Source organism: Kineosphaera limosa NBRC 100340 (genome assembly GCF_000298215.1).
Lineage (GTDB): Bacteria > Actinomycetota > Actinomycetes > Actinomycetales > Dermatophilaceae > Kineosphaera > Kineosphaera limosa.
The window spans coordinates 1-56,241 of the sequence record NZ_BAHD01000011.1 but is presented as its reverse complement, the minus strand read 5'-3'; the positions used below and the strand labels follow the sequence as shown (position 1 = coordinate 56,241).

Sequence of the window (56,241 nt, the reverse complement as noted above, 5' to 3'; positions counted from 1 at the left end):
GCGTCGGCCAGCAGCGACCACCAGTAGGCGCCGAAGACGACCGCGATGCCCGTCGTCATGCACCCGTTGCCCACGATCGCCACCCACGCCGGTCGCTGCCGCGGGTTGGCCCGCACTGCCGCGACCCCGTCGCGCAGCGCGGCCCAGTCCCCCTGGCCGCGGTAGGCGGCCGCGACGATTCGGCCGGTGCGCCCGACCTGGTCGAACGTGAGGGTCTGCCCGGTCGTCGAGGTCATCCGTGTGCCGGTGCCGTCGTCGAGCAGCACCGCCTGCGGAAACACCCCCGCGCGGGTGCGCTGCAGGCCCCGGGCCTCCATCGCGGTCTCCAGGGTGTGTGCCACGTCGGTCACTGCGTAGCCCGCATCCAGCATCAGTGCGCCGAGTTCGCCGAGGGCGCGTCTGGACTGCGCCTGCGGGCCCGGCTCGGGGGCGGCGCTCACAGAGCCGCGTAGGTGCGCAGGTAGTGCGTGATCCACTCCGGCACGAGGCTGGGGATGCCCACGACCTTCAGCACGACCCAGAAGAACGCGACGACCAGGAGGAACGTGCCGGCGGCGAGCGCCAGTCGCACCCACACCGGTTGCGCCATGATCCAGTCGTTCCACTCCCGCAGGCGTGCCGAGACGTACTGGTGCAGCCGCTTGGCCCAGTGGAACTCGGTCGCCAAGATCGCCAGGCCGCAGAAGACGATGAGCCAACCAGGCCCCGGCAGCGGCACGAGAATCAGACCCACGATGACGACGGTGACGCCGAGGGCGGCCACCCCCATCCGATAGGCGTGGTAGGTCGCGCGCCGCTCGCGCAGTCGTCGCCGCCAGGCCCAGTCCGGGCCCAGCATCGGCCGGCTCGCCAGGTCTGGGTCGATGCCCCCGGAAGCGCCCCCCGCAGCGCGCTGCGAAGGGTCGGTGCCAGCACCGGATGGTTCGCCGGGCGAATCGCTCATCGCTGCCGACGCGTCGGGGGTGCCCGCAGCGGTCGTCCCTGGGTAGGGCGGGGCGGCCTCGCCGGACCGCAGGGCGCGCACGCGTGGCTGGTCGGGTGAGGTCACGACCTCACCGGTGCCCACTCGTTCGTCCACTCCCGGACTCCCCTTCGCGTCGCTGCGTGCGACCATTCTCGCGCATCCACGGGCCAGTCCCTGCCGTCTGCGCCACACTCACCGCTCGTTCGGCTGCCGTTTGCCCATCGGCCTCCTGCGCGGCGGTCTGACCTGCCCCAGGTCGCCTGATTCGCCCCTATCGATCTCGCTTCGCCCCCGGCGAACCAACGACTCCCTGCGTCAACGCCTACCCGCGCCGCCCAGGTTCCGCAGAACCCGACGGTGCCCGAATTACACTGCCCGCATGCTGAACCGCCGCACCGTCGCGATGTCCGCTGTCGTTCTCCTGGCCTTGAGTGCCTGCGCCCAAGACTCGTCGACGTCTTCGGGCACCGGCCAAAGCCCGGCGGACCCGACCACCGCAGCGGCCGGTGAAGAGAACGGCGGCGGGTCGGAGCCGACCAGTACCCCCACCGGGCCGGCCACCATCTCCTTGGCGTTCGCCGGGGACGTGCACTTCGAGCGTCAGGTGGCGGCCCTCCTGCAGGACTCCGACGAAGTGTGGGCCAAGCGCTTGCCGGAGCTGCGCGACGCCGATTTCTCGATGGTCAACCTCGAGACGGCGATTACCGAGCGGGGCACCGCGATGAGCAAGCCCTACACCTTCCGTGCGCCCGCCAAGTCACTGGACGTGCTCAAGGCCGCCGGGGTCGACGCGGTGAGCATGGCCAACAACCACGCGGCCGACTACGGCCGGGTCGGGGTGCAGGACACCCTTGCGGCCAAGGAGAAGAATGTGCTGCCGATCGTCGGCTTCGGCGCCAATGCTGCGGAGGCGTACGCGCCGCTGACCGTGGACGTCAAGGGGGTCAACGTGGCGGTGCTCGCCGCCTCGCAGGTGTGGGAGGAGACGGCGGCGAACTGGTCGGCCGGCGCAGACTCCCCCGGCATCGCCGTCGCCCTCGACCGGGCGAAATTCAAGGAGGCCGTGGCCAAAGCGGCCGCCGAGCACGATCTCGTGGTGGCCCAGATGCACTGGGGCACCGAGGGCACCAGCTGCCCTAACGGCGACCAGGCAGCCACGGTGCGCGACCTGCAGGCGGCCGGGGCGGACATCGTGGTGGGCACCCATGCGCACCGGCCGCAGGCCTCGGGATGGCAGGGGCGCACCTTCGTCGGATACGGCACCGGCAACTTCATCTGGTACAACACCAGCGCCAACTCCCGACCCTCCGGCGTGCTGACGGTGACCGTCGACGCCAACAAGGCCAGGGAGCGGGGGCAGGCCACCGGGGAGCAGCGAATGACCGAGCAGAGCCTGGTCACCGAGTACACGTGGACGCCGAAGTACATCTCGACCGGCGGGGTGCCCCAAGATCCCACGGGCAGCACGACCGACCGACTCGAGTCACTGAACCGGCAGGCGATCGCCTGCGCGGACCTCGCCCAGTCCCGTCCCTAGGGCCAGCGAGGAGGACCGGCGATCAGGGCCCGATCAGCACTCGGTCAGCCTCGGACGCCGACGCCGGTCGGTCAGTGGGCGTTCCCGAGGCATTCGATCGCGCTCACCGTCGCTTCATCACGCGAGTAGCGGATCTGCGCGGTCTCCCAGAACAGGGCGCTGCGCACGCTACGCAGGGCCTCGCCGATGCTGGCGGCCGTAATCGTGTGCCACGTGCCGTGATCGTCGTCACCGGGGGTGATGAGGACGCTGTAGCGGCGCGCAGGCTCACACGCGATGGCGGTCATTGGACTTCCTACCCCTCCTGGGTCAAATGTCGTTCCCTCAGTGTCCTGTCGGTCGCCGAGGCGGGAACGTGAGCCGCGCCGACCGCGGGCCGCATGTGGCACCACTCACGTCGATCCCCCGATCGAGGTGATTGGCCCGCCCCCGGCCCGTCGACATCCCCCAACGCGTGGGGCCGGTGTGATCGGCGTCGCACCAGCCCGCACGCACGCGAAGAACCCCTGGCCGTTACAGAGCCAGGGGTTCTTCGATGTCGAGTGGGCGATACAGGACTTGAACCTGTGACCTCTTCCGTGTCAAGGAAGCGCGCTAGCCAGACTGCGCCAATCGCCCAATGCGATCGACATCCGGCACCGGATGTCGAACTGGAGGTGGAGACGGGATTTGAACCCGTGTAGACGGCTTTGCAGGCCGTTGCCTCGCCTCTCGGCCACTCCACCGGACAGGTCCGAAAGACCTCCTTGAGTGTGCATCGAGGAAGGCCTCGTTCCTCCGAGCGGACGACGGGACTCGAACCCGCGACCCTCACCTTGGCAAGGTGATGCTCTACCAACTGAGCCACGTCCGCATGTGCCGGCCACGAGGCTGTTGTCCCGCGGCGTGCTGGACGACAGTAACCGATCCCGGCACCCGGATTCAAACTCGACCCCGACACGCCCGCGGCGATCGCGATCCGGAACGGCCCGCGAGCCTGGCGAACGCCGGATTGACCCGGTCCGGCGACGCGCTCACCGTCTTCTGGTCACACCGACAGGCTACCCTCGGTCCTGCCCGGACTCGATCCGCGCAACGACCCCTGCCCCCGGCGGTAGCCACCGACCGGGCCGCACACAGGACGAAGGCGGCCGCAGGGGTCGACACCTAAGCGGCGCCCGCGGGCGCCGCCGCGACACAAGAAGGAAGCATGGACATCTGGCCTGGTAAGGCGTATCCGCTCGGCGCGACCTACGACGGGTCGGGCGTGAACTTCGCCGTCTTCTCGGAGGTGGCCAGCAAGGTCGAGCTGTGCCTCATCGACGACGAAGACAACGAGACCCGTATCGAGTTGACTGAGGTCGACGGCTACGTCTGGCACGGCTATGTGCCGCACCTGCAGCCCGGGCACCGGTACGGCTTCCGCGTCCACGGTCCCTACGAGCCCGAGAACGGGCACCGCTGCAACCCGAACAAGCTGCTGCTCGACCCCTACGCCAAGGCCATCGACGGGCAGATCACCAGCGACGAGTCGCTCTTCGCCTACAAGTTCGGCGACGTCAACTCGATCAACGACGAGGACTCGCTGGAGCACACGATGCTCTCGGTGGTCGTCAACCCCTACTTCGACTGGGGCCACGACCGTCCGCCGCGGCACGAGTACCACAACAGCGTCATCTACGAAGCCCACGTCAAGGGGCTGACGATGACGCACCCGGAGGTGCCGGAGGAGATCCGCGGCACCTACGCGGGAATCGCCCACCCGGCGATCATCAAGCACCTGACGGACCTCGGCATCACGGCCATCGAGTTGCTGCCCGTACACCAGTTCGTGCAGGACTCGCACCTGCAGGACCGGGGCCTGACGAACTACTGGGGCTACAACACCATCGGCTTCTTGGCCCCGCACAACGGCTACGCGGCGCACGGCACCCGCGGCCAGCAGGTGACCGAGTTCAAGGCGATGGTCAAGGCCCTGCACGACGCCGGCATCGAGGTCATCCTCGACGTCGTCTACAACCACACGGCCGAGGGCAACGAGTACGGCCCGACCCTGTGTTTCCGCGGGCTCGACAACGCGAGCTACTACCGGCTCGTCGACGACGCCAAGGAGCACTACTACGACACGACGGGCACCGGCAACAGCCTGCTCATGCGCAACCCGCACGTGTTGCAGCTCATCATGGACTCGCTGCGTTACTGGGTCACCGAAATGCACGTCGACGGCTTCCGGTTCGACCTGGCGGCGACGCTGGCTCGCCAGTTCCACGAGGTCGACAAGCTGTCCGCGTTCTTCGACATCATCCAGCAAGACCCGGTGATCTCCCAGGTCAAGCTCATCGCCGAGCCGTGGGATCTGGGCGACGGCGGGTACCAGGTCGGCAACTTCCCGCCCCTGTGGACCGAATGGAACGGCAAGTACCGCGACACCGTGCGCGACTACTGGCGCGGTGAGGCCGCGGCCCTGTCCGAGTTCGCCTCACGCCTGACCGGCTCCTCGGACCTGTACGCCCACTCGGGGCGCTGGCCGATCGCCTCCATCAACTTCATCATCGCCCACGACGGCTTCACGCTGCGCGACCTCGTCAGTTACAACGAGAAGCACAACGAGGCGAACGGCGAGGGCGGCAACGACGGCGAAAGCCACAACCGCAGCTGGAACTGCGGCGCGGAGGGCCCCACGGACGACCCGGAGATCCGGGCGCTTCGGCTGCGCCAGATCCGCAACTTCCTGACGACGCTGATGGTCAGCCAGGGCGTTCCGATGATCGCCCACGGCGACGAGCTGGGTCGCACCCAGGGCGGCAACAACAACGTGTACTGCCAGGACAACGAGATCTCCTGGATCGACTGGAACCTCGGCCGCGAGCAGCAGGAGTTGCTCGACTTCGCCAGCCGCATCGTCGAGTTGCGCATGCAGCACCCGGTGTTCCGCCGCCGGCGGTTCTTCTCCGGCAGCGCCGACCACGGCGGCGTCTCCGACCTGCACGACATCGTGTGGCTGCGGGTCGACGGCACCGAGATGGCCGAGGACGACTGGCAGACCGGTTACGCCCGCACGCTCTCACTCTTCCTCAACGGCGACGCCATCCTGGAGCCTGGCCCGTTGGGGCAGCGGGTGCAGGACGACCATTTCGTGCTGATGTTCAACGCCCACTGGGACTCGGTGAAGTTCATGGTGCCCAGGATCGTCGAGGACGTGGCCTGGGAAGAGGTCGTCAACACCGCGCTGCCCGCGGGTCGCCCAGCGCGTGAGCAGAGCGTGCACAACCCGGGCACTGTGCTCGACGTGGAGGGCCGTTCGGTGGTCATCCTCAGGAGCGTGCCGCTGCCCGAGGATGTCGTGGCGGTCGACGCCGAGTTGGAGCGGGTCGAGGTGACGGCGGTGCAGGAAGGCTTGGCCGGCGAGTCCCCGGAGCGGGCCGAGCGCAGCGCCGAACGCGCTGCCCGGGCCCGCGCCACCCGCAAGACCGCGGGACGCGGCCGCAAGAAGGCCACCAAGCCCAAGGCGAGTGAGGCCGCGCCGCCGGAGGATGCACCTGCGCAAGAGCAGCCCCACGAGGAGCAGCCGCACGACGAGCAGGCCCAGGAGGGGCAGCCTGCGCAGGCGCAGGAAGCGCAGGAAGCGCAGGACCAGGGCGAGCCACAGGAGTAGCCCAACAGCTCAGGCAGGACGAAGAACCCGCGGTGGCCGCGGTCAACTGTTCGCGAGGCGGGCCTTTTCGGTCTCCACGTCGAAGTCGGCCGGCGGCCACTGCGGGTTCATCACCCGCAGGTGCTCCAGCACGAGGCGCTGCACGGCCAGCCGCGCGTACCACTTGCGGTCGGCGGGAACGACGTACCACGGCGCGATCTCGGTGGAGGTCTTCTCCAGCGCGGCCTGGTAGGCCACCTGGTAGTCCTCCCAGCGGGCGCGCTCGTCGATGTCGCCGGGGTTGTACTTCCAGTACTTGTCGGGGCGATCGAGCCGTTCGAGCAGTCGGGCACACTGCTCCTCCTTGGAGATGTGCAGCATGACCTTGACCGTCGTGATGCCCTCTTTGGCGGCGGACTTCTCGAAGGCGTTGATCTGGTTGTAGCGCCGGCTCCACGTCGAGGCGGGCACCAGGTTGCGCACCCGCACGATGAGCACGTCCTCGTACTGGGAGCGGTCGAACACCCCGATGTAGCCCGGTGTGGGCAGGGCTCGGCGGATGCGCCACAGAAAGGGGTGCTCCTTCTCCTGCGCGGTCGGCGCCTTGAAGGCGGTGATCTGCACCCCCTGGGGGTCCATGAGGCCGACGACGTGCCGCATGATGCCGCCCTTACCGGAGGTGTCCATGCCCTGCACGACGAGGAGCAGCCGCTGCGTTGAGGCGCCCGCACGGGCCTGGGCGTACAGGCGCTCCTGCAGTTGCGAGATCTCGTCGACGCCGGCTGCCAGGGCGGCCTGGCCGTCGGTCTTGGCTCCGGGGAAGGCCGGGGTGGCGCGCGGGTCGAGTTCGTCGAGGCGGAACCCGGGGCCGACAGCCAACGCGTCGGCGAACGAGATCGCGTCGAGCGCCTGTGCGGTGGTGGGGGCGGGCTCGCTCTTCTTCTTGGCCATGGCACATCCTGACCCATCCGCCGGGCTTCGGCCTCCGAATGCCCTCAGCCGGCGCTCAACCGCGCGAGCGCTCCCGTGAGTGCCTCGGTGACGACCCGCTCCCAGCGCTCTTGGTCGACGTTCCACTCCTTGACGTGCCGGGCCGTGCGCCATTCCTCGTAGCGCACGAGGTCGCTTCGGCGCCGGGCGAATTCGCGAGAGGGTCCCACAGGAACGAATTCGTCGTCGGCCGAGTGGATGAGCAGAATCGGGTGATGCACCTCGTCCGCGCGGTGTTGCCAGTCGGTGCGGGCCACATCGAGCGGCTCGTGCACCCCGACGAGGCCACGGGCCCAGCGGGCCCCGATGAGCCCTTGGGCGAGATGGGCCAGCGGGGAAGGCACCTTGCGCAGCCGAGCGTGGTGGGCGATGACGTCGGCCCAGTCGATGACCGGGGAGTCGAGGATGGCCAGGCGCACGTGGTGCTTCAGCGGCGACAGGTCGAGGGTCTGCATGACGATCGCGCCGCCCATCGACCAGCCGACGAGCACGAGGTCGCTGGCGCCGCGCTCGAGCGCGTAGGCCATCGCGGCCTGGGTGTCGCGCCACTCGGACAGGCCGAGGTTGTACAGGCCGTCGGGGCTCGGCGGCCCTTCGGCGTCGTTGCGGTAGGTGGGGACGAGGCTGGTGATGCCGAGGCGGTGCAGCGTCGGCACGGCGCGCAGGCATTCGTGTCGGGTGGCGCCGCGCCCGTGCACGAGGATCGCCCACGGGGTGGCGGCGCCCGCGGTGTGCGGGGAGGCCGCGCCAGGGTCGCCGTGCCCGGGCATCAACCAGGCCGGTAGCGGCCCGATCTCACTGGGCACCACGACGTCGTGGTGCGCGAGACCGAGGCTCTCAGTCGGCGGCTGCGCGTAGAAGTAGCCGTCCCAGCGGGCCGGGCCGGGGGCCGGGATGCCGATGTCGATGCCTTCGATGGCGCGGGTGACGGTGGGTACCGGAGCCGGGGTCTTCGCGCCGCGACGCAACCGGTTGGCCGGCGGCGTCGTCTCCGGGTCGCCGTCGGTGCGGTCGACGATGTCGCCCATGCGTAGGTGTCCGCGGCCCTCGTCGAACCACAGGCCGTAGCGGCCCGGCACCACCGTCTCCTCGTCGGCGCGCAGGGTGATGAAGCCGGGGTCGACGGCCAGGATCTCCTCGGTCTGCGGCCGCTCCCGCTCCGGGGTCAGCAGGACTCGGGCCAGGTAGGCGCCCGCGCTGACCGAGCCCGCCACCGACGCCAAGCCGATGCCCGCCCCGGTCAGTCCGGCGACGGCCGCGACCTTCGCCGCGCTCGACCGGGAGTCTGCATCCATGAGCCCATCGTCTCAGGTCGACGCGCGTGCCCGCGCGGCGACGGCACACCCGAAAAGAGCCACAATGGCCGGGTGCACCTGCCGATCGAACTGCCCGTCTCCCCCATGCTCGCCAAGGCCGTGGCCTCGGTCCCTGCCGCCGACTCGGTGCCGGGCGGGCTGATCTACGAACCGAAGTGGGACGGCTTTCGCTGCATCGTGTTGCGCGACGGCGACGAGGTCGAGCTCGCCAGCCGCGGGGCCAAGCCGTTGACCCGCTACTTTCCGGAGGTCGTCGAGGCGGTCCGAGAATATCTGCCACAACAGTGTGCGATCGATGCCGAGATCGTCGTGCGCTCGGGGTCGTCGGGAGCCCAACGGCTGCAGTGGGAGGCCCTGAGTCAACGCATCCACCCGGCGGCGAGTCGGGTGGCCAAACTGTCTCAGGAGACGCCTGCGGAGTTGGTCTGCTTCGACCTGTTGGCCCTCGGGCAGGAGTCGTTGCTGCACGAGCCGTTCCGCGAGCGTCGGGCCAGACTGGAGGCGGTGTTGGCGCCGCTGCCGGACGGGGCCCCGATCCACCTGACCCGCGCCACCCGCGACGCCGACGAGGCGCGTGACTGGTTCGAACGTTTCGAGGGTGCCGGGCTCGACGGGGTCGTGGCCAAGCCCGCGGACCGGCCGTACGAGCCGGGCAAGCGGACGATGCTGAAGATCAAGCACAAGCGCACGGGTGATGCCGTCGTCACCGGCTACCGGGTGCACAAGTCGGGCCAGGGTGTCGGCTCGCTGCTGCTGGGGCTGTACGGCGACGACGGGCGGCTGTTCAACGTCGGCGGCATCGCGGCGTTCACGGCCAAGCGGCGGCTCGAACTCGTTGAGGAGCTGGAGCCGCTGGTCGTGCGCGACGACGACGGCCACGTGGCGCACGCGGAGACCGACCGGTCGCGCTTCTCCTCGGCCAAGGACGTGAGCTACGTGCCGTTGCGCCCCGAGCGCGTCGTCGAGGTGGCGTTCGACCAGCTCGAGGGCTGGCGCTTTCGCCACGCCGTGACGTTCCTGCGCTGGCGGCCCGACCGCGAGCCGACCTCGTGCACCATCGACCAGATCGACCGCGCCCCCGCTTACGACCTCGGCGAGGTGCTGCTCTAGCCGGCGGGCGTCACCCGCGATCAGGGTGTGGCCCCACCGAGATGATCGTGATCTCGTCGGCCGCCGGCCCGTAGATCCAGAAGATCCGCCAGGCACCGGGTGTCCGGTTCTCGACATAGGACTCCCAGACTTCCTCGCCGTTCGGCCCGCTCAACGAGCTGAACTTGTGGGAATTCAGGCCTGGGTATGCCGGGCCCTGATCGCGCAGCATCCGTCGGGCCTTGTCGACCTTCTTGCGCTTCTTCTCGAACTGGGGCCGCTGCAGATCATCAAGGATGCTCGAAGCCTCCCGCGTGTAGCGCAAGCGGAACGGAGGGGCGCTCACTCGTCGTCGAGATCGTCGCGCTCGACCAGGTCGCCGGCCGCGTACTGCATCGCACCGCGCATCACCGAGGCCAGCAACTCCTCGTTCTCCCAGACATCGAGTTCGCGCTTAGGGATGGAGGCCAGCGGCGTCAGCAAGATCTCGCCAGTCTCACGCGTGGAGACCAGGAATCGGTCCTGACCGTGCACGCCGACGCGACCGAAGGCGATTCTGGCGCGGTCGTCGGCCGCTACTTCGGTGACCGGCGTGAAGCCTGCCAGCGCGCTCATCACATACCTCCGATAGACCCAGAAGCGGACACCTCATTCTCACACTCGCGGGGCAGGTGGGCAATACCCACCTTGCGCCGCACCCTCGTCCGCAGCCCGCCAGTCAGGACTTGACGAGGCGGGCGATGGCCGCCGAGGCCTCGTCGATCTTGGCCTGGGCCTCGGGGCCGCCGGCGCGAGCGGCGTCGACGACGCAGTGCTTGAGGTGATCGTCAAGAAGGGCGAGCGCGACATTCTCCAGGGCGCTGGTCAGGGCGCTGATCTGGGTGAGGATGTCGATGCAGTAGGTGTCTTCGTCGATCATCCGGTGGATGCCGCGGGCCTGGCCCTCGATGCGTTTGAGGCGCGCCAGGTAGCGGGCCTTGTCGCTGATGTAGCCGTGCGTGTGGTCCGACGTGGCGGGCTCGGGCGTGGCGGGGCTGGTGTCTTCGGTCTGGGTCATCGGTGCGCTCCTGCGTGGGTCGTTGCTGCTGGCTGGGCGTTCGGGCGGCCCTGCGTGGCCGCGGCGCGCGGCGATTCGTCGGCCCGTGACCGGAACCGGCGCAACCGCAGGCTGTTGCCGACGACGAAGACGCTGGAGAAGGCCATCGCCGCGCCGGCCAGCATCGGGTTGAGCAGCCCGAGCGCCGCGAGCGGGATCGCCGCCGTGTTGTAGGCGAAGGCCCAGAAGAGGTTGCCCTTGATCGTGCGCAGCGTCCGGCGGGAGAGCCGGATCGCGTCGGCGGCGGCGCGGAGGTCGCCGCGCACCAGGGTGATGTCGGCCGCCTCCATCGCGACGTCGGTGCCCGTGCCCATCGCCAGCCCGAGATCGGCCTGGGCGAGTGCAGGGGCGTCGTTGACACCGTCTCCGACCATCGCGACCGTGCGGCCGGCGCCCTGGAGGCGGGCGACGACGTCGACCTTGTCGGCGGGCAGCACCTCTGCGATGACCTCGTCGATGCCGACCTCCTTGGCCACCTGTCGCGCGACCGTCTCGTTGTCGCCGGTCAGCAGCACCGGAGTCAGCCCGAGTGCCTTGAGCTGGGCGACGGCCTGCGTGCTTGTGGGCTTGAGCTGATCGGCCACGACCAGCAGCCCCCGAGCCCGGCCATCCCAGCCCACCGCGACAGCGGTCGTGCCCCGCGCCTGGGCGGCCTCCAGAGCGCGCTGCAGTGACTCGTCCAGCGGCTGGTCGTGCTCGGCCAGCAGACTCGGCCGACCGACCAGCACGTCGTGGCCCTCCACGACGCCGCGGACCCCACGGCCCTCCAGGTTCTGGAACGACGAGACGGCCGGCAGGTCACTGTTCCCCTGGCGGGCTCCGGTGGCGATCGCGCGGGCGATCGGGTGCTCGGAGGCGTCCTCCACGGCCCCGGCCAGGCGCAGCAGCAGCTCGCGCGACACCCCGTCGGCGGGGATCGCCTCGTCGAGCGTCATCGCGCCCTGCGTGACGGTCCCGGTCTTGTCGAGCACCACCGTGTCGATGCGGCGGGTGGACTCCAGCACCTCGGGGCCCTTGATGAGCACCCCCAGCTGCGCTCCGCGACCGGTGCCGACGAGCAGCGCGGTCGGGGTCGCCAGGCCGAGGGCGCACGGGCAGGCGATGATGAGCACCGCAACCGCCGCAGTGAACGCGGTGGCCGGCGGGTAGCCCAGCGCCAGCCAGGTGCCGAGCGTGACCAGCGCGATGACGATGACGATCGGCACGAAGACCGCCGACACGCGGTCGGCCAGGCGCTGGATGGCGGCCTTGCCCGACTGGGCGTCCTGCACGAGCTTGGCCATCTGCGCCAGCTGGGTGTCCGAGCCGATTCGGGTGGCGCGCACGACGATCCGACCGCCGGCGTTGACGGTCGCCCCGGTCACGGCGTCGCCCTCGCCGACCTCGACCGGCACGGACTCCCCCGTGAGCATCGAGGCGTCGATCGCGCTGGTCCCGGAGACGACGACGCCGTCGGTCGCCACCTTCTCGCCCGGGCGCACGACGAACTCGTCGCCGACCGTGAGTTGCTCCACCGGGATTCGCTCTTCGCGGCCGTCGCGGAGCACCGCGACATCCTTGGCGCCCATCTCCAGCAGGGCCCGCAGAGCCGCCCCGGCGCGGCGCTTGGACCGCTTCTCCAGGTAGCGACCGAGCAGCACGAACGTGATGACGCCGGCCGCGACCTCCAGGTAGATGTGGGACAGGCCGTCGCCGTGCGAGATCGTCAGCTCGAACGGGTGCACGACACCGGGTTGCCCGGCGGTGCCGAAGAAGAGCGCGACGATCGACCACAGCAGGGCCGCGGTCGTCCCGATGCTGATGAGCGTGTCCATGGTCGCGGCGCCGTGCCGCAGATTGAGCGCGGCGGCGCGGTGGAACGGCCAGCCCGCCCACACGACGACCGGTGCCGCCAGCACGAGGGAGGCGAAGCCCCAATAGTCGAACTGCAGCGCCGGGATCATCGCCATCGCGATGACCGGCGCCGAGAGCACCGCCGCACCGATGAGCCGCTGCCGCAGATCCGCGACCTCCCGGTCACCCAGCGACGACTGGTCGCCCTCCTGCGGCCCCTCGTCCTCGGTCGCACGCACAGGCTCCGGGGCCGTGGCGGTGTAGCCGGTCTGCTCGACGACGCCGATGAGCTGCGCAGCCTCGGTGCCCGGCGGGGCTTGGATGCTGGCCGTCTCGGTGGCGTAGTTGACCGATGCCGTGACGCCCGGCACCTTGTTCAGCTTCTTCTCGATGCGGTTGGCGCACGACGCGCAGGTCATGCCGCCGATACGAAGTTCGATGCTGTTGGTCGGGGTGCTGCCTAGCACCGACTCGGAGCGACTGGTGGCGCTCATTGATTTCACCCTCTCATCTCATACCCCCTGGGGGCATCCTTCCCTCTAGATATACCCCTGCCGGGTATAGGTGTCAAGATCGAGGTGGAGGGGGAAGTTCATCGGAATCCGTACCAATTGCCGCGTCACCTCCGTGATTCATCGCCCATGACGAGAGTCAACTACGGATTTCGTCGCCCAGCGCTTGCCAGGGCAAGGAATTGTGGTCCATAGTTAGGTCACCCTGCGCCCCGGTGTCATCGGAGACACCCACGACGGGCAGGTGAGACCAAGGAGCAGCATGCCCAGCCCCCATGAACTCACGTCGGATGTCGTCATCGTCGGCGCCGGGGTGACCGGCCTCGTCGCAGCCACCGAGCTGACCCGTGCCGGCCACAGCGTCACCGTGCTCGAGGCGCGCGATCGCGTCGGCGGGCGCACCTGGACCAACACGATCGAGGGCGCCATGCTCGAGATCGGCGGCCAGTGGATCTCCCCCGACCAGACCGCCCTCATCTCGCTTGCCGCTGAGCTCGGCCTGGACACCTTCGCCCGCTACCGCGAGGGCGACAACCTCTACGCGCCGGTCGACGGGGTCGCCACTCGGTTCAGCGGCGAGGACTTCCCGGTGCCGGCCGCCACGCAGCAGGAGATGGCCCGCCTCGTCGCCGAACTCGACGAGCTGGCCGCTCAGATCGACCCGGACCGGCCGTGGGAGCACCCGCAGGCCGCCGCCCTCGACTCCGTCTCCTTCGAGGCCTGGCTCGCCGCGCGCAGCGACGACGAGGAGGCCCGCCGCAATATCGCCTACTTCATCGGCGGCGGCATGCTCACCAAGCCCGTGCACGCGTTCTCCGCGCTGCAGGCCGGCCTCATGGCCGCCTCCGCCGGGTCGTTCAGCCACCTCGTCGACGAGGACTTCATCCTCGACCTGCGGGTCGTCGGCGGCATGCAGCAGGTCAGCGAGCGCCTCGCCGCGGCACTGACCGACGGCGGCACGAACGTGCTCCTGTCCAGCCCCGTTCGCACACTGAAGTGGGCGGATGACGGGGTGCAGGCCGTCGCCGACGGCCCCGACGGTCCCGTGACCGTCAATGCCAAGCGGGCCCTGGTCGCGGTGCCGCCGAACCTGTACTCGCGGATCTCCTACGAGCCGCCGCTGCCCCGCCGCCAGCACCAGATGCACCAGCACCAGAGCTTCGGCCTCGTCATCAAGGTGCACGCCGTGTACCCGACGCCGTTCTGGCGGGAGCAGGGTCTGTCGGGCTCGTGCTTCGGCGCCGGCCGCGTCGTGCAGGAGATCTACGACAACACCAACCACGGCGACGACCGCGGCACCCTCGTGGCCTTCGTGCCCGACGACCGCGCCGACGAGATGTTCACCCTGTCCGCCGACGAGCGCCGCGCGACGATCCTGGCCGGCATCGCCGACTTCCTCGGCCCGCAGGCTCTCGACCCCGACGTCTACTACGAGTCCGACTGGGGCAGCGAGGAGTGGACCCGCGGCGCCTACGGCACGAGCTTCGACCTCGGCGGTCTGCACCGCTACGGCAACGACGTGCGCACGCCGGTCGGCCCAATCCGCTTCGCCTCCTCCGACACGGCGGGCGCCGGCTTCCAGCACGTCGACGGGGCCGTTCGGATGGGCCGTCTCATGGCCGAACAGATCGGCGGTGAGATGTGAACCAGATCCGCTACCTGGTCGGCTATCGCCCGCACGAGCGCGGCCAGGACGCGCTGAGCCTGGCCGTCGTTCTCGCCGAATCGTTCGACGCTGCACTGGATGTCGTGTTCGTCGTGCGCGAGCACAGCGCCTACGCCCCGGCCTACCCGCCCGTCGGCCGCGAGGAGCCGATCGTCGCCCAGCACGCACGCAACTGGCTCGCCGAGGCCGCCGCAAGCGTGCCCGAGGGCATCGAGGTCGCGACGCACGTGCGCTACGCCCCGTCGGTCGCCGAAGGGCTCATGGGCACGGCCGACGAGCTCGACTCCGCGCTCATCGTCATCGGGTCCGGCAGCGCCGGGATCGTCCGGCGCCACCAGCTCGGCGCGGTCGCCTCGACGCTGTTGCACCGAGCCACCCGGCCGGTGACGCTCGTGCCGAGCAGCTACCGGACGACCGGCCCCATCGAACGGATCGACTGCGCGGTCGGGCTGCGTCCGGGCGGCCAATCGCTGCTCAACGAGGCTGTGGAGGCCGCCGCGCGCCGTGATTTGCCGCTGCGCCTCATCACTATGGTCGACATCGACCGCGACGACCTGCCCGACGACGATCCCGCCCCCGATCCGGATCCCGAGCAGTTCGTGCGCGGGCACGTCGACGAGCTGCTGGCCCGGGCCGTTGCGCAGCACGGGGCGCCCACCTCGACCGACCTCGTCATCGCCCGGGGCGGTATCCAGGAGGCCGTGGAGTCGGTGCCCTGGGACGATGCGTCGATCCTGCTCGTCGGCTCGAGCCGGCTCGCCGAGCCGCGCCGCTTCTTCCTCGGCAGCACCGCCTACAGCCTGCTGCGCACCCTCTCCGTGCCGGTCGTCGCGATCCCGACCGGGGCCCGCTTCGACGGCGCCGAGACCGACGGCACAACCGAGACCGACAGCGACACAGCGAAGGGCGGGGCCGGGGCATGAGCGATATCACCAGCCGGCCGGCGGGTGCCGGCGAAGGGTCCGCCGACGGCGCGCACGGCGGCAAGGGCCTGAGCACCAAGAGCGTCGGCCTCGTGGCCGCCGTCTTCATCGGCGTCTCGTGCATCGCTCCCGCCTACACCCTCTCCGGGGCGCTCGGTCCGACGGCCTCGGCGGTCGGCGAGCACATGCCGGCGATCCTGCTCGTCGGGTTCATCCCGATGCTGCTGGTCGCCGTCGGTTACCGCGAGCTGAACAAGGCCATGCCGGACAGCGGCACGACGTTCACGTGGGGTACCCGCGCCTTCGGGCCGTGGATCGGCTGGATGGGCGGCTGGGGTCTGCTGGCCGCCACGATCCTCGTGCTCTCGAACCTCGCCGGCATCGCGGTCGACTTCTTCTACCTCTTCCTCTCCCAGGCCCTGGGCCGGCCCGAGCTGGCCGACCTCTCGACGAACGTCTTCGTCAACGTCGCAACCTGTCTGGTGTTCATGGTGGTGGCCTGCGCGATCTCCTATCGAGGGGTCGAGGCGACGAAGATGGTCCAGTACGTGCTGGTCACGTTCCAGGTGCTCGTGCTCGTGTGGTTCGCGGTCGCGGCCTACACGCACCTGGCGAACGGCTCGGCGTTCGACCCGACCCCGCCGTCGCTGGAGTGGTTCAACCCCTTCGGCATCGGCTCGTTCTCGGCGTTCGCGGCCGGTGTCTCGCTGTCGGTGTTCATCTACTGGGGCTGGGACGTCGTGCTGACGATGAACGAGGAGTCCACCGACGCGGCGACGACACCGGGTAAGGCGGCGACGGCCACGATCTTCGTCATCGTCACGCTGTACCTGCTCGTGGCGACGGCGACCCTGTCGTTCGCGGGTGTCGGCGACGGCGAGTACGGCCTGGGCAACACCGAGATCCAGGAGAACATCTTCGCCGCACTGGCCGGGCCGGTCATGGGGCCGTTCGCGATCCTCGTCTCGATCGCCGTGATGGCCAGCTCGATGGCCTCGCTGCAGTCGACGTTCGTCTCCCCGGCGCGCACGCTGCTGGCCATGGGTCACTTCGGGGCCCTGCCGCCCCGGTTCGCCTCGATCACCCCGCGCTTCCAGTCACCGGGCTACGCGACGATCTTCGCCGCGGTCGTCTCGTTCGGCTTCTACGCGATCATGCGGGTGATCTCGGAGTCGGTGCTGTGGGACACCATCACGGCCCTGGGCATGATGGTGTGCTTCTACTACGGCATCACCGCATTGGCTTGTGTGTGGTACTTCCGGCGGACCTCGCGTGCGACGCCGCGCACGATGCTCACGCAGTTCCTCGCCCCGCTGCTGGGTGGCCTGCTGCTCATCGCGTTCTTCATCCAGACCTCGATCGACAGCATCGACCCCGAATACGGCTCGGGCTCACAGCTGTTCGGCATCGGCCTGGTCTTCCTGCTCGGCTCCACCGTGCTGCTGCTGGGCGTCGTCGTGATGTTCACCCAGTACCGCCGCAACCCCGAGTTCTTCCGCCGCGGCATCTCCGCCGGAGAGGTCGGCCTGGTCGACTAAGCCGCGCCACCGCGCCTGCCGCCGAGCCGAGTCGTCACTTTGCAGCCCGAGTCGTCACCAACTAGTGACGACTCGGGCTGCAAAGTGACGACTCGGCTGGCGTGCGCCTGGGCCGCTTTCCGCGTCGGAACCTTGTCGGTGCCCCCTGACATGGTGGGGCACCCGAGGAGGTCATCGAGTGAGCATCTACCGACCGCACGACACGTGGCCCGACCATTCCAAGTCCTGGTGGCGCGACACGTTGGCATACGGCCGCGAACAGGGCTGGAGCTTGGACCACCCCAGCGGTCATTGGGGCCGGCTGTTTTGCCCCGGCGGCTGCATCATCACGATCTTCGGGACGGGCCGAGGAGGCGAGTCGGTCGCGAAGAGCGCACGCCGCAAGATCCAGCGGTGCCTTCATGTGCACGGCTCAGTTCTTGCCCGGGCCGTCGACCACCTCGACCGGGCTGAACAGCTGACGGACGCCGCCTCCGAACTCGCCCTGAGACAGGCACACCACGCTTATATCGACGAGATACTGCAGAGCGCAGACGAGGCCCTGGATGCGATCAAGGAGGCAGGCTTGCTCCGGCAGATCGAGGATCTACCGAGCGAGCCCGAGATCGCTTCTGCTGCTGCGTCTCTGGACGACGCGGGCGCACAGCTCGATCTGGCCACGGCCACCCTCTCCCCCATGTCGGCAGGGGTCGCCAAGCCCCTTCGCCGACGGATCACGGCACTACGCAAGCGCATCGAGAAACTCCGAACGACCCTTGACCAGCCCGCGTTGACCGTCGTGGACATTGGCCGCGGCAGACCCGGCGGGCCCAGCTGAGACACCTGTCCTTGTCACATGACAAGGACAGGTTGTAGCCTAGAGACCCCAGTCGCAAGGAGTGCCTTCGTGTGCCAGCCAGTAGAGATCCCTCTCGTCGTGATCGGGGTCGACCTTGAGGACCACGCCACGGCCGCACGGCTGGGCCAAGTCCTCGACGACCTGCTCTGGTCGCAAGCCGGTGGCTCGGTGATCGCAACCGCGTTTACCGAGTCCGATCCCGTCCATGCAGCGCTGTCTGCCACCCGCCGCATCCACAGCTTCGAGCCGAGCGCACGCGTCGTACGCGTCCATCCCGACCTCGTCACTATTCCGGCGATCGCCGCACGGGTCGGCGTGTCCCGCCAAGCCGTGCAGCAGTGGGTCGCTGGAGGCGGATCACGCCTATTTCCTGCGCCCTACGCGTCCCTGGAGCCGGAGGTCAAACCGATCAAGGTGTGGCGCTGGGCCGATGTCACGCCGTGGCTCTGGGAGGTCAAGGGCCTGGCGTTTGAGGCACTCCCCACGCCACCGCAGGTGGCTCGAATCGACGCCGAACTGTGCCGCCTCGCCGACGACATGGAGGCGGAACCAGGCGCCCGCATCGTCTCCATGTGACGTGCTCCCTACAGCAGCGCCTGGGCGCGGGTGAGGACGTCGCGCAGGACGGACTCCATCTCGTCGAACTCGGCGGGGCCACAGATGAGGGGCGGGGCGAGCTGGACGACGGGGTCGCCGCGGTCGTCGGCTCGGCAGTAGAGGCCGGCGTCGAAGAGCGCCCCGGAGAGGAAGCCGCGCAGGATCCGCTCCGATTCGGCCTCGTTGAACGTCTCGCGGGTGGCCTTGTCCTTGACGAGCTCGATGCCGTAGAAGAAGCCCTCGCCGCGCACGTCGCCGACGATGTCCAGGTCGCGCAAGCGCTCCAGCGTGGCGCGGAAGACCGGGGCCTGCTCCTGCACGTGCGCCAGCAGCCCCTCGCGCTCGAAGATGTCGAGGTTGGCCATGGCCACGGCCGCGGAGACGGGGTGCCCGCCGAACGTGTAGCCGTGCGCGAACGCGTTGTGCCCGTGCCGGAACGGCTCGAACAGGCGGTCGCTGGCGATCATCGCGCCGATCGGTGAGTAGCCGCTCGTCATGCCTTTGGCGCACGTGATGATGTCCGGCACGTACCCGAAGTCGTCGCACGCGAACATCGACCCGATCCGCCCGAACGCGCAGATCACCTCGTCGGAGACGAGCAACACGTCGTACTCGTCACAGATCTCCCGCACCCGCTCGAAATACCCCGGCGGCGGAGGAAAGCACCCGCCGGCGTTCTGCACCGGCTCCAAGAAGACCGCGGCGACCGTATCCGGGCCCTCGAACTCGATGGCCTCGGCGATGCGATCGGCCGCCCATCGCCCGAACGCCTTCTCGTCCTCGCGCAGGTACTCCGGGGCGCGGTAGAGGTTGGTGTTCGGCACCTTGTGGGCGCCTGGCACGAGCGGCTCGAACATCTCCTTCAGCGGCGGGATGCCGGTGATCGACAACGCGCCCTGCGGGGTGCCGTGATAGGCGATCGCGCGGCTGATGACCTTGTGCTTGCCCGGCTTGCCGGTCAGCTTGAAGTACTGCTTGGCCAGCTTCCAGGCCGACTCCACGGCCTCGCCGCCGCCGGTCGTGAAGAACACCCGGTTGAGATCGCCGGGCGCCGACGCCGCGAGCCGCTCCGCCAACTCGATGGCCTGCGGGTGGGCGTACGACCAGATGGGAAAGTAGGCGAGCTCTTGGGCCTGACGAGCCGCCGCCTCCGCCAGCTCGCGGCGCCCGTGCCCGACCTGAACGACGAACAAGCCCGCGAGGCCGTCGAGGTAGCGCTTGCCCGCGTCGTCCCAGAGGTAGGCCCCGTCGCCGCGGACGATGACCGGCACCTGCGCGCCCGCTCCCCCGCGCTCGACCGGCTCCAGCGGCCCCTGCCGCGTGAAGTGCATCCACAGGTGGTCGCGCGCGGCCTGGGTCAAGGGCGTGCCAGAGCGGGTGGCGGAGGTGGTTTCGGTGGTCGTCATCAGCGGGTGCCCCAGTCGTAGTGCTGTTTGTTGAGTTTGAGGTAGACGAAGGTCTCGGTCTGCGCCACGCCGGGCAGCGCGCGGATGCGGCGGCTGAGCAGGTCGAGCAGATGGTCGTCGTCCTCGCAGACGACCTCGGCGAGGATGTCGAAGCTGCCGGCCGTCGTGACGACGTACGCGACGTCGCTCATCGCGACGAGCGCCTCAGCGACGGGCGTCAGGTCGCCGCTGACGCGGATGCCGATCATCGCCTGGCGGCGAAAGCCCACCTGCAGCGGATCGGTCACGGCCACGATCTGCATCGCCCCGGCCTCCAGCAGCCGCTGCACCCGCTGGCGCACGGCCGCCTCCGACAGGCCCACCTCGCGGGCGATCGCCGCGTACGAGGCGCGGCCGTCACGCTGCAGGGTCTCGATGATGGCCCGGCTCACGTCGTCGAATCCGGAGACGGAGGCGACGGCCTCCGGGCGGCTCGACGGCGACGGTGCCGCGGTCGGCGGGGATCCCTGGGAGGCCTTCGGCATACCCCGATCCTGCCTCGCAGGGATCGCCCGCGCAACCCGTTCGCAACGGAAACACGCGTTATCACCCGACTCAGACACCACAATCGTAAGTTCGAGCGACTTTGAGACTGCGGAAACCAGTGACTCAGCGAACGCTGCGGGCTCGGTCGATGCGCTGCCAGCGCGCCTCCTGCAAGCCCCAGAAAATCCGCACGCCCGCGGCCGCGTTCCACCACCAGTCGCGATAGCCCCAGCGTGTCAGGGGGAGGCGCTCGCGGGCGGGCATCGCGTCACGGCCGAGCAGCGCGAACGTCACCACCCAGAATCCGACCATCAGGCCCAGCCACAGCAGACCGCTCATCGACCTTCCTCCATTCGTGTCATTGTCTCGTCGCCGCGGCCGGTCGGCTCGTCGGCGGTCAAGCAGCCCGGCAGATCGGCCGGACGCAAGTTGGCGGAACGGGCGCCGACCCCGAGAGCGACCGCGTTGGCCGTCACGACGATGAGGATGCCGATCCACTCGTGCACCGCCAGCCACTGGCCGAGCAGAACGAGTCCGGCAAAGGCGGCCAACACCGGGTGCACGCTCATGAAGAGGCCGAACGCCGCCGGCGTGACGTGCCGCAGGGCGAACAGGTCGAGGGCGTACGGCACGGTCGAGGAGAACAACCCTGCGGCCACGGCGAACAGCAACGCTGTCGTCGTCATCCGGCCGTCGGCGATGATCGCCACGAGGATCGGCAGACACGCCAGGGACGAGATCGTCGAGGCCACCGCCGGGCCTTGCGCGCCGGGGAGCCGCGCGCCGACTACCTTGTTGAGCAGGATGTAACCGGCCCAGCAGAGCGCCGCGAACAGGCCGCAGGCGATGCCGACGAGGTCGGTGCTCGGGCCCGGGAGCACCAGCACGTAGACCCCGATGCTCGCCAGCACGGCTGCTGCGAGGTCGATCCGGCGGCGGGAGCCAAGCAGGGCGACGGCGAGGGGGCCGAGGAACTCCAACGTCACCGCGAGGCCGAGGCCGACGCGCGAGATCGCCGTGTACAGCCCGAGGTTCATGCCGACGAAGACGGCGGCCAGGGCCAAGGCGGGCCACCATTGGGCCCAGGTCATCGACCGCCAGCGGGGGCGAGCCGTCGGCACGAGCGCGACGGCCGCGACGATCTGACGAACCGCAACGACCCCGGCCGGGCCGATGGCGTCGAAAGCGTGCGCCCCAAGCGCCGCGCCGGTCTGATTGCTCGCGGCAGCGGTGAACATCGCCGCGTAGCCGCGCCGCGTGGCCTTGGCGTTGGTCCGTGTGCCGGCAGCTGCGCCGGCCGCTCCTGCCTGCGCAATGGCGGAGGCGGTGGTGTCGGTGGGGGTCGCGGCTCCGGCGCCGCGCGGGGCGAGGTTGATGCTGCTGCCGTTGCTCATGCCACGAGTGTCGGGGGGACGGTTGCCATACAAGAAATGCAATTCATGCCTCTCCTATACGCTTTTCGTATGGAAGTGCGGCAGCTACGGGCCTTCGTGACCGTCGTCGACGAGGGCACCTTCACCGACGCAGCGATTGCGCTGCGCACCTCGCAGGCGACGGTCTCGCGCACGGTCGGCGCGCTGGAGAGCGAGCTCGGCGTGCGGCTCGTGCGCCGCACCGGCCGTGGAGTCGCGCTGACCCCCGAGGGCCGCCGCGCCCTCTCCCATGCGCGCCGGGTGCTCACCGAGTGCGAGCGGCTCGTCGCCGACGTGGCGCAGGCCGAGTCGCAGCTGCGGATCGGGTTCGCCTGGGCCGGGTTGGGGCGACACAACACCGGCATGCTGCAGCGCCGCTGGACGCAGGCCTATCCCGGGTCGTCGCTGGTCTTCGTGCACGCGAGCACCCCTACGGCCGGGCTATCGGAGGGCCTGGCCGATGTCGCGGTCACCCGCCGCGAACCTCGGGACCAACGGATGGGACGGGCGGTCATCGGAGTCGAGGCTCGGTACGCCGCCTTCAGCCGCGACGACCCGCTGAGCCGACGCCGCACCGTCCGTCTGGCCGACTTCGCGGGCCGCGTCGTCGGCATCGACCTGAAGACGGGTACGACGACCGTCGACCTCTTCCCCGCCGACACGGCCCCCGCCGGCGCTCGCGAGGTGCACGGCATCGAGGAGTGGCTCGCGCTCATCGAATCCGGCGAGGCCTGCGGCATGACCACCGAGGCGACCGCCCGGCAACACACCCGCCCCAGCGTGGCCTACCGGCGCGTCGTCGACGCCCCCTCGGTCCCGGTCTGGCTCGTATGGTGGCGCGACGACCCTCCGGCCAGGGTTCGTGAGTTGGTGGCCATGGCCACCGCCCTCTACGCCGAGACCGACGCGGACTAAGCGGACTAAGCGGGGGGCTTGGGGGTGACGCCGTCGGCTTCCCAGTTGTCGGCGTTCTTGCGGCTGGGTTGTACGCGCGGGGGCTCGCCGGGCATCTTCGGATAGTCCGGAGGGAAGTTCAGTTCGCCACCGGGCAGGGTTTCCCACAGCTCCAGCAGCGGGTCGAGGCTGAACGCCTGGTCGTCGATGCCGGCCCAGGGGTCGCCGTCGGCCAAGCGCTCCGGCACCGTGAACAGGGTGAACTCGCGAGGGTCCGCCAGGTCGGCAAGTTCGGCCCAGGTCAACGGCGTGGAGACGGGCGCTCCGGGCAGCGGGCGCAGCGAGTAGGCGGAGGCGATGGTGCGGTCGCGGTTGTTCTGGTTGTAGTCGACGAAGACGCGCTCACCCCGCTCCTCCTTCCACCATTCGACGGTGGTGCCAGCGTCGCGGCGGGCCAACTCGCGACCCAATCCGATCGCGGCGTGCCGCACGTCGGTGAACTCCCAGCGCGGTTCGATCCGCACGTAGATGTGCACCCCGCGGTTGCCCGACGTCTTCGGGTAACCGACGAGCCCCAGTTCGGCCAACAATTCCCGCGCCACGGCGGCCACCCGGCGCACGTCGGCGAAGGTGGTCCCCGGCTGCGGGTCCAGGTCGATGCGCAGCTCGTCGGGACGGTCGACATCAGCGCGCCGCACCGGCCACGGGTGAAAGGTCAGCGTGCCCATCTGCGCGCACCACACCGGCACGGCGATCTCGGTGGGGCACACCTCGTCGGCGGTGCGACCCGAGGGAAAGGTGATCTGCACCGTCTCCAGGTAGTCGGGCGCGCCCTTGGGCACCCGCTTCTGGTAGAACGCGTCGGCGCTGCGGTCCCCCGGCCCGGTCGCCAGTCGCATCCCCGGCCGCACCCCCGACGGCCAGCGCTCCATCGCCGTCGGCCGCCCCCGCAAAGCCCGCATCAACCCGTCGCCGACGTCGGCGAAGAACTGGGCGACCATGAGCTTGGTGACCTCTGGAGTCCGATCGGTCGCCTCGTAGATCACCCGCTCCGGACTGGAGATGCGCACGGAGCGACCCCCCGCATCGACGAACGCTTCGGAGCTCTTGGCCATGAGGCAAAGCTAACCGGCGGGAACCACGAGAGCAGCCGCGGTGTTGCACTGCACATGGCCACCGACGACACCACCCCCACCTACCCCGTCCAGCGCACCGAGGAGCAGTGGCGCGAGCTGCTCTCCCCCGCCGAGTACCAGGTGCTGCGGCAGGCCGGCACCGAGCGCCCCTTCGTCGGCGAATACACCGACACCACCGACGAGGGCGTCTACAGTTGCCGGGCGTGCGGCGCCGAGCTGTTCCGCAGCGAGCACAAGTTCTCCAGCCACTGCGGCTGGCCCTCGTTCTACACCCCATTGGCACAGAACACTGTGGAATATATCGAGGACACCACCCTGGGCATGCGCCGCGTCGAGGTGCGCTGTGCCAGCTGCGGCTCCCACCTCGGGCACGTCTTCGAGGGCGAGGGCTACCCCACCCCCACCGACCAGCGCTACTGCATCAACTCCATCTCCATGCGCTTCGCGCCCGCCCCGGAGACCGATCGGGGCTGAGCCCAACACGTCGCCTCCGCAGGCGGCAGCAACGCAGAACGCCGACGGCACGGAGCCGTCGGCGTTCTGCTGTTATCCGCTGCGCGAGGTCAGGCGGCGTCCACGTCGTCGCGCACGTACCGGCCGGGAGCCGGGACGAGCTGGCTGCCGCCCTTGCCGCCGACGGTCTTCGGCGCGTTGATGAGGGCGCCGCTGCGCTCGTTGGACCAGCGCACCCACTCGGTCCACCACGATCCGCTCTGCTTGGTGGCTCCGGCCTGCCAGTCGGCCGCCGCCACCTGACCGGCCTTGGAGCCGGTGAAGTAGCTGGCCTTGGGGTTGGCCGGCGGGTTGACGAGGCTGGCGATATGCCCGGCGTTGCTCAGCACGTAGGTGACGTCGTCGCTGCCGACCAGCTCGGTCGTGCGGTAGGTGCCCTGCCACGGAGTGAGGTGATCGGTCACGGCACCCTGCACGAACACCGGAACGGTGATGTTCTTGGCGTCGAACGGGGCGTCGAGGTAGCTCGCCGCGTCCTTGTGCGCCATGGGGCTGTGCGCGAACAGGTCGAGGAACTGGGCGTGCAGCCCGGCCGGCAGACGCGTGCCGTCGGCATTCCAGGCCAGGATGTCGAACGCCGGGGGCTCCTTGCCCATGAGGTAGTTGTTGACCCAGTAGTTCCACACCAGGTCGTCGGGGCGCAGCCACGTGAACGCGCCCCCCATCTCGTGAGCCGCGAAGATGCCCTTGCGGGCCGACGCCTTGCGGGCCATGTCGAGCACGGCCTCGTTGGCGAAGGCGTTCATCGGGTAGCGACCGCGCCAGTCCATGAGCATCACGGCGAACGAGGCGGCGCCGATGTCGTCGCGCCCCTCGACGGCCAACTTGTTGAGGGCGGCGGACTCGATGAGGCCACCGGCGCAGAAGCCGATGACGTTCACCTTCTCCTGCCCGGTGATCTCCTTGATCTGTTCGACGGCCTCGATGACCCGCGCGGCATAGGTGTCGAAGTTCCACGCCGCGTGCTGCTTCTCGGGGTTGCGCCAGCTGAGCATGAACATCTGCAGGCCCTCGCTGACCGCGTACTCCACGAAGCTGCGGCCCGGCGCCAGGTCGAGGAAGTAGTAGCGGCCGATCGGCGGGGGGATGACCAGCGTCGGCACTGCGCGCACCTTCGCCGTGACCGGCGTGTACTGGATGAGTTCGGCCACCTCGTCGCGGGTGACGACCGCCCCGGGGGTGACAGCCAGGTCCTCACCGACCGTGAAGGCGTTCTTGGGCACCATCGACGGCATGCGGTTGTTGTGAATCATGTCGTCGACAAAGTTCGCCGCGCCCTGCACGACGCTCTTGCCGCCGGTCTCGAACGCGCGCTTCATCGCCGCCGGGTTGCCCCAGAAGTAGTTGGTCGGCGACAACGCGCTGGTCAGGATCCCTTGGGCGAACTTCACGCCCTCCGCGTACTTGAAGCCGGAGTCCTCGAGCCGCTGACCGACGCGCTTGTTCATCGCAACCCACGCGAGGTAGGACTGGGCCCACGTGCGGTAGACCGGGTTCTCCTTCCACGTCGGGTCGGCGAACCGGGCGTCCTTGGGGTGCGGCTCGTGGCCGCTGCCGCCCACCTGGATGCGCAGCAGGTCGGCCCACAGGCTCATGACCTCACTGCCAGCGCCGGGAACCTGAGAGGCGAGGGCGTTGGTGTCCGCGAGGCCGCGGCTCACGGACTCCTGGTCGGGGAAGAGGGCCTGGACCTTCTGGGCTAGGGTCCGCTCGATGTCAGGGTCGGGCTGGTTCATCTTCATTCCTTGGTGCGCGAAAGCGGATGGATTCGGGTGCTGGGTTTGACCGTGACAATACCCGGGTAGCGCGCCGCCGTCTCAGGGCAACTCGCGCACGGCGTCGACCAACTCGACCCGCGGCCCGGTGTAGAACGGCACCTCCTCGCGCACGTGCAGCCGGGCACGGCTGGCCCGCAGCTCCCGCATGAGGTCGACGATCCGGTGCAGCTCGTCGGCCTCGAAGGCCAGCACCCACTCGTAATCGTTGAGGGCGAAGCTCGCGATGGTGTTCGCGCGCACGTCCGGATAGTCGCGCGCCATCTGCCCGTGTTCGCGCAGCATGTCCCTCCGCTCGGCGTCGTCGATGACGTACCAGTCGTAGGAGCGCACGAACGGGTACACGCACACGTAGTCGCGGGCCTGCTCGCCGGCCAGAAACGCCGGCAGGTGGCTCTTGTTGAACTCCGCCGGACGGTGCAGCGCCGCCACCGACCACACCGGCTGCAGGTAGCCGCCCAGCTCGGTGCGCCGTAGGCCGCGGTAGGCGGCCTGGGCCACTTCGATCGTCGGGGCGTGCCACCAGAACATGAGGTCGGCTTCGGCGCGCAGCCCCGCGACGTCGTAGAGGCCGCGCACCACGAGATCCTGTTCGCCCAGGTCGGCGAAGAGCGCCTCGACCTCCGTGGCCATCCGATCGCGCGACTCCTCGTCGCGCGGCAGCGGCCGACTCACCGCGAAGACCGACCACATGGCGTACCGGATCGTGGCGTTCAGTTCTTTGATGCGGCGGGCGTTGGGGTTGCTGGGGCTGTCGGTGGCTACATCGGGCTGGGTCGCGTCGGGCTGGGTGGCATCGGTCATGGGGCCATTGTCGAACTCAGGCCACCACGGCCGGAGGCGGGGTGCTCGCCCACCGCCCGCGCACCGGCTCGTGCTCGCCCAAGCCGGAGTACACGTCGGCGATGACCCGTACCGCCTGGCGCAACTGCTGCTCGCGCAGCGCGAACGGCAACCGCAGGTACCGCTCGAGCCCCACGCCGTCGACGGCGAAGGCGGCCCCCGGCACGAGCAGCGTGCCGCGGGTGCGGGCGGCCGCGACCAACGCGCTCGAGGAGTTGCCGGGCATCTTGCACCACAACGCCAAACCGCCCTGCGGGGGCACGAACGACCAGCCCGGCAGGTGCGCGCGCACTGCGTCGACAAGGGCGGCGTAGCGGCGTCGGTGCGCCACCTGCTCCCCGGGGAGTGCGTACACGCCGTCGGCGAACATGCCGGCCACCACGAGTTGCTCGAGCACCGGCACCCCGACATCCAGCCCGAGGCGCGCGGCGGCCAGGGTGGCGATGTCGGCGCGCGGCGCACGGATCCAGCCGATGCGCAGGCCACCCCAGTGGCTCTTGCTGACGCTGCCGACGGTGATGGCATCGCGCGCGTGCAGCCCGAAGGGGGCCGGCATCGGGATGCTCGCGTCGAGGGCGGTCTCCACCAGCGTCTCGTCGACGACCGCCCGCACCCCACGCTCCCGCAGCACCCGCGCCAGAGCCGCCCGTTGGGCGTCGCCCAGCAGGAGCCCGGTCGGGTTGTGGAAGTCCGGCAGCAGCAGCGCCAGACCGGGGCGGGTCTGGTCGATGAGGGTCGCGGCGGCGGGCGCCAGGTCAGCCGGGCCGCCGTCGCTGCTGCGACCGACGGGCAGCCCGACGAGCCGGCCGCCGGCGTGCCGCATGGCCGAGATGGCCCCCGGATAGGTCGGGTTCTCCAGCAGCACCCGGTCGCCCGGGCCGACGAAGGCGCGAGCCACGGTCGCCAGCGCCGGCAGGCCGCCGGTGGTGACGATGATCTGATCGGCCAGGGTCGACAGGCCCCGCTGCGTGAACCGGCGCGCGATCGCCTCGCGCAGCACCGGCAGCCCCAGCGGGTGGTACCCGGAGTCGGTGAGATGAGCGGGCAGCCGCTCGAGGGCGGCGGCGAACCACGGCAGCAGCTCGGCCTGCCCGGCCGGCGCGGCGCAGGTGAGGTCGAGTGCGTCGGGAGCGGCGTCGATGGCGGCGCTGCCCAGCGGGCCGATCGGCCCGCTGTGGGGGCGGGTGCCGGCGTTGGCCACGACGCTGCCGGAGCCGCGCACCGAGGCCAGGTGCCCCTGCTCCCGCAACTGCTCGTAGGCGCGGGTCACCGTGGTGCGGCTGACCCCCAGGGCCACGGTGAAGTCCCGTTCGCTGGGCATCCTCGTGCCGACCAGCAGGCGCCCGTCGCCGACGAGTTCGGCCAGCGCGGTCGCCAGGGCCGCGTAACGGGGGCCGGCGGCGGGCAGCGGCGGCAGGATCTCGACGAGCCTGCGCGCGGTGATCTTCGGAGCCGACATGCAGACCACTATTACGCAATTGGCTATCGATTGGCACGTCGAGTCGCCACATCCTGGTGCACATGACGACCTCATCTCGTGGCGCTCGCGGCGACTCCGACTCCCGCCGTCGGACCCGGGCCGCCGCCCGCGCCGGCCGACCCGCGCTGTTGCCGCTGAGCCCGCTCGCGCAGCTGCGGGCCGGGCGGATGCCGCGGCGACTGCTGCAACTGTTCGTGGGCCTGAGCCTGTACGGGGTCTCGATGGCCATGCTGCTGCGCAGCACCCTGGGGCTGGACCCCTGGGACGTCTTTCACGACGGCCTGACCGGGCACGTGTCCCTGAGCTTCGGGCAGGTCGTCATCGTCGCCAGCTTCGCGGTGCTGTTGCTGTGGATTCCGTTGCGGCAGTGGCCGGGCCTGGGCACCGTGGCCAACGCCGTCTGGATCGGCGTCGTGACCGACCTGACCCTCTCGGTGCTCGTGGCTCCCGAGAACCTGACGGCGCGCGGCGCGCTGCTCGGCGCGGGCGTCGTGCTCAACGGCCTGGCCGGAGCGCTCTACATCGGCGCGCAGCTCGGCCCCGGCCCGCGCGACGGCCTCATGACCGGGCTGCACCGACGCACCGGCATCAGCCTGCGGGTCGTGCGCACCGCCCTGGAGTTGACCGTGCTCGCCTTCGGCTGGCTGCTCGGCGGCGTCGTCGGCCTGGGCACCGTGCTCTACGCCCTGTCGATCGGCCCGCTCGTGCAGTTCTTCCTGCCGTTGGTCACCGTGCGCCTCGAGCTACCCCCGACGGCGAGAGGGACGGAGAGCGAGAGGGCGACCCCAGTGCTGCGTGCGGCCCCCGTTGCGCGAGAGGCCGAGCGCTGCCGCTGAGGCGCGCGCGACGCCCCGGAACCCGGTCACCGCAGATCGTGACCGCGTCGTGACATCGGCCGGCAACCCCGCAGCACCCTCGACCCCTTGGAAGCAGTGACCGGGCCCGCGCAGGGGCGGGCCCGGCCGCCGGGCGCGGCCTGCGCGGAACGGCAAGAGCTCAAGGAGCGGGCGATGACCAGAGACGATGCGCGTGACCACTGGTGTGACCACTGGCGTGACAGCTGGCGCGACCGAACGCGCTGGCCGGCGGGTACCTGGGGGCGGGCGGCGGTCGGCGTGGCCCTGTGCGTCGCGCTCAGCGGCTGCGGGACCGGAACGTCGGCCGAATCCGCGCCCGCGGGCGCCGCGGTGGCAGACATGGCCCAGGCCCAGTCCGCGCAGGGGGACACGGCAGACGCCGACCGGGCGGCGGCCGGCAACGCCGAGGCCGAAGCCGCCGGCGCGGCCGACCCGGCCGCCGCAACCGACCGCAAGATCGCGCGAACGGCAACGATGACGGTCACCGTGGAGAACCTCGATGCGGCCGGGCAGGCGGTGCGGGCCGCCGCCACCGCCGTCGGCGGGGAGGTAACCGACGAGCGGTGGGACCTGCGCGCCGGGGAGGCCGGGCAGGGCGCCCTGACGCTGTCCGTGCCGGCGGCCGGGCTCCAGGCCACGCTCACCCGCCTCGAGGGGCTCGGCACGGTGACCACGCGCGAGGCGAACGCCACCGATGTCACCGGCACCTACGTCGACACTCAGGGCCGGTTGACCACGATGCGGGCCAGCATCGCCCGCGTGCGCGCCCTCATGGACGACGCGACCTCCGTGCGTGACGTCATCGAGTTGGAGAAGGCGCTCGCCTCGAGGGAGGCCGAGTTGGAGGCGCTCGAGCGGCGGATGGCGGCCCTGACCGGGTCGGTGGAGAACGCGACGATCACCCTCACGCTGCTCGGTCCCAAGGCCCCGGCCGCGACCGGCGGAGGCAACGGCTTCACCGATGGGTTGCAACGCGGCCTCAACGCGCTCATCACCTCGGCGGCCGTCGCGCTCACCGTCTTCGGGATCCTGCTTCCGTGGCTCGTGCCGCTGGCCCTGCTCGCCGCCGGGGTTGCGTGGATCGTGCGCCGCCGCCGGGCCAAGCGCGCCGACCAGGCCCGAAGCGGCGCCACCGCAGCGACGAGCACTGACGACGCGACCGCTGCCGAAGCGACCGCTGCCGAACGTGCCGATCCGAAGGCCGACGACTCGGCCGACGACTCGGCCGGCGACGCAGTGAAGACGCAGTGAAAGCGCCCGCTACGTCGCCAGGCTCTTGACGAGGTCGACGATGCGGGTCAGCACGTCGGGGTCGGTTTCGGGGGGCACGCCGTGGCCGAGGTTGAAGATGTGCCCCGGCGCGGTGCGGCCCTGCTCGACGATGCGACGCACCTGCGCTTCGACGACCTCCCACGGGGCGAACAGCAGGGCCGGGTCGAGGTTGCCCTGCACGGCGTACCTACCGCCCAGGCGCTGCGCAGCCTCGGCCAGGTCGACGCGGAAGTCGACACCCACGACCTCCGCTCCCGCGTCGCCCATCGCGGCGAGCAGCTCGCCGGTGCCGACGCCGAAGTGGATGCGCGGCACGTCCAGCTCCGCGACGGCGGCCAGCGCCACGCGCGAGTGCGGCTGCACGAACTGCACATAGTCCGCCAACGACAGCGCCCCGGCCCAACTGTCGAAGAGCTGGATGGCGCTGGCGCCGGCGGCGACCTGGATCTGCAGGAAGGCCCCGGAGATCTGCGCGAGCCGAGCGCACAGGTCGTGCCACAGCTGCGGGTCGGCGTGCATGAGCGCCTTGGTGCGCGCGTGCGTCTTGCTCGGCCCGCCCTCCACGAGGTAGGAGGCGAGGGTGAAGGGGGCTCCGGCGAAACCGATGAGCGGCGTCGGGCCCAGTTCGGCGACGAGCAGGCGCACCGACTCCGTGATGTCCGGGACGTGTTCCGGAGTCAGTGCGGGCAGCCGGTCGAGGTCGGCGCGGGTGGCGAACGGCTGGGCGACGACCGGCCCCACGCCCGGCACGATGTCGAGGTCCACACCGACCGCCGCGAGCGGAACGACGATGTCGCTGAAGAAGATCGCCGCGTCGACCCCGTGCCGACGCACCGGCTGCAGCGTGATCTGCGTGACGAGTTCGGGGCGTCGGCACGACTCCAGCATCGCGACGCCCTCGCGGATCGCACGGTACTCCGGCAGGCTGCGACCGGCCTGGCGCATGAACCACACCGGCGGCCGCGACCCGGGTCGGCCGCGGGCCGCGCGCACCAGCAGGCTGTCGCGCGGGTGGGCCGTCGCGGATGCTGTGTCGGCGTCGCTGCGGAGGTCCATCCCGCGATCCTCGCACGCACGTTCGGCGTGTTGCACGGCGGGCGGGGGGCCGGCCGCCTACATTTCCACAGGTGAGCAGCCGCACCGACAGGGCCGCGTCCGCACAGTTCGCGGACGCAACAGACGCCCTGGCACAGGTGCGCCTACGCCCCGAGATCCACCTCGAGGAGATCCCGGCGCCGCAACGCATCGCGCCGCACTCCGTCGCCCTCTCCGCTGAGGTGGTTCGCCCCGGGTCCGAAGACGCCCTGGCCAGTGGGCGATTCGTGGTGCTCTTCGACCCGGCCAGCCCGGAGGCGTGGGAGAGCCCGTGGCGCGTCGTCACCTTCGTGCGCGCCCGGCTGGAGCCCGAGCTCGGCGCCGACCCCCTCCTCGGCGAGGTCGGGTGGTCATGGCTCACCGACGCCATCCACGCCAACGGCGCCGGTTTTCGCGCGCTCGGCGGCACCGTGACTCGGGTCGTCTCCGAGAGCTTCGGGGCGCTGGCCGACCGCGACGGCGAGGTCGAGATCGAGGTGCGTGCCAGTTGGTCACCCACCGAACCCGACCTGGGCGAACACCTGCTGATCTGGAGTGAATTGCTGTGCACCGTCGCCGGACTGCCGCCGCTGCCCCAGGGCGTGACCGCCCTGTCCGGGCACAGCCGCTAGGGCCCGGGGTGAGGCATCCGTGACTCGCGAGCGATCGGCCGGCAGGCCGCCAGGCAAACCCGCTCAGGCCGCGCCACCTGGGTCCGGGGCTTCGGCCGCCCCCACACCACCACCCGTGCCCGCGCAGTTCATCGAACCCACGCCGTCTGTCGAACCCGCACCGTTTGTCGAACCCGCGCCGGCACGGCCGGAGTCGCCGGCAGTTTCGTCCGACCAAGACGCGGACGCCCCGCAGCTGCCGCTCATCTCGATGCCGGCCGACGGGATGCCCGACCTGGTGGTCGACGAGCGTGCGCTCATGCGCGCCGCGGCGGCGCTGGCGGCCGGCACCGGGCCCGTCGGGGTCGACGCCGAACGCGCCTCCGGATACCGCTACGGCCAGCGCGCCTACCTGGTGCAGCTGCGGCGCGACGGCGCGGGCACCTGGCTCATCGACCCCGTGGCCTGCCCCGACCTGCAGCCGATCGCCGACGCCCTGACCGGCGTCGAATGGATCCTGCACGCCGCGACGCAAGACCTGCCGTGCCTGGCCGAGGTCGGCATGCGCCCCCAGCAGCTGTTCGACACCGAGCTCGGCGGTCGCCTGGCGGGCCTACCGCGCGTCGGGCTCTCGGCGGTCCTCGAGCACTATCTCGGCGTGCGTCTGGCCAAGGAGCACTCGGCCGTCGACTGGTCGACTCGCCCGTTGCCCGAGCCGTGGCTGCGCTACGCGGCCCTGGATGTCGAGTTGCTCGCCGAACTGCGCGACGCCGTGGCGGCGGACCTGCGAGAACAGGGCAAGTGGGAGTGGGCTCGGCAGGAGTTCGAGGCGCTGCTCTCCTTCACCGGCCCACCGCCGCGGGTCGACCCGTGGCGGCGCACCTCCGGCATCCACAAAGTTCGCGGTCGCCGCAATGTCGGGATCGTGCGCGACCTGTGGCTCGCGCGCGATCAGATCGCCCGCACCCGCGACATCGCCGCCGGGCGGGTACTGCCCGACGCCGTCCTGCTGCAGTTGGCCCAGGCCACCCCCCGCACCAGCGCCGACCTGCCCAGCATCAGCCGACACAAGGCCGTCGGACGCTATGGCGAGACGTGGCTGAACGCCATCCGCACCGGCCTGGAGCGCCCCGAGGGCGAGCTGCCCCCGGTCACTCTGCCCAGCGACGCTCCCCCGCCGGTGCGCGCTTGGGCCGACCGCAATGCTGCCGCCGCCGCCCGCCACGCGCAGGTGCGAGCCGAGCTGACGGCTTTCGCCGAAGAGAACGCGGTGCCGCTGGAGAACCTCATCACCCCCGACGTACTACGCCGCGTGCTGTGGTCGCCGCCGTCGCCCGAACAGGTCGACGACGAGCTCGCCCGGCGCGGCGCCCGGCCGTGGCAGGTCGACATCGTCGCCCCGCTCACCCGGGCCTCCCTGGCCGAGCACCCCGACCCCTGAGCGGCGCAGCGCGACCGACCCCTGAGCGGCGCAGCGCGACCGACCGCACGAGGCCCCACGGCGCGGATGACACATTAGCTACTGGCCGGTAACATACGGGATGAAGGCACCGCTGCCGCGCGCCCCGCGGCCCATCATCAAGGGAGATACCGTGCCCGAAAGGCCCGTAAGCCGCCCCGACATCGTCTTCGTCGACGGCGTCCGCACCCCGTTCGGCAAGGCCGGCGACAAGGGCATGTACGCCCAGACTCGCGCCGACGACCTCGTCATCGCCTGCATCCGCGAGCTCATGCGCCGCAACCCGGCGCTGCCACCCGAGCGGGTCGGCGACGTCGCGATCGCGGCGACCACCCAGATCGGCGACCAGGGCCTGACGATCGGGCGCCTGGCCGCGCTGCTGGCAGGCCTGCCCAAGAGCGTGCCCGGCTACTCCATCGACCGCATGTGCGCCGGCGCCCTCACCGCCGTGACCAGCGTCGCCGGCGAGATCGCCCTCGGCGCTGTCGACGTCGCCATCGCCGGTGGCGTCGAGCACATGGGCCGCCACCCGATGGGCGAGGGCGTCGACCCCAACCCGCGGATCATCGCCGAAAAGCTCGTCGACCCCTCCGCGCTCGTCATGGGCTCGACCGCCGAGAACCTGCACGACCGCTTCCCCACCCTCACCAAGGAGCGGGCCGACGCCTACGCGGTGGCCAGCCAGACCAAGTTCGCCGCCGCCCGCGACGCCGGCCATATCGACCCCGACCTCGTTCCGGTCGCGCTGCGGCACGCCGAGCTGGGCTACGGGGTCGCGACCCGCGACGAGCCACCCCGCGACGGGGTGACGATGGAAGCTCTGGCGCAGCTCAAGACTCCGTTCCGCCCGCACGGGCGCGTGACCGCGGGCAACTCCGCCGGCCTCAACGACGGCGCGACCGCGTGCCTCATCGCCTCTGCCGACGCCGCCGCCGAGTTGGGGCTGACGCCCAAGATGCGGCTGGTCTCGTTCTCCTTCGCTGGGGTCGAGCCGGAGTTCATGGGAGTCGGGCCGGTGCCGGCCGCGGAGAAGGCCCTGGCCCAGGCGGGCCTGAGCATCGACGACATCGACCTCTTCGAGATCAACGAGGCGTTCGCGGTGCAGGTACTGGCGTTCCTGGAGCACTTCGGGATCGCCGACGACGACGCCCGGGTGAATCCCTGGGGCGGCGCGATCGCCACCGGACACCCGCTGGCCTCCTCCGGGGTGCGGCTCATGACCCAGCTCGCCCGAGAGTTCGAGCAGGACCCGTCGGCCCGCTACGGCATGACCGCGATGTGCATCGGCATCGGCATGGGCGCCGCCGTCATCTGGGAGAACCTCACCCCCGCCGCCGACGCGGCCGCAGCGCAGATCACGAGCACCCAGGACACCGAGGACGCAGCATGAGCAGCACCGATCTGACCACCGACCTGACCAGCGTCTTCGACGACGAGGTCGTCACCAAGTCCCTGGTGCGCGATGTCGCCCTGCCGGGCGGCGGCACGCTGGCGCTGGTCACCCTCGACAACGGGCACGACCACACCAAGCCCAACACCCTGGGCCCGCACGGGATGAACGGCCTCAAGGAGGTCGTCGACGCTCTGGCCGAGCGCGCGCGGGCGGGGCAGATCGCGGCGGTGGCCTTCACCGGCAAGCCGTTCATCTTCGCGGTCGGCGCCGACCTGACCGGGGTGGCCAAGTTGCGCGGCCGCGACGACGCGCTGGCCATCGCGCGGCTCGGGCACGACGTGTACTCCGCGATCGCCGACCTGCCGGTGCCGACCTTCGCGTTCATCAACGGTGCCGTGATGGGCGGTGGCGTCGAACTGACCCTGGCGTGCGACTACCGCACGATCAGCGCCTCCGTGCCCGCCGTGGCGCTGCCCGAGTGTTTCCTGGGGCTCGTTCCCGGGTGGGGCGGCTGCTTCTGGCTGCCCAACCTCATCGGCATCAAGAACGCCGTCAAGGTCGTCATCGAGAACCCGCTGAACACCAACCGCATGCTCACCGGCCCTCAGGCGGCCAAGCTCGGCATGGCCGACGTACTGCTGGAGCCGGCCGACTTCATCGTGGAGTCGATCCGCTGGGCCGCCGGGGTTCTGCACGGCTCGATCACCGTGCAGCGAGCGCCGATCGAGCGCGACGAGCAGCACTGGGCGAGGGTCATCGAGACCGCCCGCGGGCTGGTCGAGGCCAAGACCGGCGGGGCCGCGCCGGCTCCCCTACGGGCGCTGGAGCTGCTCGCCGGGGCGCGGACCGCGGAGCGCGCGGCGGCGTTCGCGGCCGAGGACGAGGCGATCGCCGACAGCCTCATGAGCCCGCAGCTGCGCGCCGGGCTCTACGCCTTCGACCTCGTGCAGAAGCGCGCCCGACGCCCCGCGGGAGCCCCCGACAAGTCGCTGGCCCGCCCGGTGACCAAGGTCGGGATCGTCGGTGCCGGGCTCATGGCCGGCCAGCTGGCGCTGCTGTTCCTGCGCCGGTTGCACGTGCCCGTCGTCATGACGGACCTCGACGAGGAGCGGGTCGCCAAGGGCGTGCAATATGTCACGGACGAGATCGACAAACTCGTTGCAAAGGGTCGCGTGAGTTCGGACGAGGCCAACCGGCTACGGGCTCTCATCACCGGTGACACGGACAAGAGCGCCTTCGCGGACGCCGATTTCGTCATCGAGGCGGTCTTCGAGGAGATGTCGGTCAAGCAGCAGGTGCTGGCCCAGGTCGAGGCCGTCGTCAGCCCGGAGGCGGTGCTTGCGACCAACACCTCCTCGCTGTCGATCACGACGATGGCCGCGCAGCTGGCGCACCCCGAGCGGGTCGTCGGCTTCCACTTCTTCAACCCCGTCGCGGTGATGCCGCTGCTGGAGATCGTCAAAGGCGGCGCGACCGACGACGCGACGCTGGCGACCGCCTTTGCGACGGCCAAGGCGCTGAAGAAGACGGCGATCCTGGTCAGCGACTCCCCCAGTTTCATCGTCAACCGGCTGCTCGGTCGCTTCATGTCGCAGCTCGGCGCGATCGCCGACGCGGGCACCCCCATCGCGACCATCGAGAAGGCCTTCGCCGGAGTCACGCCGATGAGCCCGTACGTGCTCATAGAGCTGGTTGGGCCAGCGATCGCGTTGCACAACAACGAGACTCTGGCCGCGGCCTTTCCCGACCGATTCGCCGTACCCGTCGGGCTGAAGGCCCTGGTCGAGGCGGGTCGGCGGGGTGTCTACCGGCACGACGCCGACAGCGCACACCTCGATGAGCAGGCCCTGGCACTGCTGCCGAGCCCGGCCCAACCGGTCGAGCTGGACGCCGAGCAGGTGCGGACCACCACCCTGCAGGCGCTGGCCGACGAGGCGCGACGAATGCTCGACGAGGGGGTCGTCGCGGCCCCGATGGACATCGATCTGGGCATGATCACCGGCTCCGGCTTCGCCTTCTGGAACGGCGGGTTGACGCCGCTGCTGGACCGCGAGGGCATCTCCGAGCGGGTCACCGGGCAACGCTTCCTGCCGCCGGGGGTGGCCGACGCGGGCAAGTGAACGACGCGCCCACAGTTACGACCAGGACGGCGCCACGCCCCCAACATCCGGGGATGTGGCGCCGTTCGTGGCACTATGGGACGAGTGTCCAGGTTTTGGGCGCGTCGCGTGACACCCTGCTTGTCGTGCTGACATAGTGAGGCGATATCCACCAGGCCCGGTTGGCTCGCGGTATCTCACATATGAGCTAGCATCGGAGGCATGAGTGACACGTACCTCGCACGCATCGGCACCCTCATCCGCGATGCACGCAGGCACCAGGGCATGACGCAGAACGAGTTGGCCGAGCTACTCGGCACGTCCCAGAGCGCCGTCGCCCGCATCGAGCAGGGCAAACAGAACCTCAGTCTTGAGATGCTCTCGCGCATCGGCGAGAACCTCGACAGCCAGTTCGTCTCGCTCGGCACCTCGGGCCCGCAGCACCTGCGGATCGAGGGCGGCACCAAGCTCACCGGCTCCATCGACGTCAAGACGAGCAAGAACGCCGCCGTCGCCCTGCTCTGCGCCTCGCTGCTGAACCGCGGACGCACCACCTTGCGCAACCTGGCCCGGATCGAAGAGGTCAACCGGATTCTCGAGGTGCTCGCCTCGATCGGCGTACGCACGCGCTGGCTGCCCGACAGCAACGACCTGGAGATCACGCCACCCGCGCGCGTCGACCTCGACGCAATGGACGAGGAGGCGGCCCGCCGCACCCGCACGATCATCATGTTCTTCGGCCCGCTGCTGCACGAGTTCGACGAGTTCTCGCTGCCCTACGCGGGCGGGTGCGACCTGGGATCGCGCACGATCGAGCCCCACATGACCGCGCTGCGACACTTCGGGCTGACGGTCGAGGCGACCAACGGGCTGTACCTGGCCAAGGTCGACGCCGACGTCACCCCGTCGCGTGCCATCGTGCTCACCGAGCGCGGCGACACGGTGACCGAAAACGCCCTCATGGCGGCGGCCCGCTACGAGGGCACCACGGTCATCCGCAACGCGAGTCCCAACTACATGGTGCAGGACCTGTGCTTCTTCCTCGAGAAGCTCGGCGTGCGCATCGACGGCATCGGCAGCACGACGCTGACCGTTCAGGGCCGCAAGCAGATCGACGTCGACGTCGAATACTCCCCCAGCGAAGACCCGATCGAGGCGATGAGCCTGCTGGCGGCCGCGGTCGTCACCAAGTCGTCCATCACGATCCGCCGTGTGCCGATCGAATTCATGGAGATCGAGCTGGCGCTGCTCACCGAGATGGGCATGAAGTACGACCTGTCGCAGGAGTACTTCTCCGCCAACGAGCAGACCCGACTGGTCGACCTCACGACCATTCCGGGGCCGCTGAAGGCGCCGATCGACAAGATCCACCCGATGCCGTTCCCGGGGTTGAACATCGACAACCTGCCGTTCTTCGCCCTCATCGCGGCGTGCGCGGAGGGTCGCACGATGATCCACGACTGGGTGTACGAGAACCGGGCGATCTACCTGACGGAGCTGACGAAGGTCGGCGCCAAGGTGCAGCTGCTCGACCCGCACCGCGTGCTCATCGACGGCCCCACCCGCTGGCGCGCCGCCGAGGTCATCTGCCCGCCGGCGCTGCGGCCGGGTGTCGTGGTGCTCATCGCCATGCTGGCGGCCCCCGGCACGTCGGTGCTGCGCAACGTCTACGTCATCAACCGCGGCTACGAGGACCTCGCCCGCCGCCTCAACGCCCTCGGCGCCACGGTAGAAACCTTCCGCGACATCTGAGCCCGCCCCTTCGGCGCTAGGTGGGACGGGCAGGATGTTGCGCTCCTGACCTAACGGCAGGGATCGGGTGGCGGCTCTCGGCGAAGCGGAGGTCACCGCGCTCGGCGGTAAGCGCGACATAGTGCTCGTGGCGCCTAGTGCGGCGAGGGCCGTGACGCCGGCTCGACTCAGCGCAGGATGCGGGCTACTGCGTCGCGGATGATCGTGGTGCCGGCGGGGTCGAAGATCACGCTGTAGTGGTTGACGTCGCGCACCGCGGTGACGGACACCTGTGCGGGCAACTGGAGTGCGGCGATGCGCTGCTCGTCGTACAGACCCTGGTCCTCGTTGAGCAGGCCCCGCTGGGCCCAGATGAATTCGATCGGCACGCCAGCCTCGGCGGCCACGCGCACGCCCACGTGAGTGCGCTCGTCGGCCAGCACGTCGCGACCGTCGGCGCGGATCGCGTCGACGACGCACGACGACACCTTCTGCCCACTGCCGTCGGGCGCGTCGATGAGGTCGTGCAGCAGGTAGGCGGTCACGGCGTCGGCGTGCGGACCCGCGAGTAGCGGGGCCACCGCGGGGTGCTGGCGCCAGAAGTCCAGGTAGGCGCCGTCGTCGGCGAACGTCATCGACAGCCGCGCCATCGCCGGGCCGATGACCGCCTGCAGCGCCGCGTCGATGTCGAGGTCCGGCGGCGGCGGGAACGCCGGGCCACCGTCGACCAACACGACCCCGTGCAGCCGCGCCGGGATCGTCACCGCCGCCAGCGCTCCGATGAACCCGCCCATCGAGTGCCCGACCAGCACGAACCGCTCGACCTGCGCGTGGTCCGCCAACGCCACGAGGTCCGCGACGTGGGCGGCCAGACCGTACTGGTCACCGTCGCTGCCGACGCCGCGGCTGCCGGCGCGGCCGCGCAGGTCGGGGGCCCACACCCGGCATCGCGAGGTCGCGGGGTCGTCCGCGAGCGCGGCGGCCGTCGAACCCCAGGAGAGCCCGTTGGCCGTGATGCCGTGCACGAGCACGACGAGCGGCGCGTCGGCCCCGGCCTCCGGCCCGGACAGGTCGTGGACGGTCAGGTCGCCGCCCTCGACGGCGATCGTGAACTGCGGGGCTGCGCTGGCTGAGGTCATGCCCCTTGCTTATCGCACCCGCCGCGCCCGCGCAGGCAGAACGCGCCCTCGTCCGCGACGAGCGGGGGCTCGGCGCGCGGGCTGGGGGCTCAGGCGAGGCGCAGGGTGTCGCGCGGGGTGGGAGCTGCCGGGCCGAGCTGGTCGATGAGGCGGTCGGCCACCTGCTCGGCGGTCAGGCCGGCGTCGGTGAGCACCTGGGCGCGACTGGCGTGCTCGATAAACTCCTTGGGCAGCCCGAAACGGTGCACCGGGGTGCTCACACCGGCCGCCGCGAGAGCACCCGCGATCCGGTCGCCGATACCCCCGGAGACGACGCCGTCTTCGACGACCGCCACCGATCCGGCTCCGGCTGCCCTGGCCACCAACGCCGGGGCGACCGGCAGCACCCACCGCGGGTCCACGACCTCCACGCGGTGTCCCTGGGCGGCGATCTTGGCGCCGGCCTCCAGGCTCAGCGGTGCCATCGACCCGACGGCCACGATCAGCACGTCCGGGCTCTCCCCCGGCCCGACGCCGTGGCGAGCGAGCACGTCGAGGCCGTCAGCGCGCTCCAGCGCCGGTACCGCAGACGGTTCGGTCCCCTTGGGGAAGCGCAGCACAGTCGGCCCGTCGGTCACCGCCACGGCCTCGGCCAGCTCCTGCGCCAGCGTCTCGCCGTCGCGGGGCGCGGCCAGCCGTAGGCCCGGCACGACCCCGAGTAGCGACATGTCCCACATGCCGTTGTGCGAGGGTCCGTCGTTGCCGGTCGCCCCGGCGCGGTCGAGCACGAACGTCACGCCCGCGCGGTGCAGCGCGCAGTCCATGAGCACCTGGTCGAAGGCGCGGTTGAGGAAGGTGGAGTACACGGCGACGACCGGGTGCAGCCCGGTGAACGCGAGCCCGGCGGCCATGGCCACCCCGTGCTGCTCGGCGATGCCGACGTCGAAGACCCGCTCGGGGTGTGCGGCCGCGAAGTCGCGCAGGCCGACCGGGATGAGCATCGCGGCGGTGAGCGCCACGACCTCCGGGCGTTGGGCGCCGATCTGGCCGAGCGCGTCGCTGAAGGTGTCGGTCCAGCTGCGCCCAGCGATCTCCAGCGGCAGCCCGGTCTCGGGGTTGATGACGCCGACCGCGTGAAACTGGTCGTCCTCGTGGTTGCGTGCCGGCTCGTAGCCGTGGCCCTTCTCGGTCAGCACGTGCACGAGCACGGGCCCATCGAAATCGCGGGCGCGGCGCAGTGCCGTGTGCAGCTGGTCGAGGTCGTGCCCGTCGACCGGCCCGATGTACTTCAGGCCCAGGTCCTCGAACATGACCTGCGGCGCGACGATGTCTTTGAGTCCCTTCTTGATGCCGTGCAGCGCCTCGAACGCGCGCTGCCCGACGACGGGGGTGCCGGTCAGGGTGCGCCGCCCCCACGAGAGCACGTCCTCGTAACCCCGGCTGATGCGCAGTTGCGCCAGGTGTTCGGCGAGCCCGCCGCCAGTGGGTGCGTAGGAGCGTTCGTTGTCGTTGACGATGATCGTCAGCGGCAGGTCTTTGTCGGCGGCGATGTCGTTGAGCGCCTCCCACGCCATGCCGCCGGTCAGGGCGCCGTCGCCGATGATCGCCACGGTGCGTCGGTCGGTCTGCCCGCGCAGCCGACGGCCCCGGGCGATGCCGGCCGCCCACGACAAGGAGCCGGAGGCGTGCGAGTTCTCGACGACGTCGTGGGCGGATTCGGCGCGACAGGGGTACCCGGAGAGCCCGCCCCGCGAGCGCAGCCCGCCGAAGTCCTGCCGGCCGGTGAGCAGCTTGTGCACGTAGGCGATGTGCCCGGTGTCGAAGACGATCGAGTCGCGCGGGGAGTCGAAGACTCGGTGCAGCGCGATCGTCAGCTCGACGACCCCGAGGTTGGGACCGAGGTGCCCGCCGGTGCGGGAGACCTGCTCGACGAGGAAGTCGCGCACCTGCCAGGCGAGTTCGTTCAGTTGCTCGCGGGTCAGGTCGCGCAGGTCCGCGGGGCCGGAAATCGAAGCCAGCAGGCTCACGTCGGACAGGTCCTTCCAGTAGGCGTCAGTCGGCATCAGTAGGTGTCAGCGGTACCGAAGCCCACTCGCGAAGAGTAGGGGCAGAGTAGGCAACTACCCGAGACTACGCCTGTGGCTGCGGTGGGAGCAGGCTGGAGAAGGTCGTTGCTGGTGAGCGCCGTAGGCTGTGAGGCATGTCTCAGGACAGCGTCTCGAACGCCGACCCGACCCTGACCCCAGCGCTGGATGCCGACCTCGACTTTCTCTCCGGCCTGCACGAGCAGGTGCTCACCGAGGGCGGTGGCGCAGACCTCGTGCAGGTGCTCGCCGCACTCGTCCAGGCCTGCGCCGAGAGTGGGGCGAGCGACGACGGCTCGCGCGCCCAGGCGATCGTCGCCTCGCTCGACCACGACACCACCGCGCGGCTGACCCGCGCGGTCACCGTGCATCTGCACCTGACGAACCTGGCCGAGGAGCGACTGCGGTCGCGGTCGCTGCGGGTGGAAGACGGGGAGTTCACCGGCGGCGTCGACGCGGGTGGGGTCGGGGAGGCCATCACCGCCTTGTCGGACGAGGTCGACGTGTCGGCCCGGCTGCAGGAGTTGCGCGTGCACCCGGTGCTGACGGCCCATCCCACGGAGGCGCGACGGCGGGCCGTGACCGGCGCCCTGACCCGGATCGCCGCGCAACTGGACCGCTACGACGATCCGCACAACGGTCCGGCCGAGCAGGCGGTGGCGCGGCGGCGGCTCCTGGAGAACATCGACATCCTGGCCCGCACCTCCACGTTGCGTTCGACGCAGCCGGAGCCGCGTGACGAGGTCAAGACGATGCTCACCGTCTTCGATCACACACTGTTCCGTGCTATCCCCCGGCTGTATCGCAGCGTGGAGGCGGCGCTGCCGGCCGCCGACCCCGGCCGCGCCGCGCCGCACGTCCCGGCATTCCTGCGGTTCGGCTCGTGGGTCGGCGGCGACCGCGACGGCAATCCGCACGTCACGGCGGCGGTGACGCGCGAGACGATGGCGCAGCAGGCTGAGCAGGCCCTGGCGCAACTGCACGCCACGGTCGAGCGCATTGCGCGGACGATGACGATGGACCTGCTGTGGACCCCGCCGTCGGATGCGCTGCTGGCCTCCCTCGCGGTCGACGCGGTAGCCCTGCCGGAGGCGTTCGCCAAGTTCGCCAAGGACTCCCCCGACGAGCCGCACCGACAGAAGATGCTGGTGATCGCGGCGCGGGTGGCGGCGACGCGGGCGCAACGGGCTGATCTGACCTATCACGAGCCGGCGGAGATGATCACCGATCTGCGCCTGGTGCAGGACAGCCTCGTGGCCGCCGGAGACGAGCGCACCGCCCGCGGCGAACTGCAGCACCTCATCTGGCTCGTGGAAACGTTCGGCTTTCACCTCGCCGAGCTGGAGGTCCGGCAGCACTCGGCCGTGCACGAAGCAGCCCTGACCGAGTTGTTGGGGCAGCTGGGCGATCCGGCGCTAGACCCCGCTCGGGCCGCGCAAGACATCGAGGTGCTCGACCGGCTCGCCACGCAGGGCTGGCCCCGCACGGTTGTGCCGACGACCCAACGCACCCAGGAGGTGCTCGACACCATCCGGGTCATGGCGTGGCTGCAGCAGCGGTGGGGCACCTCGTGCTGCGGGCGCTACATTGTATCGTTCACCCGCAACGCGGCCGACCTGGCCGCCGTCCGCGCGCTGGCCCGGTTGGCCGTGGGCGATGCCCCGATGCGCCTGGATGTCGTGCCGCTGTTCGAGACCGGGGCCGACCTGGCCAACGCGGTCTCGATCCTCGCCTCCTGGTCGCAGTTGGCCTCGACGCAGGCCTGGCTCGACTCCGGGCAGGCCCGCGCGGTGGAGGTGATGGTCGGCTACTCGGACTCGGCCAAGGACGTCGGGCCGGCGAGCGCCACCCTGACGCTGGACCGCGCCGAGCGCGAACTGGTGGCGTGGGCCCGGGAGGCACGGGTGCAGCTGACGTTGTTCCATGGCCGCGGCGGGTCGCTAGGACGTGGCGGCGGACCGCTGCACCGCGCGATCCTGGCGCAGCCCTCGGGCTCCGTGGACGGCCGGTTCAAGGTGACCGAGCAGGGTGAGGTGATCTTCGCCCGGTACGCCGATGTCATGATCGCCCAGCGCCACCTGGAGCGGCTGACCTCGGCGGTCCTGCTGACCGACGCCCCCGAGCTGGCGGCGCAGCGGGAGGCCGCGGCGGCCCGGTACGCCGATTTGGGCCGGATCATCGACACCCAGTCGCGGGGTTGCTATCGGGCGCTGGTGCAGGCGCCGGGCTTCGCGGACCTCATCGCCGAGGTCAGCCCGTTGGACGAGATCGGCGAGCTGCGGCTGGGGTCACGACCTGCCCGACGCAGCGGTGCGACGAGCGGGCGGTCTCTGGATGACCTGCGGGCGATCCCGTGGGTGTTCAGCTGGGCGCAGACGCGGGTCAACCTGCCGGGCTGGTACGGATTGGGTTCTGGATTGGCCGCGGTGGACGACGTCGCGCTCCTGCGGGAGGCGTACGCGAGCTGGCCGCTGTTCGCCGCCATGATCGACGTGGCGGAGATGTCGCTGGCCAAGACCGACCGGGGCATCGCCCAGCAGTATCTGGCGTTGGGGCGCCGCCCGGACCTGGCCGAGCAGATCCTCACCGAGTACGACCTGTCGATGCGGCTGGTGCTGGCCGTCCTCGACCAGCGCGAACTGCTGGAACGAAAGCCACACCTGCACACGACCATCCGGCTGCGCATGCCCTACGTGAACGCGCTGAGTCACCTGCAGTTGCGCGCCCTGCGCATGCTGCGCCACCCGCACGACCCACGCACCGGGGACCGCCCCGACGAGCAGGCCTGGCGCCGCATTTTGCTGCTCACCGTCAACGGCGCGGCCGCGGGGCTGCAGAACACCGGCTGACGCCGAGCATCGCCTTCGAGGGTCGCCGCTACCGCAGGATCGTGCCGGCGTCGGCGTCGAGCGTGACGACGGCGCCGTCGCGCAGCTCGGTCGTGACGCCGGGCACCGCCAGAACAGCGGGGAGGCGCAACTCCCGGGCGACGATGGCGGCGTGCGAGAGCAGCCCGCCGACCTCGGTAGCGACGCCCGCGGCGACGCGGAACAGCGGCGTCCACGCGGGGTCGGTCGTGCGGCACACGAGGATGTCGCCCGGACGCACGCGGGCGAAGTCGCCGGGGCCGCGGATGATCCGGGCCGGTCCCGTCGCCCGGCCCGGGCTGGCGGGGATGCCGTGGAGTGGGGTCGCAGTCGGCGAGGCTGCGCCCGCCCCGGGGCCCTGGGCCTCGCCGGCCTGAGTGTGAGGGTCGCGGTCGGCGTCGGGAGCTGTGCGCGCCTGCGGGAGGGCCGCGGTGATCGGGCGCGCCTGCAGGATGTGGAATCGGCCGCCGGCGAGGGCCCACTCGACGTCGGCCGGGGCTCGCAGGATGTCGGCGATGCGTCGTCCCAGCTCGTCGAGCGTGGCGACCTGCCCGTCCGTTACACACTGTTGCGTGTGACTCTCGATGACGCTGCGAGCGATGCCGTCACCGTGGCGGTCGCGCCGCTGCGTGATCGCGCCGAGCCGGCGGGCGACGACGCCGGTGTCGTCGAGGGTCCAGGAGTCCGGGGTGCATTGACCGCCGACGAGGCCGTCCCCGATCCCGGGTGTCGCCTCGATGACCCGCCGCCGGGTCGGCGGGGCGCCGGTGAACAGCACGCCGGAGGCGTCTGCGTCGATGAATCGCTGGACGAGCACCGCCATCGCCGGCGCCTCGCCGGGGGAAATGGCGTCGCGGTAGGCGCGGGCGCGGTCGCTGCGCAGCGACGCCCAACAGTGGATGACCGCGGCGGCAACGGCCTGCGTCCCCCGCACGGCGAGGACCGTGTCGTGCTGCCCGGCGGCCGAGGCCCCGGCGGTGTCTTCGCTGGTGGCGCTGGAGCGCACCGCCACGTGTCCGCCGTCCGGCACCCCGAACATCCGCGTCAACCCCGCCTCGATAGCCGCCAGTAAGTCCGGCGCAAGGCGCCCGGCGGGCCGCTGCGCCGGCACACGTCCTGGCTGGTCCAGGGGCACGTCGATCTCCGCGTTGCCGCAGGCCGAGCCCGCCAGGTCCGAGTCACCGACGTGCCGCCAGTACTCCCGCACCGGGACGACGAAGCCATCGGGCACGGGCACGTCGGCGCGTGCGAGGAGCGCCAGGGCCGCAGCTTTACCGCCGCACGCCGGCGACCCCGCGTCCGGCAGGGCCACGACACTCACGGTCGCCCGCCCGTCGCTGCGGCAAGCTGCAGGTGCGATCGCTCGTTGACGCACCGAACGATCGGCGGCTCCTCCTGCGCTAGTTCGACGACACTGACGCCCGTGTTCGCGATGGCGCTCAGCGACAGCCACGCCGCCGGGGGCGCGCCGAGAAACTCCCGCAGCAGCCACGCGACCGGATAGGCGTGCGTCACGAGCAGCTCGTGGGTCGAGCGCTGCCCGGGCGACGGTGGGCGGGCGAACCGAGCGGTCAGGGCACGGGCTGCCTGCAGGCCGGCAGCGGCCTCCGCAGCGGTGTAGCCGTCGAAGAAGCCGGTCCAGGCCCCTGAGCGATCCTCCGGTTGCGGGACGAACGGGACGTGATCGACGAGCTCGGGCGCCTCATCGAGGAGAGGGCGCGGCAGGAGATCCGCGATGCTCGCCGCGCTCTCGACCGCGCGCGGCAGCGGGGAGTGCCAGATGACGTCGAGGGGCACACCGGCGAAGCGGCCCGCCAGCCGCCGGCACTGGTCGCGACCGACGTCGGTGAGCTGGCCGAGGGCGTCGGCCTCGCCATGGCGCACCAGGTACAGGGTGCGGACCGCCGGGGCGCTCACCGCTGCCCATCCGGCAGGTCGTATCGGCTGCGGCCGAGACTGGAGAACAGGTCTTGGTGCAGCTCGGCCCACACGACGTGGCAGGAGAGCAGCCCGATGCCGGTCACCCAGCGCAGCCCCTCCTCGGCGGCCTTGGCCAGGGCGAGGTCGTACTGGGCCGGATAGCGGCCGAACCGTGGGAGCGCCGCGACGAGATCGGCCAACACCACCCGCAGTTGCCCGCCCAACTGGGTCAGCGCAGCCAGTAGGTCGCCCAGGTCGGCGCGACCGGAGGCGGCGTCCATGCCGGGCGCGGCCAGTTGCCAGCGCGAGACCAGCTCGACGAAGCGCGCGTTGACCGGTTCGAACGCCGCCAGCGCCGACTCCAGCACGGCGTGGGTCGCCAGCGACTCCCGTTCGGCGGTCAGCAGTCCGGCGAGGTGGCCTGCCCCGAGCTCTGTCAATGTCCACCCCTGCAGATCGGCGAACGTCATCCGCTCCACCAGCCCCGCCCGACCCGCACGGTCGAGGACGCCGAACACCTCGCCCTCGGCCGCGAAGGCCCGGTCGAGGACCGCAGCGTCGTCGGCCACCCCGGCCAACCGGACCGCCTGCAGCGTCATGACCTCGACACTCGATCGGGCGCCGCTCATCGCCGTGACGCACCGTCTGCGCCGGCGCGCTCCCCTGCGTCAGAGCCGGCACGCCCCGGGCGCTCCGAGATCCGTTGATAGCGCTGCTGCGCGGCCTGCGCCGAACGCAGTCCCAGCAGTTCAGCGATGCGAGCCCAGGTCAGGCCCTCGGCGCGCGCGGTGAACAGCAGCGCGGTCTCCAGGGCCTCAAGGTCGGAGCGGGCGCTCTCCAGCAGCCCCAGCGCCGCCTCCACCTGCGACAAGGCCCCCGGCCCCGGCTGCGCGCTGGCCCGCCAGAGCGCGAACCGCAGCAGCACGACATCCTCGACGGGTGCCTCGTTGGGATGCCGCCAGGGCGGGCGCTCAAGTTGCGCCGCCCCGGCATCCAACAGCCGCCGCCGAGCCTCGCCTGCGCCCGGGTTCTCCGTTGCGTCCATGCACCCATCGTCAGTTATCAACACATCGTTGTCAACGTACTGTTGATCACTACGGCAGGGTGGACCGGGTGAAGGATAGGGGGCACGATGAGTGTCATGACTGCGGCGGCCACGAACTCACCACCGCCGGCCGGACTGCCCTGGGGCCGTCCATTGACGTATGACGACCTGGCCGGGCTGCCCGATGACGGGCACCGCTATGAGCTCATCGACGGGGTGCTCATCGTGAGCCCGGCCCCACGCCACGTCCACCAGCGGATCCTCGGCAACCTCTATCTGGCCGTTCGCGAGCACTGCCCGGCCGACCTGGAGGTGTTGTTCGCGCCATTCGAGGTGGTTCTGGCCCACGACACCGTGCTGCAACCCGACCTGATCGTCGCCCGCCGGTCGGATCTGACCGAGCGCAACCTTCCGACCACGCCGCTGCTCGCCGTCGAAGTGGCCTCGCCGTCGACTCGACGCTTCGACCGCACCATCAAGCACAGCCGGCTGGAGGCCGCGGGCTGTCGGCACTACTGGATCGTCGACCCCGACGGACCCACCATCACGACCTGGCGCCTGGGCCCCCGCGGCTACGGGGAGCCGACTCGCGTCGAGGGCAGCGAGCCGTTCACCGTCGACGAGCCCTACCCGATCTCCTTTCGCCCCGCCGACCTCATCACGTGAGCTAGCCGTAGCCGGCGTGGGCGCTGCAGTCGCAACTGGCTGACGGTTGCCGTGGGCGCTGCGGGGCGGTAGGCAGGGGCTATGGCTTCTCTGTTCACCAAGATCATCGACGGTCAGATCCCCGGGCGGTTCGTGTGGCAGGACGACCAGTGCGTCGCCTTCCTGACCATCGAGCCCCTCACACCGGGGCACACGCTCGTGGTGCCGCGCGACGAGGTCGAGGTCTGGACCGACCTGTCCCCCCAACTCATGGGGCACCTGACCAGCGTCGCCCAGACCATCGGCCGCGCCCAGCGGGCGGAATGGGACTCGCCCTTCGTCGGTCTGCTCATCGCCGGCTTCGACATCCCGCACGTGCACCTGCACGTGATGCCGACGTGGACTGCTGCCGACATGAACTTCCGCAACGCCGACGCCAACCCCACCGCCGAGGCCATGGACGACGCCGCCCAGCGCCTGCGCAACCGCCTGCGCGACCAGGGTGCCGCCGACGCCGTTCCCGTCGACTGAGGTGGACACGCGCCGGGCCGCCGGACAACCGCTGGGCCCGCTCGTCAGCTGACCGATCCCGGTCACCCCGGCGGTGACGGCTCACAGCCGGGGGACGAACCGTTTGCCGCTCATGGCCTGCCAGATGAGGTCGGCGGCGCGGGCGTCGGCGCGCAACCGTAGGCCCTCGCGCTCGAGGGCGTCGATGACCTGCGGGAGCGCCTCGGGCGGCACCTGCTCACCCAACTCGACCCGCGCGACGCGGTAGGCCGAGCGCATGGCCTCGACCTCGCCGGCCACATGCCGAGCCGCGATCCACGCGAGCGCCTCGGGATGGCGCCGCCAGACGCCGTACGCCCGGTAGTCGGCGGGACACTGGTCGAGCAACCACGGTACGGCGGCCTCGCGCCAGCCGGGCGTGTCCGGTGGCGGCACCGCCCGCGGCCACCCCGGAGGTATGTGCGCCTCTCCCATGCCGCTCAGTCTCGCGCCGACCACCGACAAGATTCCGCCACGCGGCCGTGACCACCCGACTGCGAGACTGACCGGCATGGCACGCCTCAAGCTCGAGTACCCCGATCAGGCCTACACGCACAGCACCACGCTGCAGGTGCGCTTCGACGACATCAACGCCGGCATGCACCTGGCGCACGACCGGCTGGTCAGCTTCGTCGCCGAGGCCCGGTCGCGATTCCTCGAGCACCTGGGCATCTCCGAGATCGGCGACGAGCGCACCCCGGGCGTCATCGTCTCCGACCTGGCCGTCGTCTACCGGGCCGAGGCGCGCCTACGCGACACGTTGCGCCTGGACAGCGGCATCGTCGACCTCACCCGCTACGGCGGCGACGTCATCTGCCGGGTGATCCGCGAGTCCGACGGCACCCTCGTCGGCGTCGCCAAGGTCAACCTCGTGTTCTTCGACTATCACGGCTCCAATCGCCCCGCCCCCGCCCCGGCAGCGTTCACCGACGCGGCCAACTGACGGCTACCGGAACGGACCCCCTGGTCCGCTGCCTACCCGGCAGGTGTTGCGCTCAGCCGGCCGCGAGGTGCCGCACCCCTGGGCCCTGCGGGCGCAGGTCGGGGACGAGCTCGACGAGATCGGCCAACTCCGGCAGCTCGCACGCCGCGTCGAGGGCTCGATGGAGGGCGGCGTCGTGCACGGGTTGCGCCGCCCCCAGCGCCTCGCGACCGGAGGCCGTCAGTTCGGTGTAGATGCCGCGGCGGTCATCCGCACAGAGGATGCGGGTCAGCAGGCCGCGCTTCTCCAGGCGCGTGACGAGCCGGGTCGAGGCGCTGGGCGAGAGGGAGGCGACCCGCGCGAGCTGGGACATCCGCATGTGCCAGCCGTCCTGCCGTGACAGCGCATCCATCACGGTGAACTCGACGACCGACAGGCCGCAGTCCCGCTGCAGGTCGGTCTCGAGCTCGGATTCGATGAGGTGATGCAGCGCCGCTAGTCGGTGCCAGCCCGTCGTCCGGAGGGCAGGGGCGTCGTCGCGGATTCCCATGGCGATCAGTCCTTTCGTCACTCGCAATTCTAGCGCTTGCAATATCCGGCGTGTGCAACTAGTTTTAATTGCACACGCCGGATACCGGCGAATGCAGGGAGCCGTCGACATCGTGGCCGCGACCCCACCCCCACTTCACCCCGCTTCGGGCCCCGGCCCGAGCATGCTCAGAAAGGCACGCTCATGCCACTTGCCCTGCTCGCCCTCGCCGTGGGCGGCTTCGGTATCGGCCTCACCGAGTTCGTCATCGCCGGCCTGCTCCCGCAGGTCGCGGAGTCGTTCGGCGTCGACGAGGCGGCCGCCGGCTGGCTCATCTCCGGCTACGCGCTCGCGGTCGCGGTCGGAGCCGTCGCCCTCACCGCCGCCGTGACCCGCCTGCCGCGCAAGCAGGTGCTGCTCGGCCTCATGGTCCTGTTCATCGCAGGCAACCTGCTCTCCGCGCTCGCCCCGACCTACGAGCTGATGCTCGCCGGCCGCATCCTCGCCGCCCTCGACCACGGCGCCTTCTTCGGCATCGGAGCGGTCGTGGCCGCGAGCCTCGTCGAGCCCGCGAAGAAGGCCGGTGCGGTCGCGATGATGTTCGGCGGCCTGACCATCGCCAATGTGCTCGGCGTACCCTTCGGCACCTTCATCGGCCAGCAGTTCGGCTGGCGCGCGACGTTCTGGGTCATCACCGCCATCGGCCTCGTTGCGATGATCGCGATCGCCATCCTCGTGCCGAGCGGCACCGCGAACGGATCGAGGGCCGCGCAGGACCAGACCGACCTGCGGGGCGAGATCGGCGCCTTCCGCAGCGGACAGGTGTGGGCCTCACTGGCCATGACGGTGCTCGGATTCGGCGGGATGTTCGGCGCGTTCACCTACATCGCCTACACGCTGACGCAGGTCAGCGGCTTCTCCGCCGGCGCCGTACCGTGGCTGCTCGTGCTCTTCGGCGTCGGCCTCTTCGCCGGCAACATCCTCGGCGGTCGCGCCGCGGACCGCTCGATCGGCCGCACCCTCGCCGTGGTCTTCGGCGCCCTGACGCTCGTCATGATCGCCTTCGCCCTCGTCGCGGGATCGCAGCCGGCAACCATCGTCGCGCTCGTCGCCATGGGCGGTTTCGGCTTCGCCACCGTGCCCGGCCTGCAACTGCGGATCATGCAGTACGCCGGCAACGCCCCCACGCTGGCCTCCGGTGCGAACATCGCCGCCTTCAACGTCGGCAACGCCCTCGGCGCCTGGCTCGGAGGCCTGACGATCACGGCCGGCCTCGGCTACACCTCGCCGCTGTGGATCGGCGCGGCCATGACGCTTGGCGCCCTGCTCGTGCTGCTCGCCGCCGACTCGGCCGCCCGCCACCAGCGAGTCGCCGCCACGTCGGAGCCGACCAAGGCACCCGCCAACATCCTCGCCTGACAACAGGCCCGCCGCTGCGCACCGGGCCGACTCGAGGCCGGTCCACTTGACACCGTCCGCCTGGAACGTGATTAGGTAAGCCTTACCTAACTCACCACAGGAGTCTTCGTGCGTCAGCCTGCTCTCGTCCACCGTATCCCCCAGCGCGCCAGCAACTCTCGTGGCCATCGCGGCAGCTCGCGGCGCACGGCCGTCGCGCTGGTCGCTCTTGCGCTGCCGCTGGCCGCCTGTGGTGCGACCGCGCAGAGCGCCCAAGGCGAATCGACGCCGCAGGCGCCCACGACGGTGACGGTCACGGACGCGCGCGGCCAGGTCGAGGTGCCGAGTTCTCCCCAGACTTTCGTCGTCGCCGATTTCGGGGCGCTCGACACCCTCGACTACCTCGGCGTCGAGCCGACCGCGCTGCCCAAGCGGGGGCTGCCTGAGCACCTCAAGAAGTACGCCGATGAGAAGTACACCGACCTGGGTACCCTGCGCGAGATCGACCTGGAGAAGGTCGCCGCCAGTGAGCCGGCGCTCATCGTGCTCGGCGGCCGCTCGGCCCCGCAGTACGACGAGGCCAAGCAGATCGCACCCGTCATCGACGTGACCGCCAAGAAGGGCGCCGACGCCGTCACCACCCTGAAATCCACCGCCACCACGCTGGCCACCGTCTACGGCAAGCAGGCTCAGGCCGACGAGCGCCTGGCGCAGATCGACACACAGATCGCCGACGTCAAGGCCAAGGCCGCCGACTCCGGCACCGCCTTGGTGCTCATGGTGACGGGGAGCAAGCTCTCGGCCTACGGTCCGGGCTCGCGGTTCGGATTCGTCCACGACGTCCTCGGCCTCAAACCCGCCGCGCCGAATCTCGCGCAGGACTCCCACGGGCAGGTCGTCTCGTTCGAGTTCGTCAAGCAGACCAACCCCGACCACCTGTTCGTCATCGACCGCGACGCCGCCACCGGTCAGGGCGGGCAGGCCGCCAAGGTCGTCCTTGACAACCCACTCATCGCCTCGACCACAGCGTCGAAGAACGACAACATCACCTACCTGGACTCCCAGAGCTGGTACCTCGTGGGCACGGGCCTGACTACCCTGCCCGCGATGGTCGACGAGGTCGAGTCCGCCCTGACGTCGTGACCCACCCCGCGCCGACCGCTGCGGGCGCCCCCAGTTCCCACAGCGGTCGGCCGACCGCGGGTGCAGATGACTTCGCCGGCGCAGATGGCCCCGCCGGTATCGCGAGTGGCGCCGGGGTCGCGGAGGCGTCGGCGGGGTCGGGTCGGACGGAGCCTGCGAAGTCCGCATCGCTGCGCCGCCGGGCGACGGCCATTCTCGGTGCGACGGCCGCCGTTGCCGCGCTCGCGGTGGCCAGCATCTTCGTCGGGGTCGCCGATCTGGACCTGGCCACTCTGCTGATCAGCAGGGCGCCCCGCACGGTCGCCCTGCTTCTGGCGGGCTCGGCCCTGGCCGTCAGCGGCCTGGTCATGCAGTTGCTCGTGCGCAACCGCTTCGTCGAGCCCTCGACCGCCGGCACGACCGAGTTCGCCAGTCTTGGCATCCTGCTCGCCACGATGTGGCTGCCCGCAGCCCCCGTCGGGGTCAAGATGCTCTGCGGTGCCGCTTGCGCATTGGTCGGCACCGCGATCTTCCTGCGGATCCTGCGTGGACTACCGACCGCGCAGACCCTCCTGGTACCCCTGGTCGGGATCATGCTCGGCGGCATCGTGGGCGCCCTGGCCACCTTCCTTGCGCTGCAGAACGACTTGCTGCAGTCGCTCGGAGCCTGGACCAACGCCGACTTCTCCACAGTCATCGCCGGCCGCTACGAGCTGCTGTGGCTCGTGGGGTTGCTGACCGTCGTGCTCATCGTCACCGCCGACCGGTTCACCGTCGCCGGGCTCGGAGCGGACCTCACGACGAGCCTGGGCCTGAACCACCGAGCCACAGTCCGGTTCGGCATGGGCCTGGTCTCCGTCGTCGTCGCCGTGATCGTCGTGACCACCGGAGCGATCCCCTTCCTCGGACTCGTGGTGCCGAATGTGGCCCGCATCATCCTCGGCGACAACGCCCGCCGAAGCGTGCTGTGGGTCGCCCTCGGTGGCGCGGGACTCGTCCTCGCCTGCGACCTGTTGGCCCGGCTCCTGCGGTATCCCGCCGAGCTGCCGCTGGGCACTGTCTTGGGCGTGGTCGGCGCCGCCGTCTTCCTGCGTCTGCTGCTCAAGGATCGCCGTGTCACCACCTGATCTGCGGCCTTCAGCCGCCCGCCCAGGCCCTTCGGGCCATTCTCAGGATGCGGAGAATCCGTCCGACCCATCCGCCGGCGTCCACCCCGACTTCCGCGACCCCAGAGACCGCCGCGCCCGTCTCGTCCTGCTGGTCCTCGTGGCGGCGCTGGTCGCCGCCTGCCTGGCGTACGTGTTCGTCGACTTGGGGCCGGCCCGCGCCTACGTGCTCCCCCGCCGGATGCAGACGGTCGCCACGCTCGGGCTCGTCGCGGCGGCCATCGGGGTGGCGACGGTGCTCTTCCACACGATCACCGACAACCACATCCTCACCCCGTCGGTCATGGGCCTGGATTCGCTCTACCTCCTGATCCAGACCGTCGCGTTCTATGTGCTCGGCCCGGCCGGTGTCATGGCCACACCCCCCGCCGTGCAGTTCCTCACGGCGCTCGGCCTCATGACCGGCCTGGCCTACACGTTGTACCGGCGCCTGCTGATCGGCCTGGGTCACGACCTTCACCTGCTGGCGCTGGTGGGGATCGTGCTCGGCGTACTCATGCGGTCGCTGACGAACTTCTTCACCCGCGTCATGGACCCCACGGTCTTCGTCGTGTTGCAAGACCGGATGTTCGCCGACTTCACCGGTGCGCCGCCGATCACCTTGGCGATGTCAGCCCTGGTGGTGGCCACCGTCGTGCCCGCCATCGCCGCCATGCATCGACGACTCGACGTCATGGCGCTGGGTCGCGACACCGCCGTCGGTCTCGGCGTGGACCACCGCCGGACACTGCTGCGGGTGCTCCTGGTCGTCGTGCTACTCGTGGCCGTCTCGACGGCGCTCGTCGGTCCGACGATGTTCTTCGGGCTCATCGCCGCCCACCTGGGGTACCAAGCGGTCGGTAGCTACCGACACCGGTTCGCGCTGCCCGCCGCGGCACTCGTCGGCGCGCTCGTGCTGGTCGGCGGGCAGACCGCCCTCGACCGCCTGCTGCACTTGGACCTCAATCTGGCGATCATCGTCGAGTTCGTCGGCGGTTTGCTCTTCATCACCCTGCTGCTGCGAAGGAGCACGCCATGATCACGCTGGACTCTGTCAGCAAGAGCTACGGGTCGACCCGGGTCGTCGATCGAGTCAGCCTGACGATCCCCGCCGGCGGCCTCACCAGCTTCGTCGGGCCCAATGGCGCCGGAAAGTCGACGCTGCTGTCGATGATCGCCCGACTGCTGCCTCCCGACGAGGGCAGGATCACCCTCGACGACCTCGACGTGACGACTGCCTCCGGTGACGTCCTCGCCCGCCGCCTGGCGATTCTGCGCCAGGAGAACCACCTGTCCATCCGGCTCACCGTCGGCGACCTCGTCGAATTCGGTCGCTTTCCGCACCGGCGCGGGCGGCCTCGTTCCCAGCGCGGGAGTGGCGCTGCGGCCGACCGCACGCAGGTCGAGGCGGCGTTGGCCTACCTCGACCTGAACGACCTGCGGCACCGCTATCTCGACGAGCTGTCCGGCGGCCAGCGGCAGCGGGCATTCGTCGCGATGGTGCTGGCGCAGGACACCGACTACGTGCTGCTCGACGAGCCGCTGAACAACCTCGACATGGCGCACAGCGTCACGATGATGCACTTGCTGCGCCGCGCAGCCGACGAGCTGGGCCGCACGATCGTCCTCGTCGTGCACGACATCAACTTCGCCTCGTTCTACGCCGACCGGATCGTGGCCTTGCGCGACGGCGGAATCGTCGCTGACGGGTCACCGCAGGAGTTCATGACCGCGCAGACCTTGCGCGACGTCTTCGGTCTGCACATGCCGGTCACCCACGTCGACGGCCGCCCGTTGGCCCTGTACCACGCCGCCGCACCAGCGAGCACTCCCTCGCTGCTGTCGGCGTAGCCACCGATCGTGGCTACGCCGACAGCAGCGGCTAGGTCAGGCCTTGGCCAAGCC

Annotated in this window: 52 protein-coding genes and 3 tRNA genes (1 of these 55 only partly in view); 26 read left to right on the top strand and 29 right to left on the bottom strand. The window is 70.6% G+C overall.

Annotated features, from left to right (window positions below):
* Both KILIM_RS03860 and KILIM_RS24855 read right to left on the bottom strand, forming a co-directional pair.
* Nucleotides 1–440, bottom strand: partial view of a threonine/serine exporter family protein gene (locus KILIM_RS03860; protein WP_006591312.1) — the 5' portion only. The gene continues 841 nt to the left of window position 1, outside the view; the window shows 440 of its 1,281 coding nt (coding positions 1–440); the start codon lies at nt 438–440; the stop codon falls past the left edge of the window.
* A complete protein-coding gene (locus KILIM_RS24855) occupies nt 437–1,078 on the bottom strand; it encodes a TIGR02611 family protein (RefSeq protein ID WP_255247602.1) in 642 nt (213 codons plus the stop codon). The genes KILIM_RS03860 and KILIM_RS24855 overlap by 4 nt, the downstream gene beginning before the upstream one ends.
* 265 nt (nt 1,079–1,343) lie before the next feature.
* On the opposite strand from KILIM_RS24855, the gene KILIM_RS03850 reads away from it, so the two are divergent.
* Complete coding sequence (locus KILIM_RS03850; protein ID WP_246308446.1) at nt 1,344–2,501, top strand: CapA family protein; 1,158 nt, start codon at nt 1,344–1,346, stop codon at nt 2,499–2,501.
* Nucleotides 2,502–2,572: 71 nt separating this feature from the next.
* Here the strand turns inward: KILIM_RS03850 and KILIM_RS03845 are convergent, their stop codons facing one another.
* From KILIM_RS03845 to KILIM_RS03830, 4 genes are all read right to left on the bottom strand, one after another.
* Nucleotides 2,573–2,788 (bottom strand): hypothetical protein, encoded by a 216-nt coding sequence (locus tag KILIM_RS03845; protein ID WP_006591308.1) that lies wholly within the window; start codon nt 2,786–2,788, stop codon nt 2,573–2,575.
* A 256-nt stretch (nt 2,789–3,044) separates the two neighbouring features.
* Nucleotides 3,045–3,119, bottom strand: a tRNA-Val gene (locus tag KILIM_RS03840).
* Between the two features lie 33 nt (nt 3,120–3,152).
* Nucleotides 3,153–3,226, bottom strand: a tRNA-Cys gene (locus KILIM_RS03835).
* Nucleotides 3,227–3,281: 55 nt separating this feature from the next.
* A tRNA-Gly gene (locus KILIM_RS03830) sits at nt 3,282–3,354 on the bottom strand.
* 336 nt (nt 3,355–3,690) lie between these two features.
* On the opposite strand from KILIM_RS03830, the gene glgX reads away from it, so the two are divergent.
* Nucleotides 3,691–6,135: a glycogen debranching protein GlgX gene (gene glgX / locus KILIM_RS03825; protein ID WP_006591307.1), complete on the top strand. Its 2,445-nt coding sequence runs from the start codon at nt 3,691–3,693 to the stop codon at nt 6,133–6,135.
* A 42-nt stretch (nt 6,136–6,177) separates the two neighbouring features.
* Here the strand turns inward: glgX and KILIM_RS03820 are convergent, their stop codons facing one another.
* Entirely contained in the window at nt 6,178–7,065 is an 888-nt protein-coding gene (locus KILIM_RS03820) for a polyphosphate kinase 2 family protein (RefSeq protein ID WP_006591306.1), read from the bottom strand.
* 44 nt (nt 7,066–7,109) lie between these two features.
* Entirely contained in the window at nt 7,110–8,399 is a 1,290-nt protein-coding gene (locus tag KILIM_RS03815) for an alpha/beta hydrolase (RefSeq protein WP_006591305.1), read from the bottom strand.
* 72 nt (nt 8,400–8,471) lie between these two features.
* Between KILIM_RS03815 and KILIM_RS03810 the strand changes: the two genes are divergently transcribed.
* Nucleotides 8,472–9,530 carry an ATP-dependent DNA ligase gene (locus KILIM_RS03810; protein WP_083875887.1) on the top strand — a complete coding sequence of 353 codons (1,059 nt, stop codon included), beginning with the start codon at nt 8,472–8,474 and terminating at the stop codon, nt 9,528–9,530.
* Between the two features lie 10 nt (nt 9,531–9,540).
* On the opposite strand, the gene KILIM_RS03805 is transcribed toward KILIM_RS03810, so the two are convergent.
* The 4 genes from KILIM_RS03805 to KILIM_RS03790 form a co-directional block, all read right to left on the bottom strand.
* Complete coding sequence (locus tag KILIM_RS03805; protein WP_006591303.1) at nt 9,541–9,855, bottom strand: hypothetical protein; 315 nt, start codon at nt 9,853–9,855, stop codon at nt 9,541–9,543.
* Nucleotides 9,852–10,124 (bottom strand): hypothetical protein, encoded by a 273-nt coding sequence (locus tag KILIM_RS03800; RefSeq protein ID WP_006591302.1) that lies wholly within the window; start codon nt 10,122–10,124, stop codon nt 9,852–9,854. Before KILIM_RS03800 ends, KILIM_RS03805 begins: the two co-directional genes overlap by 4 nt.
* Nucleotides 10,125–10,227: 103 nt before the next feature.
* A complete protein-coding gene (locus KILIM_RS03795; protein ID WP_006591301.1) occupies nt 10,228–10,566 on the bottom strand; it encodes a metal-sensitive transcriptional regulator in 339 nt (112 codons plus the stop codon).
* A complete protein-coding gene (locus KILIM_RS03790) occupies nt 10,563–12,932 on the bottom strand; it encodes a heavy metal translocating P-type ATPase (RefSeq protein ID WP_006591300.1) in 2,370 nt (789 codons plus the stop codon). The genes KILIM_RS03795 and KILIM_RS03790 overlap by 4 nt, the downstream gene beginning before the upstream one ends.
* A gap of 280 nt (nt 12,933–13,212) precedes the next feature.
* On the opposite strand from KILIM_RS03790, the gene KILIM_RS03785 reads away from it, so the two are divergent.
* The 5 genes from KILIM_RS03785 to KILIM_RS03765 all read left to right on the top strand — a co-directional run bounded on the left by KILIM_RS03785 (nt 13,213) and on the right by KILIM_RS03765 (nt 18,491).
* A complete protein-coding gene (locus KILIM_RS03785) occupies nt 13,213–14,595 on the top strand; it encodes a flavin monoamine oxidase family protein (RefSeq protein WP_006591299.1) in 1,383 nt (460 codons plus the stop codon).
* Nucleotides 14,592–15,539 (top strand): universal stress protein, encoded by a 948-nt coding sequence (locus tag KILIM_RS03780; protein WP_006591298.1) that lies wholly within the window; start codon nt 14,592–14,594, stop codon nt 15,537–15,539. Before KILIM_RS03785 ends, KILIM_RS03780 begins: the two co-directional genes overlap by 4 nt.
* Entirely contained in the window at nt 15,536–17,077 is a 1,542-nt protein-coding gene (locus KILIM_RS03775) for an APC family permease (RefSeq protein ID WP_006591297.1), read from the top strand. The genes KILIM_RS03780 and KILIM_RS03775 overlap by 4 nt, the downstream gene beginning before the upstream one ends.
* Before the next feature lie 178 nt (nt 17,078–17,255).
* Nucleotides 17,256–17,894 carry a hypothetical protein gene (locus KILIM_RS03770; protein WP_006591296.1) on the top strand — a complete coding sequence of 213 codons (639 nt, stop codon included), beginning with the start codon at nt 17,256–17,258 and terminating at the stop codon, nt 17,892–17,894.
* A 99-nt stretch (nt 17,895–17,993) separates the two neighbouring features.
* A complete protein-coding gene (locus KILIM_RS03765; RefSeq protein WP_157551432.1) occupies nt 17,994–18,491 on the top strand; it encodes a hypothetical protein in 498 nt (165 codons plus the stop codon).
* 8 nt (nt 18,492–18,499) lie between these two features.
* On the opposite strand, the gene KILIM_RS03760 is transcribed toward KILIM_RS03765, so the two are convergent.
* The 4 genes from KILIM_RS03760 to KILIM_RS03745 form a co-directional block, all read right to left on the bottom strand.
* Nucleotides 18,500–19,918 (bottom strand): aspartate aminotransferase family protein, encoded by a 1,419-nt coding sequence (locus KILIM_RS03760; RefSeq protein ID WP_006591294.1) that lies wholly within the window; start codon nt 19,916–19,918, stop codon nt 18,500–18,502.
* Complete coding sequence (locus KILIM_RS03755; RefSeq protein WP_006591293.1) at nt 19,918–20,442, bottom strand: Lrp/AsnC family transcriptional regulator; 525 nt, start codon at nt 20,440–20,442, stop codon at nt 19,918–19,920. Before KILIM_RS03755 ends, KILIM_RS03760 begins: the two co-directional genes overlap by 1 nt.
* 124 nt (nt 20,443–20,566) lie before the next feature.
* On the bottom strand, nt 20,567–20,782 hold the full coding sequence (locus KILIM_RS03750; RefSeq protein ID WP_006591292.1) for a hypothetical protein: 216 nt from the start codon (nt 20,780–20,782) through the stop codon (nt 20,567–20,569).
* The gene (locus KILIM_RS03745) at nt 20,779–21,837 is read right to left on the bottom strand and encodes an EamA family transporter (RefSeq protein WP_083875885.1); all 1,059 of its coding nucleotides are present in this window, start codon (nt 21,835–21,837) and stop codon (nt 20,779–20,781) included. The genes KILIM_RS03750 and KILIM_RS03745 overlap by 4 nt, the downstream gene beginning before the upstream one ends.
* A gap of 69 nt (nt 21,838–21,906) precedes the next feature.
* Between KILIM_RS03745 and KILIM_RS03740 the strand changes: the two genes are divergently transcribed.
* Nucleotides 21,907–22,770, top strand: coding sequence for a LysR family transcriptional regulator (locus tag KILIM_RS03740; protein ID WP_006591290.1), 864 nt, complete (start codon nt 21,907–21,909; stop codon nt 22,768–22,770).
* A 5-nt stretch (nt 22,771–22,775) separates the two neighbouring features.
* Here the strand turns inward: KILIM_RS03740 and KILIM_RS03735 are convergent, their stop codons facing one another.
* Nucleotides 22,776–23,864 (bottom strand): DNA polymerase domain-containing protein, encoded by a 1,089-nt coding sequence (locus tag KILIM_RS03735; RefSeq protein WP_006591289.1) that lies wholly within the window; start codon nt 23,862–23,864, stop codon nt 22,776–22,778.
* A gap of 54 nt (nt 23,865–23,918) precedes the next feature.
* Between KILIM_RS03735 and msrB the strand changes: the two genes are divergently transcribed.
* Nucleotides 23,919–24,359 carry a peptide-methionine (R)-S-oxide reductase MsrB gene (gene msrB, locus KILIM_RS03730; RefSeq protein ID WP_006591288.1) on the top strand — a complete coding sequence of 147 codons (441 nt, stop codon included), beginning with the start codon at nt 23,919–23,921 and terminating at the stop codon, nt 24,357–24,359.
* Nucleotides 24,360–24,448: 89 nt separating this feature from the next.
* Here msrB and KILIM_RS03725 read toward each other — a convergent pair whose 3' ends face one another.
* From KILIM_RS03725 to yczR, 3 genes are all read right to left on the bottom strand, one after another.
* Nucleotides 24,449–26,134: a PHA/PHB synthase family protein gene (locus KILIM_RS03725; protein WP_006591287.1), complete on the bottom strand. Its 1,686-nt coding sequence runs from the start codon at nt 26,132–26,134 to the stop codon at nt 24,449–24,451.
* Between the two features lie 81 nt (nt 26,135–26,215).
* Nucleotides 26,216–26,977: a hydrogen peroxide-dependent heme synthase gene (gene hemQ, locus KILIM_RS03720; protein WP_006591286.1), complete on the bottom strand. Its 762-nt coding sequence runs from the start codon at nt 26,975–26,977 to the stop codon at nt 26,216–26,218.
* A gap of 16 nt (nt 26,978–26,993) precedes the next feature.
* Nucleotides 26,994–28,475, bottom strand: a complete 1,482-nt coding sequence (gene yczR, locus KILIM_RS03715) for a MocR-like transcription factor YczR (RefSeq protein WP_006591285.1) — start codon at nt 28,473–28,475, stop codon at nt 26,994–26,996.
* 56 nt (nt 28,476–28,531) lie between these two features.
* Between yczR and yczE the strand changes: the two genes are divergently transcribed.
* The gene (gene yczE, locus KILIM_RS03710) at nt 28,532–29,332 is read left to right on the top strand and encodes a membrane protein YczE (protein WP_006591284.1); all 801 of its coding nucleotides are present in this window, start codon (nt 28,532–28,534) and stop codon (nt 29,330–29,332) included.
* A 174-nt stretch (nt 29,333–29,506) separates the two neighbouring features.
* A complete protein-coding gene (locus KILIM_RS22035) occupies nt 29,507–30,604 on the top strand; it encodes a DUF4349 domain-containing protein (protein ID WP_006591283.1) in 1,098 nt (365 codons plus the stop codon).
* 9 nt (nt 30,605–30,613) lie between these two features.
* Here KILIM_RS22035 and hemE read toward each other — a convergent pair whose 3' ends face one another.
* Nucleotides 30,614–31,681 (bottom strand): uroporphyrinogen decarboxylase, encoded by a 1,068-nt coding sequence (gene hemE / locus KILIM_RS03700; protein WP_006591282.1) that lies wholly within the window; start codon nt 31,679–31,681, stop codon nt 30,614–30,616.
* A gap of 71 nt (nt 31,682–31,752) precedes the next feature.
* On the opposite strand from hemE, the gene KILIM_RS03695 reads away from it, so the two are divergent.
* From KILIM_RS03695 to KILIM_RS03675, 5 genes are all read left to right on the top strand, one after another.
* Entirely contained in the window at nt 31,753–32,331 is a 579-nt protein-coding gene (locus KILIM_RS03695; protein ID WP_006591281.1) for a DUF3000 domain-containing protein, read from the top strand.
* A 115-nt stretch (nt 32,332–32,446) separates the two neighbouring features.
* Complete coding sequence (locus KILIM_RS03690) at nt 32,447–33,751, top strand: HRDC domain-containing protein (protein ID WP_006591280.1); 1,305 nt, start codon at nt 32,447–32,449, stop codon at nt 33,749–33,751.
* 100 nt (nt 33,752–33,851) lie between these two features.
* A complete protein-coding gene (locus tag KILIM_RS03685) occupies nt 33,852–35,159 on the top strand; it encodes a thiolase family protein (protein WP_006591279.1) in 1,308 nt (435 codons plus the stop codon).
* Entirely contained in the window at nt 35,156–37,282 is a 2,127-nt protein-coding gene (locus KILIM_RS03680) for a 3-hydroxyacyl-CoA dehydrogenase NAD-binding domain-containing protein (protein WP_006591278.1), read from the top strand. Before KILIM_RS03685 ends, KILIM_RS03680 begins: the two co-directional genes overlap by 4 nt.
* A 201-nt stretch (nt 37,283–37,483) precedes the next feature.
* Complete coding sequence (locus KILIM_RS03675; RefSeq protein ID WP_006591277.1) at nt 37,484–39,013, top strand: helix-turn-helix domain-containing protein; 1,530 nt, start codon at nt 37,484–37,486, stop codon at nt 39,011–39,013.
* Nucleotides 39,014–39,180: 167 nt separating this feature from the next.
* Here KILIM_RS03675 and KILIM_RS03670 read toward each other — a convergent pair whose 3' ends face one another.
* Together KILIM_RS03670 and dxs are read right to left on the bottom strand one after the other, a co-directional pair.
* Nucleotides 39,181–40,131 carry an alpha/beta hydrolase gene (locus tag KILIM_RS03670; RefSeq protein ID WP_006591276.1) on the bottom strand — a complete coding sequence of 317 codons (951 nt, stop codon included), beginning with the start codon at nt 40,129–40,131 and terminating at the stop codon, nt 39,181–39,183.
* An 89-nt stretch (nt 40,132–40,220) separates the two neighbouring features.
* Entirely contained in the window at nt 40,221–42,173 is a 1,953-nt protein-coding gene (gene dxs, locus KILIM_RS03665; RefSeq protein WP_006591275.1) for a 1-deoxy-D-xylulose-5-phosphate synthase, read from the bottom strand.
* Between the two features lie 137 nt (nt 42,174–42,310).
* Between dxs and KILIM_RS03660 the strand changes: the two genes are divergently transcribed.
* Nucleotides 42,311–45,043 (top strand): phosphoenolpyruvate carboxylase, encoded by a 2,733-nt coding sequence (locus tag KILIM_RS03660; protein WP_006591274.1) that lies wholly within the window; start codon nt 42,311–42,313, stop codon nt 45,041–45,043.
* A 28-nt stretch (nt 45,044–45,071) separates the two neighbouring features.
* Here the strand turns inward: KILIM_RS03660 and KILIM_RS03655 are convergent, their stop codons facing one another.
* The 4 genes from KILIM_RS03655 to KILIM_RS03640 are packed head-to-tail and all read right to left on the bottom strand — an operon-like array spanning nt 45,072 to nt 48,026.
* Nucleotides 45,072–46,373, bottom strand: a complete 1,302-nt coding sequence (locus tag KILIM_RS03655) for a PEP/pyruvate-binding domain-containing protein (protein ID WP_040562126.1) — start codon at nt 46,371–46,373, stop codon at nt 45,072–45,074.
* A gap of 5 nt (nt 46,374–46,378) precedes the next feature.
* A complete protein-coding gene (locus KILIM_RS03650; RefSeq protein WP_006591272.1) occupies nt 46,379–46,978 on the bottom strand; it encodes a histidine phosphatase family protein in 600 nt (199 codons plus the stop codon).
* A complete protein-coding gene (locus tag KILIM_RS03645; RefSeq protein WP_006591271.1) occupies nt 46,975–47,610 on the bottom strand; it encodes a hypothetical protein in 636 nt (211 codons plus the stop codon). Before KILIM_RS03645 ends, KILIM_RS03650 begins: the two co-directional genes overlap by 4 nt.
* Entirely contained in the window at nt 47,607–48,026 is a 420-nt protein-coding gene (locus tag KILIM_RS03640) for a protein kinase family protein (protein WP_006591270.1), read from the bottom strand. The genes KILIM_RS03645 and KILIM_RS03640 overlap by 4 nt, the downstream gene beginning before the upstream one ends.
* 87 nt (nt 48,027–48,113) lie before the next feature.
* On the opposite strand from KILIM_RS03640, the gene KILIM_RS03635 reads away from it, so the two are divergent.
* Together KILIM_RS03635 and KILIM_RS03630 are read left to right on the top strand one after the other, a co-directional pair.
* The gene (locus tag KILIM_RS03635) at nt 48,114–48,692 is read left to right on the top strand and encodes a Uma2 family endonuclease (protein WP_006591269.1); all 579 of its coding nucleotides are present in this window, start codon (nt 48,114–48,116) and stop codon (nt 48,690–48,692) included.
* Between the two features lie 81 nt (nt 48,693–48,773).
* On the top strand, nt 48,774–49,202 hold the full coding sequence (locus KILIM_RS03630; RefSeq protein ID WP_006591268.1) for an HIT family protein: 429 nt from the start codon (nt 48,774–48,776) through the stop codon (nt 49,200–49,202).
* An 81-nt stretch (nt 49,203–49,283) separates the two neighbouring features.
* Here the strand turns inward: KILIM_RS03630 and KILIM_RS03625 are convergent, their stop codons facing one another.
* On the bottom strand, nt 49,284–49,655 hold the full coding sequence (locus KILIM_RS03625) for a hypothetical protein (protein ID WP_006591267.1): 372 nt from the start codon (nt 49,653–49,655) through the stop codon (nt 49,284–49,286).
* 76 nt (nt 49,656–49,731) lie between these two features.
* On the opposite strand from KILIM_RS03625, the gene KILIM_RS03620 reads away from it, so the two are divergent.
* Nucleotides 49,732–50,163 carry an acyl-CoA thioesterase gene (locus tag KILIM_RS03620; RefSeq protein WP_040562121.1) on the top strand — a complete coding sequence of 144 codons (432 nt, stop codon included), beginning with the start codon at nt 49,732–49,734 and terminating at the stop codon, nt 50,161–50,163.
* A 52-nt stretch (nt 50,164–50,215) separates the two neighbouring features.
* Here KILIM_RS03620 and KILIM_RS03615 read toward each other — a convergent pair whose 3' ends face one another.
* Complete coding sequence (locus tag KILIM_RS03615) at nt 50,216–50,692, bottom strand: MarR family winged helix-turn-helix transcriptional regulator (protein WP_006591265.1); 477 nt, start codon at nt 50,690–50,692, stop codon at nt 50,216–50,218.
* A 183-nt stretch (nt 50,693–50,875) separates the two neighbouring features.
* Between KILIM_RS03615 and KILIM_RS03610 the strand changes: the two genes are divergently transcribed.
* From KILIM_RS03610 to KILIM_RS03590, 5 genes are all read left to right on the top strand, one after another.
* Nucleotides 50,876–52,090, top strand: coding sequence for an MFS transporter (locus KILIM_RS03610; protein ID WP_006591264.1), 1,215 nt, complete (start codon nt 50,876–50,878; stop codon nt 52,088–52,090).
* Nucleotides 52,091–52,198: 108 nt separating this feature from the next.
* On the top strand, nt 52,199–53,212 hold the full coding sequence (locus tag KILIM_RS03605) for a siderophore ABC transporter substrate-binding protein (protein ID WP_006591263.1): 1,014 nt from the start codon (nt 52,199–52,201) through the stop codon (nt 53,210–53,212).
* A 227-nt stretch (nt 53,213–53,439) separates the two neighbouring features.
* A complete protein-coding gene (locus tag KILIM_RS03600) occupies nt 53,440–54,318 on the top strand; it encodes an ABC transporter permease (RefSeq protein WP_255247601.1) in 879 nt (292 codons plus the stop codon).
* Nucleotides 54,305–55,375 (top strand): iron chelate uptake ABC transporter family permease subunit, encoded by a 1,071-nt coding sequence (locus tag KILIM_RS03595; protein WP_006591261.1) that lies wholly within the window; start codon nt 54,305–54,307, stop codon nt 55,373–55,375. The genes KILIM_RS03600 and KILIM_RS03595 overlap by 14 nt, the downstream gene beginning before the upstream one ends.
* On the top strand, nt 55,372–56,187 hold the full coding sequence (locus tag KILIM_RS03590; RefSeq protein ID WP_006591260.1) for an iron ABC transporter ATP-binding protein: 816 nt from the start codon (nt 55,372–55,374) through the stop codon (nt 56,185–56,187). Before KILIM_RS03595 ends, KILIM_RS03590 begins: the two co-directional genes overlap by 4 nt.
* Nucleotides 56,188–56,241: the final 54 nt, after the last annotated feature.

Bases quoted from the DNA above. Each gene is read 5' to 3' on its own strand.
- KILIM_RS03850 (WP_246308446.1), top strand. From the start codon at position 1,344: ATGCTGAACCGCCGCACCGTCGCGATGTCCGCTGTCGTTCTCCTGGCC.
- KILIM_RS03845 (WP_006591308.1), bottom strand. From the start codon at position 2,788: ATGACCGCCATCGCGTGTGAGCCTGCGCGCCGCTACAGCGTCCTCATC.
- glgX (WP_006591307.1), top strand. From the start codon at position 3,691: ATGGACATCTGGCCTGGTAAGGCGTATCCGCTCGGCGCGACCTACGAC.
- KILIM_RS03820 (WP_006591306.1), bottom strand. From the start codon at position 7,065: ATGGCCAAGAAGAAGAGCGAGCCCGCCCCCACCACCGCACAGGCGCTC.
- KILIM_RS03815 (WP_006591305.1), bottom strand. From the start codon at position 8,399: ATGGATGCAGACTCCCGGTCGAGCGCGGCGAAGGTCGCGGCCGTCGCC.
- KILIM_RS03800 (WP_006591302.1), bottom strand. From the start codon at position 10,124: ATGAGCGCGCTGGCAGGCTTCACGCCGGTCACCGAAGTAGCGGCCGAC.
- KILIM_RS03795 (WP_006591301.1), bottom strand. From the start codon at position 10,566: ATGACCCAGACCGAAGACACCAGCCCCGCCACGCCCGAGCCCGCCACG.
- KILIM_RS03790 (WP_006591300.1), bottom strand. From the start codon at position 12,932: ATGAGCGCCACCAGTCGCTCCGAGTCGGTGCTAGGCAGCACCCCGACC.
- KILIM_RS03785 (WP_006591299.1), top strand. From the start codon at position 13,213: ATGCCCAGCCCCCATGAACTCACGTCGGATGTCGTCATCGTCGGCGCC.
- KILIM_RS03775 (WP_006591297.1), top strand. From the start codon at position 15,536: ATGAGCGATATCACCAGCCGGCCGGCGGGTGCCGGCGAAGGGTCCGCC.
- KILIM_RS03760 (WP_006591294.1), bottom strand. From the start codon at position 19,918: ATGACGACCACCGAAACCACCTCCGCCACCCGCTCTGGCACGCCCTTG.
- KILIM_RS03755 (WP_006591293.1), bottom strand. From the start codon at position 20,442: ATGCCGAAGGCCTCCCAGGGATCCCCGCCGACCGCGGCACCGTCGCCG.
- KILIM_RS03750 (WP_006591292.1), bottom strand. From the start codon at position 20,782: ATGAGCGGTCTGCTGTGGCTGGGCCTGATGGTCGGATTCTGGGTGGTG.
- KILIM_RS03745 (WP_083875885.1), bottom strand. From the start codon at position 21,837: ATGAGCAACGGCAGCAGCATCAACCTCGCCCCGCGCGGCGCCGGAGCC.
- KILIM_RS03740 (WP_006591290.1), top strand. From the start codon at position 21,907: ATGGAAGTGCGGCAGCTACGGGCCTTCGTGACCGTCGTCGACGAGGGC.
- KILIM_RS03735 (WP_006591289.1), bottom strand. From the start codon at position 23,864: ATGGCCAAGAGCTCCGAAGCGTTCGTCGATGCGGGGGGTCGCTCCGTG.
- msrB (WP_006591288.1), top strand. From the start codon at position 23,919: ATGGCCACCGACGACACCACCCCCACCTACCCCGTCCAGCGCACCGAG.
- KILIM_RS03725 (WP_006591287.1), bottom strand. From the start codon at position 26,134: ATGAACCAGCCCGACCCTGACATCGAGCGGACCCTAGCCCAGAAGGTC.
- hemQ (WP_006591286.1), bottom strand. From the start codon at position 26,977: ATGACCGATGCCACCCAGCCCGACGCGACCCAGCCCGATGTAGCCACC.
- yczR (WP_006591285.1), bottom strand. From the start codon at position 28,475: ATGTCGGCTCCGAAGATCACCGCGCGCAGGCTCGTCGAGATCCTGCCG.
- KILIM_RS22035 (WP_006591283.1), top strand. From the start codon at position 29,507: ATGACCAGAGACGATGCGCGTGACCACTGGTGTGACCACTGGCGTGAC.
- hemE (WP_006591282.1), bottom strand. From the start codon at position 31,681: ATGGACCTCCGCAGCGACGCCGACACAGCATCCGCGACGGCCCACCCG.
- KILIM_RS03685 (WP_006591279.1), top strand. From the start codon at position 33,852: ATGAAGGCACCGCTGCCGCGCGCCCCGCGGCCCATCATCAAGGGAGAT.
- KILIM_RS03680 (WP_006591278.1), top strand. From the start codon at position 35,156: ATGAGCAGCACCGATCTGACCACCGACCTGACCAGCGTCTTCGACGAC.
- KILIM_RS03675 (WP_006591277.1), top strand. From the start codon at position 37,484: ATGAGTGACACGTACCTCGCACGCATCGGCACCCTCATCCGCGATGCA.
- KILIM_RS03670 (WP_006591276.1), bottom strand. From the start codon at position 40,131: ATGACCTCAGCCAGCGCAGCCCCGCAGTTCACGATCGCCGTCGAGGGC.
- dxs (WP_006591275.1), bottom strand. From the start codon at position 42,173: ATGCCGACTGACGCCTACTGGAAGGACCTGTCCGACGTGAGCCTGCTG.
- KILIM_RS03660 (WP_006591274.1), top strand. From the start codon at position 42,311: ATGTCTCAGGACAGCGTCTCGAACGCCGACCCGACCCTGACCCCAGCG.
- KILIM_RS03645 (WP_006591271.1), bottom strand. From the start codon at position 47,610: ATGAGCGGCGCCCGATCGAGTGTCGAGGTCATGACGCTGCAGGCGGTC.
- KILIM_RS03640 (WP_006591270.1), bottom strand. From the start codon at position 48,026: ATGGACGCAACGGAGAACCCGGGCGCAGGCGAGGCTCGGCGGCGGCTG.
- KILIM_RS03635 (WP_006591269.1), top strand. From the start codon at position 48,114: ATGAGTGTCATGACTGCGGCGGCCACGAACTCACCACCGCCGGCCGGA.
- KILIM_RS03630 (WP_006591268.1), top strand. From the start codon at position 48,774: ATGGCTTCTCTGTTCACCAAGATCATCGACGGTCAGATCCCCGGGCGG.
- KILIM_RS03625 (WP_006591267.1), bottom strand. From the start codon at position 49,655: ATGGGAGAGGCGCACATACCTCCGGGGTGGCCGCGGGCGGTGCCGCCA.
- KILIM_RS03620 (WP_040562121.1), top strand. From the start codon at position 49,732: ATGGCACGCCTCAAGCTCGAGTACCCCGATCAGGCCTACACGCACAGC.
- KILIM_RS03615 (WP_006591265.1), bottom strand. From the start codon at position 50,692: ATGGGAATCCGCGACGACGCCCCTGCCCTCCGGACGACGGGCTGGCAC.
- KILIM_RS03610 (WP_006591264.1), top strand. From the start codon at position 50,876: ATGCCACTTGCCCTGCTCGCCCTCGCCGTGGGCGGCTTCGGTATCGGC.
- KILIM_RS03590 (WP_006591260.1), top strand. From the start codon at position 55,372: ATGATCACGCTGGACTCTGTCAGCAAGAGCTACGGGTCGACCCGGGTC.